The sequence below is a fragment of the Gordonia hankookensis genome, assembly GCF_014673215.1.
Lineage (GTDB): Bacteria > Actinomycetota > Actinomycetes > Mycobacteriales > Mycobacteriaceae > Gordonia > Gordonia hankookensis.
The window spans coordinates 399049-456719 of record NZ_JACWMS010000004.1; the positions used below are offsets into that span (position 1 = coordinate 399049).

At 68.4% G+C, this 57671-nt stretch carries 47 protein-coding genes and 1 riboswitch (2 of these 48 only partly in view); of the genes, 42 read left to right on the forward strand and 5 right to left on the reverse strand.

What is annotated here, in order from left to right:
• The 5 genes from secD to IDF66_RS20085 form a co-directional block, all read left to right on the forward strand.
• Positions 1-437: the 3' portion of a protein translocase subunit SecD gene (gene secD, locus IDF66_RS20065; RefSeq protein ID WP_164307973.1), read on the forward strand. 1171 nt of this gene lie to the left of the window's left edge; only the last 437 of its 1608 coding nucleotides appear in the window; its start codon lies beyond the left edge, outside the window; it ends in the stop codon at positions 435-437.
• Positions 434-1651 (forward strand): protein translocase subunit SecF, encoded by a 1218-nt coding sequence (secF, locus tag IDF66_RS20070; RefSeq protein WP_190268313.1) that lies wholly within the window; start codon positions 434-436, stop codon positions 1649-1651. The genes secD and secF overlap by 4 nt, the downstream gene beginning before the upstream one ends.
• Before the next feature lie 88 nt (positions 1652-1739).
• A complete protein-coding gene (locus IDF66_RS20075; protein WP_190268399.1) occupies positions 1740-3383 on the forward strand; it encodes an ABC transporter substrate-binding protein in 1644 nt (547 codons plus the stop codon).
• Positions 3376-3975, forward strand: a complete 600-nt coding sequence (locus IDF66_RS20080; RefSeq protein ID WP_190268314.1) for an adenine phosphoribosyltransferase — start codon at positions 3376-3378, stop codon at positions 3973-3975. Before IDF66_RS20075 ends, IDF66_RS20080 begins: the two co-directional genes overlap by 8 nt.
• Before the next feature lie 130 nt (positions 3976-4105).
• On the forward strand, positions 4106-6487 hold the full coding sequence (locus IDF66_RS20085) for a RelA/SpoT family protein (protein ID WP_190268315.1): 2382 nt from the start codon (positions 4106-4108) through the stop codon (positions 6485-6487).
• A 16-nt stretch (positions 6488-6503) separates the two neighbouring features.
• On the opposite strand, the gene IDF66_RS20090 is transcribed toward IDF66_RS20085, so the two are convergent.
• A complete protein-coding gene (locus IDF66_RS20090; RefSeq protein WP_164307970.1) occupies positions 6504-7439 on the reverse strand; it encodes a peptidylprolyl isomerase in 936 nt (311 codons plus the stop codon).
• A 202-nt stretch (positions 7440-7641) separates the two neighbouring features.
• Here IDF66_RS20090 and IDF66_RS20095 point away from each other — a divergent pair, with 202 nt between their 5' ends.
• A complete protein-coding gene (locus IDF66_RS20095) occupies positions 7642-8373 on the forward strand; it encodes an MBL fold metallo-hydrolase (RefSeq protein ID WP_190268316.1) in 732 nt (243 codons plus the stop codon).
• Positions 8370-9635 carry a histidine--tRNA ligase gene (gene hisS / locus IDF66_RS20100; protein WP_164307968.1) on the forward strand — a complete coding sequence of 422 codons (1266 nt, stop codon included), beginning with the start codon at positions 8370-8372 and terminating at the stop codon, positions 9633-9635. Before IDF66_RS20095 ends, hisS begins: the two co-directional genes overlap by 4 nt.
• A gap of 38 nt (positions 9636-9673) precedes the next feature.
• Here the strand turns inward: hisS and IDF66_RS20105 are convergent, their stop codons facing one another.
• Together IDF66_RS20105 and ypfJ are read right to left on the reverse strand one after the other, a co-directional pair.
• Positions 9674-11335, reverse strand: a complete 1662-nt coding sequence (locus tag IDF66_RS20105; protein ID WP_190268317.1) for a DUF885 domain-containing protein — start codon at positions 11333-11335, stop codon at positions 9674-9676.
• Positions 11332-12201: a KPN_02809 family neutral zinc metallopeptidase gene (gene ypfJ, locus IDF66_RS20110; protein WP_190268318.1), complete on the reverse strand. Its 870-nt coding sequence runs from the start codon at positions 12199-12201 to the stop codon at positions 11332-11334. Before ypfJ ends, IDF66_RS20105 begins: the two co-directional genes overlap by 4 nt.
• Positions 12202-12453: 252 nt before the next feature.
• On the opposite strand from ypfJ, the gene aspS reads away from it, so the two are divergent.
• The 6 genes from aspS to IDF66_RS20140 all read left to right on the forward strand — a co-directional run bounded on the left by aspS (position 12454) and on the right by IDF66_RS20140 (position 24388).
• A complete protein-coding gene (gene aspS, locus IDF66_RS20115; protein WP_190268319.1) occupies positions 12454-14274 on the forward strand; it encodes an aspartate--tRNA ligase in 1821 nt (606 codons plus the stop codon).
• A 119-nt stretch (positions 14275-14393) separates the two neighbouring features.
• On the forward strand, positions 14394-17870 hold the full coding sequence (locus IDF66_RS20120) for a transglutaminase family protein (protein WP_190268320.1): 3477 nt from the start codon (positions 14394-14396) through the stop codon (positions 17868-17870).
• A complete protein-coding gene (locus IDF66_RS20125) occupies positions 17867-20623 on the forward strand; it encodes a circularly permuted type 2 ATP-grasp protein (RefSeq protein ID WP_317628784.1) in 2757 nt (918 codons plus the stop codon). The genes IDF66_RS20120 and IDF66_RS20125 overlap by 4 nt, the downstream gene beginning before the upstream one ends.
• Positions 20624-20703: 80 nt before the next feature.
• On the forward strand, positions 20704-21618 hold the full coding sequence (locus IDF66_RS20130; protein WP_223309930.1) for a transglutaminase family protein: 915 nt from the start codon (positions 20704-20706) through the stop codon (positions 21616-21618).
• A 199-nt stretch (positions 21619-21817) separates the two neighbouring features.
• Entirely contained in the window at positions 21818-22978 is a 1161-nt protein-coding gene (locus IDF66_RS20135; RefSeq protein ID WP_164307962.1) for a hypothetical protein, read from the forward strand.
• Between the two features lie 9 nt (positions 22979-22987).
• Positions 22988-24388 carry a replication-associated recombination protein A gene (locus IDF66_RS20140; RefSeq protein WP_164307961.1) on the forward strand — a complete coding sequence of 467 codons (1401 nt, stop codon included), beginning with the start codon at positions 22988-22990 and terminating at the stop codon, positions 24386-24388.
• Between the two features lie 13 nt (positions 24389-24401).
• Here IDF66_RS20140 and IDF66_RS20145 read toward each other — a convergent pair whose 3' ends face one another.
• A complete protein-coding gene (locus IDF66_RS20145) occupies positions 24402-24869 on the reverse strand; it encodes an OsmC family protein (protein WP_164307960.1) in 468 nt (155 codons plus the stop codon).
• A gap of 148 nt (positions 24870-25017) precedes the next feature.
• Between IDF66_RS20145 and alaS the strand changes: the two genes are divergently transcribed.
• The 8 genes from alaS (at position 25018) to aroB (ending at position 34359) form a co-directional block, all read left to right on the forward strand.
• Entirely contained in the window at positions 25018-27696 is a 2679-nt protein-coding gene (gene alaS / locus IDF66_RS20150; protein WP_190268322.1) for an alanine--tRNA ligase, read from the forward strand.
• Positions 27693-28124 (forward strand): Holliday junction resolvase RuvX, encoded by a 432-nt coding sequence (gene ruvX, locus IDF66_RS20155; protein WP_190268323.1) that lies wholly within the window; start codon positions 27693-27695, stop codon positions 28122-28124. Before alaS ends, ruvX begins: the two co-directional genes overlap by 4 nt.
• Positions 28125-28224: 100 nt before the next feature.
• Positions 28225-30114, forward strand: a complete 1890-nt coding sequence (locus IDF66_RS20160) for an endolytic transglycosylase MltG (RefSeq protein ID WP_317628785.1) — start codon at positions 28225-28227, stop codon at positions 30112-30114.
• Positions 30115-30118: 4 nt separating this feature from the next.
• Positions 30119-30949: a shikimate dehydrogenase gene (locus IDF66_RS20165; protein ID WP_190268324.1), complete on the forward strand. Its 831-nt coding sequence runs from the start codon at positions 30119-30121 to the stop codon at positions 30947-30949.
• A 120-nt stretch (positions 30950-31069) separates the two neighbouring features.
• Positions 31070-31456, forward strand: coding sequence for a prepilin peptidase (locus tag IDF66_RS20170; protein WP_190268325.1), 387 nt, complete (start codon positions 31070-31072; stop codon positions 31454-31456).
• Positions 31457-31496: 40 nt separating this feature from the next.
• On the forward strand, positions 31497-32705 hold the full coding sequence (gene aroC / locus IDF66_RS20175) for a chorismate synthase (protein ID WP_164307955.1): 1209 nt from the start codon (positions 31497-31499) through the stop codon (positions 32703-32705).
• On the forward strand, positions 32702-33256 hold the full coding sequence (locus IDF66_RS20180; RefSeq protein ID WP_164307954.1) for a shikimate kinase: 555 nt from the start codon (positions 32702-32704) through the stop codon (positions 33254-33256). Before aroC ends, IDF66_RS20180 begins: the two co-directional genes overlap by 4 nt.
• The gene (gene aroB, locus IDF66_RS20185; RefSeq protein ID WP_190268326.1) at positions 33253-34359 is read left to right on the forward strand and encodes a 3-dehydroquinate synthase; all 1107 of its coding nucleotides are present in this window, start codon (positions 33253-33255) and stop codon (positions 34357-34359) included. The genes IDF66_RS20180 and aroB overlap by 4 nt, the downstream gene beginning before the upstream one ends.
• A gap of 82 nt (positions 34360-34441) precedes the next feature.
• Here the strand turns inward: aroB and IDF66_RS20190 are convergent, their stop codons facing one another.
• Positions 34442-34936: a B-4DMT family transporter gene (locus tag IDF66_RS20190; protein WP_164307952.1), complete on the reverse strand. Its 495-nt coding sequence runs from the start codon at positions 34934-34936 to the stop codon at positions 34442-34444.
• A 109-nt stretch (positions 34937-35045) separates the two neighbouring features.
• Between IDF66_RS20190 and IDF66_RS20195 the strand changes: the two genes are divergently transcribed.
• From IDF66_RS20195 to IDF66_RS20295, 21 genes are all read left to right on the forward strand, one after another.
• A complete protein-coding gene (locus IDF66_RS20195; RefSeq protein ID WP_190268327.1) occupies positions 35046-36188 on the forward strand; it encodes a M24 family metallopeptidase in 1143 nt (380 codons plus the stop codon).
• A gap of 37 nt (positions 36189-36225) precedes the next feature.
• Entirely contained in the window at positions 36226-36789 is a 564-nt protein-coding gene (efp, locus tag IDF66_RS20200; RefSeq protein WP_164307950.1) for an elongation factor P, read from the forward strand.
• A 15-nt stretch (positions 36790-36804) separates the two neighbouring features.
• Positions 36805-37302: a transcription antitermination factor NusB gene (gene nusB / locus IDF66_RS20205; protein ID WP_190268328.1), complete on the forward strand. Its 498-nt coding sequence runs from the start codon at positions 36805-36807 to the stop codon at positions 37300-37302.
• Positions 37303-37416: 114 nt separating this feature from the next.
• Positions 37417-38037 carry a bifunctional pyr operon transcriptional regulator/uracil phosphoribosyltransferase PyrR gene (gene pyrR, locus IDF66_RS20210; RefSeq protein ID WP_190268402.1) on the forward strand — a complete coding sequence of 207 codons (621 nt, stop codon included), beginning with the start codon at positions 37417-37419 and terminating at the stop codon, positions 38035-38037.
• Positions 38037-38993 (forward strand): aspartate carbamoyltransferase catalytic subunit, encoded by a 957-nt coding sequence (locus tag IDF66_RS20215; protein WP_190268329.1) that lies wholly within the window; start codon positions 38037-38039, stop codon positions 38991-38993. Before pyrR ends, IDF66_RS20215 begins: the two co-directional genes overlap by 1 nt.
• Positions 38994-39027: 34 nt before the next feature.
• Entirely contained in the window at positions 39028-40374 is a 1347-nt protein-coding gene (locus tag IDF66_RS20220; RefSeq protein ID WP_317628787.1) for a dihydroorotase, read from the forward strand.
• On the forward strand, positions 40371-40925 hold the full coding sequence (locus IDF66_RS20225) for a PH-like domain-containing protein (protein WP_190268331.1): 555 nt from the start codon (positions 40371-40373) through the stop codon (positions 40923-40925). Before IDF66_RS20220 ends, IDF66_RS20225 begins: the two co-directional genes overlap by 4 nt.
• On the forward strand, positions 40922-42094 hold the full coding sequence (carA, locus tag IDF66_RS20230) for a glutamine-hydrolyzing carbamoyl-phosphate synthase small subunit (RefSeq protein ID WP_190268332.1): 1173 nt from the start codon (positions 40922-40924) through the stop codon (positions 42092-42094). The genes IDF66_RS20225 and carA overlap by 4 nt, the downstream gene beginning before the upstream one ends.
• Entirely contained in the window at positions 42094-45429 is a 3336-nt protein-coding gene (carB, locus tag IDF66_RS20235; RefSeq protein WP_190268333.1) for a carbamoyl-phosphate synthase large subunit, read from the forward strand. Before carA ends, carB begins: the two co-directional genes overlap by 1 nt.
• Positions 45426-46262, forward strand: a complete 837-nt coding sequence (pyrF, locus tag IDF66_RS20240; protein ID WP_190268334.1) for an orotidine-5'-phosphate decarboxylase — start codon at positions 45426-45428, stop codon at positions 46260-46262. Before carB ends, pyrF begins: the two co-directional genes overlap by 4 nt.
• Before the next feature lie 635 nt (positions 46263-46897).
• Positions 46898-47212 carry an integration host factor, actinobacterial type gene (gene mihF / locus IDF66_RS20245; RefSeq protein ID WP_012834141.1) on the forward strand — a complete coding sequence of 105 codons (315 nt, stop codon included), beginning with the start codon at positions 46898-46900 and terminating at the stop codon, positions 47210-47212.
• Positions 47213-47258: 46 nt separating this feature from the next.
• On the forward strand, positions 47259-47903 hold the full coding sequence (gene gmk, locus IDF66_RS20250; RefSeq protein ID WP_164307940.1) for a guanylate kinase: 645 nt from the start codon (positions 47259-47261) through the stop codon (positions 47901-47903).
• A 64-nt stretch (positions 47904-47967) separates the two neighbouring features.
• Positions 47968-48267: a DNA-directed RNA polymerase subunit omega gene (gene rpoZ, locus IDF66_RS20255; protein WP_164307939.1), complete on the forward strand. Its 300-nt coding sequence runs from the start codon at positions 47968-47970 to the stop codon at positions 48265-48267.
• Between the two features lie 17 nt (positions 48268-48284).
• On the forward strand, positions 48285-49562 hold the full coding sequence (coaBC, locus tag IDF66_RS20260; protein WP_164307937.1) for a bifunctional phosphopantothenoylcysteine decarboxylase/phosphopantothenate--cysteine ligase CoaBC: 1278 nt from the start codon (positions 48285-48287) through the stop codon (positions 49560-49562).
• A gap of 196 nt (positions 49563-49758) precedes the next feature.
• Positions 49759-50970: a methionine adenosyltransferase gene (gene metK / locus IDF66_RS20265; protein WP_190268335.1), complete on the forward strand. Its 1212-nt coding sequence runs from the start codon at positions 49759-49761 to the stop codon at positions 50968-50970.
• A gap of 47 nt (positions 50971-51017) precedes the next feature.
• A complete protein-coding gene (locus tag IDF66_RS20270; RefSeq protein WP_223309869.1) occupies positions 51018-52964 on the forward strand; it encodes a primosomal protein N' in 1947 nt (648 codons plus the stop codon).
• A gap of 37 nt (positions 52965-53001) precedes the next feature.
• Complete coding sequence (gene fmt / locus IDF66_RS20275) at positions 53002-53940, forward strand: methionyl-tRNA formyltransferase (RefSeq protein WP_190268336.1); 939 nt, start codon at positions 53002-53004, stop codon at positions 53938-53940.
• Positions 53937-55298: an RsmB/NOP family class I SAM-dependent RNA methyltransferase gene (locus IDF66_RS20280; protein ID WP_190268337.1), complete on the forward strand. Its 1362-nt coding sequence runs from the start codon at positions 53937-53939 to the stop codon at positions 55296-55298. The genes fmt and IDF66_RS20280 overlap by 4 nt, the downstream gene beginning before the upstream one ends.
• Before the next feature lie 73 nt (positions 55299-55371).
• Positions 55372-56073 carry a ribulose-phosphate 3-epimerase gene (rpe, locus tag IDF66_RS20285; protein WP_190268338.1) on the forward strand — a complete coding sequence of 234 codons (702 nt, stop codon included), beginning with the start codon at positions 55372-55374 and terminating at the stop codon, positions 56071-56073.
• 7 nt (positions 56074-56080) lie between these two features.
• The gene (gene ribD, locus IDF66_RS20290; RefSeq protein ID WP_190268339.1) at positions 56081-57106 is read left to right on the forward strand and encodes a bifunctional diaminohydroxyphosphoribosylaminopyrimidine deaminase/5-amino-6-(5-phosphoribosylamino)uracil reductase RibD; all 1026 of its coding nucleotides are present in this window, start codon (positions 56081-56083) and stop codon (positions 57104-57106) included.
• Positions 57107-57197: 91 nt separating this feature from the next.
• Positions 57198-57355, forward strand: a riboswitch (FMN riboswitch).
• Between the two features lie 64 nt (positions 57356-57419).
• Positions 57420-57671 carry the start of a riboflavin synthase gene (locus tag IDF66_RS20295; protein ID WP_190268340.1) on the forward strand. Its footprint extends 438 nt past the window's final position, so only the first 252 of its 690 coding nucleotides appear in the window; the start codon lies at positions 57420-57422; its stop codon lies off the right edge, out of view.

Here is a 57671-nt window from a genome sequence, read left to right on the forward strand (position 1 = left end):
CCCTCGATCTCTCCGGCATCGCGGGCCTGATCATCGGTATCGGCATGACGGCCGACTCGTTCGTCGTCTACTTCGAACGAATAAAGGACGAGATGCGGGAGGGCCGAAGTTTCCGGTCCGCGGTGCCGCGCGGCTGGGCGAGCGCGCGGCGCACCATCTGGTCGGGCAACGCGGTCAGCTTCATCGCCGCGGTCGTCATCTATGTCCTGGCCATCGGTGAGGTACGCGGATTCGCCTTCACGCTGGGTCTCACCACGATTCTCGACGTCGTGGTCGTCTTCCTGGTGACCCATCCTCTGGTCGTCCTGGCGAGCCGGTCCGAGTTCCTGTCGAGACCGAAGGTCAACGGGCTCGGCGCCGTGAGTGAGGTGGCGCGACAGCGGAGACTGTCCGCCCGAACCGCCAAGGTCGAGGCGTCGGAAGGAACGGCCAAATGAGCGATACGCAACGCCCCGATTCCGGTCGAACGGACGGCTCCCGCGGCGCGACACAGTCCGACGTGGCGGACGTGACGAGAGAGACGAGCCCGACGTCGGAGGCGAATTTCGTCGCGGAGTCCGACCGGTCGTTCCTGTCCCGCCTCTACACGGGTACCGGCGCGTTCGAGATCGCCGGACATCGTCGCGCGTGGTACATCGTCACCGCGGTGATCCTGGCCATCTGCATCGCCTCGATCGCCATTCGTGGTTTCACCCTGGGCATCGACTTCGAGGGCGGTACACAGGTCTCCATCCCGGTCTCGGCCGGTGTCACCAGCGATGCCGTCGAAGAGGTCTTCACCAATACGCTGGGCAGCGAACCCGAGTCGGTCCAGACCGCCGGTTCCGGCGGGTCCGAGACCGTGCAGGTGCGCACCGAGACGCTCACCATCCAGCAGACCCAGCAGGTGACCAGTGCCCTCACGGACAGATTCGCACCGGAGCTGACGGCGGCCGAGGTGAGCTCGTCCGACGTGAGTTCCACCTGGGGTGGCGAGATCACCAAGAAGATGCTGATCGCGCTCGCGGTGTTCCTGGTCATCGTGTTCGTCTACATCGCGGTGCGGTTCGACCGGGAGATGTCGTTGGCCGCGCTGGCGTCGCTGTTCTTCGACATCATCGTGACGGCCGGTGTGTATTCGCTTGTCGGATGGGAGGTCACGCCTGCCACCGTGATCGGCCTCCTGACCATCCTCGGTTTCTCGGTGTACGACACGGTCGTCGTGTTCGACAAGGTGGCCGAGAACACCAGATCGGTGCTGCAGACGACACGACGGACCTACGCCGAGCAGACCAACCTGGCGATCAATCAGACCCTGATGCGCTCGATCAACACCACGATCATCTCGGTGCTGCCGATCATCGCGCTGATGGTGATCGCGGTGTGGCTGCTGGGCGTCGGCACGCTCAAGGATCTCGCGCTCATCCAGCTCGTGGGTGTGGTTGTCGGCGCATATTCGTCGATCTTCCTGGCGGCGCCGCTACTCGTCACACTCAAGGAACGCCGTCCAGAGATCGCGCGCCACACCAAGCGGGTCCTCGACCGGCGTGCGCGGGTGGCGGCCGGGGAGGACGTCTCGGACGACCGACCGGTTCGCGGCCGTTCGGCGGGGAGACGGTCGGACGAGGACGCACCGTCGAGCCCGACCGGAAAACGTCGACGGTCGCGCTAGTCTACGGGTCGTGACTGTGCGGACCGGGTCGGATGCCCGGCGACGAATCGGCCTGCCCACGACGACGATCGCCCTTCTCGGCGTGGTGATGGTCCTTGCCGGACTGCTCGCCGGCTGCGGCGAGGACGGCCCGCCCACCATCGACTACGCGGTCGACGCGCGGATAGACAGCTACAACGCCAACACCGTGGAGGGCAACGCCGACGGCGTCCTGATGGCCACCACCCGGATGTTGCCGGGCTTCAGTTACCTGGGTGCACACGGCCAGGTCACCCCGGACCGCGACATCGGAACCGTCACACCGGTTCCCGGGTCGTCGCTGACCCTGCGGTACGACTTCAACCGTGAGGCCCGCTACTCCGACGGCCAGGCCGTCGACTGCGACGACCTGGTTCTCGCGTGGGCGGCGATGAGTGGTCGATTCCCCGGGTTCCGGCCTGCGACCACCGCGGGCTACCGCGACATCGAGCGAGTGGATTGCGCTCCGGGTGAGACCACGGCGACGGTTGCGTTCGCCCGCGGGCGCGACTACCGGGACTGGCTGTCGTTGTTCGGCGCGGGCACGATGCTGCCGGCGCATGTGGTTGCGCGACTGGCCGGTGTCACAGATGTCGTCGATCCGATCCGTACCGGTGATCAGGCAGTCGTGGCGAAGCTCGCCCGGGCCTGGAACACCGGGTTCGCACTGACGCCCGGGCCGGTCGACGAGCAGCGTTTTCCGTCGTCGGGACCGTATCGGATCGACCGATATTCGGAATCTGACGGACTGGTGCTGGTCGCCAACGACAAGTGGTGGGGCGACGCGCCGAAGACCTCGCGGATCGCGATCTGGGGCCGGGGAACCGACGCGGAGCGACGAATCCCCGACGGCTCCTTCGATATCGCAGATCTGACCGGGGGGATGACGACCGACGACGTCACGCCGTCCGGATCGACCGACGAGACGGTCCAACCACTGCCGCAACCGAATCGGGCGCTGGCCGTCGAAGAGTTGGTGCTCTCCCAACGCGGGGTGTTCGGTGATGTCCGGACCCGGCAGGCCTTTGCCTCCTGCGTGCCCCGAGATGTGTTGGCGCGCCAATTCGGTCAGGGTGCGCAACTGTGGAATCTGCGTGTCCTCGCACCCGCCGACAACCTGGCGGGCCAACTCAACGGCGGCTTCGGCCGCGCCTACTCGAGGCCGGACGTCGCCCGCGCCCGCACGCTGGCCGACAGCACCGCATCGTCCCGGTCGGGCGCACTGCGGGTGCGGGTCGGATATGTCGCGCCGACGGCTCGGCGGCAACAGATGGTCGCGACGATCGCCGAGTCGTGTCGCCGGGCCGGTATCGACGTGGTGGATGCGGGTTCGCCCGATCTGACACCGTCTGCGCTGGGCAAGGATGTCGACGCATTGCTGGTGTCCAACGGCGCGTCGTTCGCGGCGGCCGGGTCGGCCGATCCGTCCCGGGACGCGTATCAGCTCCGCGGCGGGGACCCGTTGAACCTCGGCGGATTTCAGGACCCGGACGTGAGTGCCGCGATCGACCGGCTGGCGGTCGCGGATCTGGCAGCGGACCGGCTCGACCTCGTCCGCACCATCGAGAACGCAGCGTGGGCGGCGGTGCCGTCGATCCCGCTGTTCGCGGCCCCGCGCGTGCAGCGGTGGGGTGGCGGGGTCGGTAATGTGATCGCCGGGCTGGGCCGTAACGGAACCGGATGGAACATGGATCGGTGGACAGTACATGACTGACGAACCGCAGAGGGTCGGGTCCGCGCCCGACGACCACGTCACCGCGCAGGCGCTCGACCGGGCCCGCCGGGCCATCGACGAACATGCCCGAATGGTGGCCGACTTCCCGGCACCCGGAATCGACTTCAAGGATCTGACACCGGTGCTGGCCGACCCGGTCGGACTGTCGTCTGTCGTGACCGCGCTCACCCACGGGTGCCGCGGCATCGATCTGGTGGCCGGCATCGATGCCCGGGGCTTCCTGCTCGGCGGCGCGGTCGCCCGTGAACTCGAGGTGGGGGTGCTGGCGGTCCGCAAGGGTGGCAAACTGCCGCCGCCGGTGCACAGCACCAGCTACACGCTCGAATACGGGACCGCGGTCCTGGAGATCCCCGCGAGCGGTATCGACATCAGCGGCATGCGGGTGCTGCTCGTCGACGATGTGCTCGCAACCGGTGGCACCGCCGTGGCAGCCGCGCAGCTGCTCGGACGGGCGGGCGCCGAGGTGATCGGCGTCGCGGTGATCATGGAGCTCGACGGTCTGGGCGGACGGGCGACCATTGCCGAGGGCCTCGGCGCGGATCTGCCGGTCCATGCCGTTGTCAACGGCTGAGCGAACCGCGGTCCGCATCGGGCGGACTAGACTCGCCCTCATCCGGCGTTACGCATGGTGATCGAGGATGGCGGTGGTGACGAGCCGCCGCCGGGATCTTGCGCCGCACGGACGAGGAGAGGAGGTCACGATGCACGACGAGGTCGACACCGATGCCCGGCGGGAATCCGCTGAGACGACGGGACCGGCTGCACCCGGTGTACGGAACGCATCGGACCAGCCGCTCCCCGGTTCCGATGCCGTCGGGACTCCGTCGTCGTCGGCGTCCCGTCGTGTGCGCGCCCGGCTCGCGCGCCGGATGACCGCCACCCGTAGCCCGGTCCGTCCGGTCCTGGAACCCCTGGTGACGCTGCACCGCGAGATCTACCCGAAGGCCGACGTGGCGTTGCTTCAACACGCCTATGACGTCGCCGACGAACGGCACGAGGGGCAGCGGCGTAAGTCCGGCGACCCGTACATCACACATCCGTTGGCGGTGGCGACGATCCTGGCCGACCTCGGCATGGACACCACCACCCTGGTGGCGGCCCTGCTGCACGACACGGTCGAAGACACCGGGTACACCCTCGAACAACTGGAGAAGGACTTCGGCGCCGAGGTCGCGCATCTCGTCGACGGCGTCACGAAGCTGGACAAGGTGGCACTCGGCAGTGCCGCCGAGGCCGAGACGATCCGCAAGATGATCATCGCCATGGCCCGCGATCCGCGGGTGCTGGTGATCAAGGTGGCCGACCGGCTGCACAACATGCGGACCATGCGCTTCCTCCCGCCCGAGAAGCAGGCCCGAAAGGCGCGCGAGACTCTGGAAGTCATTGCGCCGCTGGCGCATCGACTCGGTATGGCGACGGTCAAGTGGGAACTCGAGGATCTCTCGTTCGCGATCCTGCACCCCAAGCGGTACGAGGAGATCGTCCGGCTGGTGGCCGACCGTGCGCCCTCACGCGACACCTATCTGGCCCGCGTGCGTGCCGACGTGAACAATGCGCTGGGGGGCTCACGGATCGAGGCGACCGTCGAGGGCAGGCCCAAGCACTACTGGTCGATCTATCAGAAGATGATCGTCAAAGGACGCGACTTCGACGACATCCATGACCTGGTCGGCATCCGAATCCTCTGCGACGAGGTCCGTGACTGCTATGCCGCTGTCGGCGTTGTGCATTCGTTGTGGCAGCCGATGGCCGGTCGGTTCAAGGACTACATCGCACAACCTCGCTTCGGGGTCTATCAGTCCCTGCACACCACGGTGATCGGCCCGGAGGGCAAGCCGCTCGAGGTGCAGATCCGCACGCACGAGATGCATCGCACCGCGGAGTTCGGCATCGCCGCCCACTGGCGCTACAAGGAACGCAAGGGCAAGAATCCCCGCAGGTCAACCGACGCCGCGGAGATCGACGACATGGCCTGGATGCGCCAGCTGCTCGACTGGCAGCGCGAGGCGGCCGATCCGGGTGAGTTCCTCGAGTCGCTGCGCTATGACCTGGCGGTCCAGGAGATCTTCGTGTTCACCCCCAAGGGGGATGTGATCACGCTGCCCGCCGGGTCGACCCCGGTCGACTTCGCCTATGCGGTGCACACCGAGGTCGGGCACCGATGCATCGGTGCCCGGGTGAACGGCCGGCTGGTGGCGCTGGAACGAAAGCTGGAGAACGGCGAGGTCATCGAGGTCTTCACCTCCAAGGCGCCGAATGCCGGGCCGTCGAAGGACTGGCAGAACTTCGTCGTGTCGCCGCGCGCCAAGGCGAAGATCCGCCAGTGGTTCGCCAAGGAACGTCGGGAAGAGGCGCTCGAGACAGGCAAGGAGGCCATCGCCAAGGAGGTGCGACGGGGTGGACTACCGTTGCAGCGCTTGATGAGTGCCGAATCCATGGCGTCGGTCGCCAAGGAACTGCGGTACACGGATCTGACCGCTCTCTATACCGCGGTGGGGGAGAACCACGTCTCCGCCCGCCACGTGGTGAACCGCCTCGTCGCGTCGCTCGGTGGCATCGACGACGCGGTCGACGAGATCGCCGAGCGGTCGACGCCTTCGACGCTGCCCACCCGCACCCGCCAGGGTGGCGATGCCGGCGTGGTCGTCGAGGGTCTCGACAACGTCATGGCGAAGCTCGCCAAGTGCTGCACACCGGTGCCCGGCGACGAGATCATGGGATTCGTGACGCGTGGCGGTGGCATCAGCGTGCACCGCACCGACTGCACCAACGCCACGTCCCTGCGGGAGCAGTCCGAGCGCATCATCGAGGTGTCGTGGGCACCGTCACCGTCGTCGGTGTTCCTCGTCGCCATCCAGGTGGAGGCGCTCGACCGTCACCGGCTGCTCTCCGATGTCACCAAGGTGCTCGCCGACGAGCGGGTGAACATCCTGTCCGCGTCCGTGACCACGAGCCGTGACCGGGTGGCGGTCAGCAAGTTCACCTTCGAGATGGGTGACCCGAAGCATCTCGGGCACGTGCTGAACGTGGTGCGCAACGTCGAGGGGGTCTACGACGTGTACCGGGTGACCTCGGCCGCCTGACCCCCTCGCGTCGGCGTCAGGCCGCCGAGCCGCTGTCGACGGTGGCGGTGGTGATGTCCACCGGCTGCTTGGGCTTGCCGTCGTCGGCGCTGCCGTTGGGGCCGGGTGTCAGACCGTTCTTGGCGATCTTGTCCAGCACGGTCAGGCCGTTCGGGTCGACCTTGCCGACGACCGAGTAGTTCGCCGCCAGCTGGCTGTCCTGCATCACCAGGAAGAACTGACTGGAGCCGGTGTTCGACTGACCCGTCTGCGGGTTGTTGCTGTTGGCGATGGCCACGGTGCCGCGGGGATAGATCACCGGCGCCTCCCCGGAACTCGGATCCGGTTGCCCGGCGGGCTTGAGGTCCGTGGGGAGTTCGTCGGGGCTCGACCACCCCGGGCCGCCCGCGCCGGTCCCGGTCGGGTCACCGCACTGCAGAACCTTCAGCGTCTCGCTGTTGGTGAGTCGGTGGCACGGCGTGCCGTCGTAGAACTTCTTCTCGGCCAACGAGATCACCGCAGCGGTGTTACATGGTGCCCCGGTGCGCTGCAAGGTGATCGGGATGGCGCCCTGACTCGTGTCGAGCACCATGTCGGCGGTGCCCTCCTTCAGCTGCTTGGAGTCGGGCTTGGGGGAGGTCCGTTGTTTCGCCTCGCCTGCCTTCATCTCGTCGAGGTAGGCCTGCGCCTGTGCGCGCTGATTCGCCGGGACCTCGGCCGGAACCTCCTTGGGGAGCTGGTCGAAGCGACTCGGCTGGTCTTGGTACGAACATGCCGTCCAGCGGGCGGCCTCACGGTCGTCGAGGACCTTCTTCACGATGAGGGTCGTCGCGGTCGCGACGATGGCCACGACCACCACGGTCGAGACCGAGGCGATGATGATCTTGCGACGGCGTGCTTGCTGCCGTTCCCGTTCGAGGCGTTCTTCGAGCTTGCGCTTGGCGGCTTCGCGGCGTTCCTCGTTGGTGGACACGCGGTTAGACCCTCCTGAACTCGTGTGCCGTGACTCCCCCCCGGGAGATGGCACGCCGGACGTGGTGTCGAGGCATGCGGTCGTCGCTGATGCTACGTCGACAGGCCAGTGTGCCAGCCGAACCTGAGAGCTCCATGGCCGGGGCGCGCGACCGTATGGGCGGGCCGCACCCCCTGGACGGGCCGTTTGTCACAATGGACGGATGCTGATCACCGGATTCGCAGCGGGGATGTTCCAGACCAACTGCTACCTGCTCGCCACCGAGGCGGGCTCGGAGGCCGTGATCGTCGACCCCGGGCAGGATGCCGCGGTGCGGGTACGTGAACTCCTGGCCGAACACGACCTGACCCCCGTGGCCGTGCTGCTCACCCACGGCCACCTCGACCACACCTGGAATGCGGCCGAGCTGTGCGACGAATACTCCATCCCGGCCTACATCCATCCCGCCGACCGCCCGATGCTGGCCGACCCCGGCCGCGGCCTGGGACGGGCCCTTGAATCGGTGATCGGCACCCTCGAGTTCCGTGAACCGGAGAAGGTCGTCGATTTCGTCGACGGTGAGGATGTCGATCTGGCAGGCATCCGGATCTCGGTCGACCTCGCGCCAGGCCACACGCAGGGATCGGTGCTGCTCGGGATCGAGGTCCCGGTCGACGCGGAGTCCGGGCATCAGGGCGAGGCGCCGCCGGAGGTGGTACCCGTGTGCTTCTCCGGTGACGTACTGTTTGCCGGGTCCATCGGGCGGACCGATCTGCCCGGTGGTGATCATCAGCAGTTGCTCGACTCGATCGCGGCCAGACTCCTCCCGTTGCCCGACCACACCCAGGTGCTGCCGGGACACGGACCGCAGACCTCGATCGGCGCGGAGCGGGCGGGAAACCCGTTCCTGGCCGACATCTCGGGCACAGTGAAGAAGGGACGATACGGACTGTGAGCGCCGACTTCGCCGCGCCGCGGGGGATCCCCGACTACTTCCCGCCGAACTCGGCGGATTTCCGGCTGGTCCGGGACACCCTGACCGACGCGGCGCGCCGCGCGGGGTATGGCCACATCGAGCTGCCCGTCTTCGAGGACACCGCGCTCTTCGCGCGCGGCGTCGGTGAATCCACCGACGTCGTCAGCAAGGAGATGTACACCTTCGCCGATCGTGGCGACCGGTCGGTGACGTTGCGACCCGAGGGGACCGCCGGGGTGGTGCGGGCGGTCATCCAGCACGGACTCGACCGGGGCCAGCTGCCTGTCAAACTCTGCTATGCCGGTCCGTTCTTCCGGTACGAGAAGCCGCAGGCAGGCCGCTACCGGCAACTGCAGCAGGTGGGCATCGAGGCCATCGGCGTCGACGACCCGGCTCTCGACGCCGAGGTCATCGCCGTCGCCGACGAGGGCTACCGGCGTCTCGGCCTGTCCGGTTTCCGTCTCGAGATCACCTCCCTGGGCGACGACGCGAGTCGAGGGCCCTATCGGGAAGCGTTGCAGCAGTTCCTGTTCGGTCTCGATCTCGACGAGGCGACCCGCAAGCGGGCGGAACTCAATCCGCTGCGGGTGCTCGACGACAAGCGCCCTGAGATCAAGGCGGCCACGGCCGACGCACCTCTTCTCATCGACCACCTGTCCGATGATGCGCGCGCACATTTCGACGCCGTACTGACCCATCTCAAACGGCTCGGTGTCCAGTACGAACCGAATCCTCGCCTGGTACGCGGGCTCGACTACTACACCAAGACCACCTTCGAGTTCGTCCACGACGGACTCGGCGCGCAGTCGGGGATCGGCGGCGGTGGCCGGTACGACGGGCTCATGTCGCTGCTCGGCGCAAAACAGGATCTGTCCGGGATCGGGTTCGGGCTCGGCGTCGACCGCACCATGCTGGCGATGGAGGCGGAGGGTGTCGCCCACGCCGACACCGCCCGCTGCCAGGTGTACGGCGTGCCGCTCGGTGGTGACGCCAAAGCCGAACTCGTCGGTGTCGCGGGGCACTTGCGCGCTGCCGGGATCAGCGTCGACCTCGCCTACGGCGACCGCGGTCTCAAGGGCGCGATGAAGGCCGCCGACCGCTCCGGTGCGCGTCTGGCACTCGTGCTCGGCGACCGCGAGCTCGCCGAACGCCGGATCGAGGTCAAGGACCTGAGCAATGGCGAGCAGCATCAGGTCTCGCTCGACGACATCACCGGCGAGGTACTGCGCCTCCTCGGCTGATCGGACCGCGGGCCACCGCGCGGGCGGCACCGTCGGGTTCAGGTGCGGGTGAGTTCGTCGGCCAGCACATCGAGCGACACACCGCCGAGCGCGAGCGCCGCTGCGTGGAAATCCTTCAGGGTCCACTCCGGGTGGGCGGCGCGCGCCGCGGTGCGGGTCTGCGCCCACACCCGTTGCCCGAGTGCGTACGACGGAGCCTGACCGGGCCAGCCGAGGTAGCGGTTGAGTTCGAACCGCAACACCGCCCGGTCCATCGCGACGGAGCCGGTGAGCAACTGCCATGCCTTGTCGGCGTCCCAGGTGCCGCCGCCGAGACCCGCGGGCGCGGGCAGCCCGCAATGCACACCGATGTCGACGATGACGCGGGCGGCCCGCAGTCGCTGCGAATCGAGCATGCCCATCCGGTCACCGGGGTCGTCGAGCCAGCCGAGTTCGCCCATCAGGCGCTCGGCGTAGAGCGCCCATCCCTCGCCGTGACCGGACGTGAACGAGGCCAGTTTCCGCCAAGCATTGAGATCGTCGGCGACGACGGCCGAGCCGAGCTGCAGGTGATGGCCGGGGACTCCCTCGTGGAAGACCGTCGTCGTCTCCTGCCAGGTGTGGAAGACGGTCTGCTCCGGGGGAACCGACCACCACATCCGGCCGGGACGGGCGAGATCCGCGCTCGGCTGCGTGTAGTAGATGATTCCCGTCGACGACGGGGCGAGACGGCACTCGAGGCGGGTGAGCCGGGCGGGGATGTCGAAATGCGTGCCGGCCAACCCCTCGACCGCCCGATCCGAGAGTTCCTGCATCCACCCGACGAATGCGTGACGGTCCTCGATGGCGTACCGGGGCAGCGTGTCCAGGTGGGCCAGCGCCTCACGCACGTCACCGCTGCCAACGAGGTCGCGGGCGATGGCGGATTGCTCGTCGACGATGGCGGCAAGGTGGTCCAGTCCCCACGCGTAGGCCTCGTCGGGGTCGATGTCGGCACCGAGGTGGGCGGGCAGGAACCGCAGGTAGCGTTCCCGTCCGACGGCATCGACGGACGTCGCGCCGGTCATCACCTCGGTGCGCAGAACTGCGGCAAGCGCATCGAAGGAGGCGGCGGCGTCGTCGAGAGCCGTCCGCAGCGGGCCGGCGAGAGCCGGGTCGTCGGCGAGGGCGGTGGTGTCGGCCGCGATGGCGGCGGCCGCGCCGAGGGCCTGGTCGGCGACGAGCCCCACCTGTCGTCGGGTCGCAGGCGGACCGTGCGCGGTGCGGTACCGCAGACCGTCGATCACGGTGTCCACACATCCGGGGACCGCCTGTAGGCGCGCGAGGAAGATCTCCCGCGCGTGCGCCGAATCCGTCGGCATGAGATCGAAGACGTCACGGATCGCCTGCAGGGGCGACGCGATGACGTTGCACTCGCCGACACGTTCACCGGCTTCGGCCAGGGCGATCTCCCGACGCAGGGACGCCGTCATGGTCGCCACCGTCACCCGGTCGACGTCGTCGGTCACGGGTGCGTCGGCCAACGCGCGCACCGTGCTGCGTGTCTGCGCGACGCGTGCGGCACAGGCGTCGGGGGAGAAGTCGGTCAGCAGGTGATCGTGTCCGGCGATGCCGATCTCGGTCGCGAAGAGCGGGTCGAGCCGGGCCTGGCCGGCGAGGTGGGCCTCGGCCAGGCGGTCGACCGGGGTCGGGAGACGCTCGGCGCCTGCCTGGGCGCTCACAGGTCGTTGGTCGCGAACGTGTCGCACTGCCGCGGGTCACCGGACCGGTAACCGATGGTGAACCAGCGCGAGCGCTGCTGGGCCGAGCCGTGTGTCCAGCCCTCGGGGTTCGAGTTCGCGCCCTGGATGGTGTCGTCGCCGATCGCCTTCGCGGTCTGGATGACGCTCGCGATCTGTTGCTGGGTCAGCGGCTCGAGCATCGCGTCCGGCCCCTTGTCGGCGTGATAGGCCCACACGCCTGCGAGGCAATCGGCCTGCAGTTCCACGCGCACCGACCCCGACAGTGGGCCCTGCGAGCCCATCCGATTGCCCTTCTGCAGCGCGCCGGTCAGGTTCTGGACGTGGTGGCCGTACTCGTGTGCGACCACGTACTCCTGCGCGAGCGGTCCGTTGCTGCCGCCCATCTGCTCGAGCTGGGCGAAGAACGACGGGTCGATGTACACGGTCTGGTCGGCCGGGCAGTAGAACGGGCCGGTCGCCGACGTCGCCGCGCCGCAGCCCGTGCTGACCGATCCGGTGAAGATCTTGGTCCGGGGTGGCGAATACCCACGCATCTCCGCCGACCACACCTTGTCGAGGCTGTTCGTGGTCGCGACGATGCGACAGATGGCGTCGGTGTTCGCCTTCTCGATCGTGCAGGACTGGATGTGGTCGTCGAGCTCGGATGCGTTCTGGCTGCTGACGGTGTCGCCGCCGAGACCGGAGCCACCGGTGATGGAGCCGGGGTCGATGCCGAAGAACAACGCGACCAGAGTGATGATCAGCCCGGCGCCTCCTCCGAGAGCGATTCGACCGACACCACCGCCTCCTCCGCCACCGCCGGAGACGTCGCCGGTGTCGAGTGGACCGTCACCCTGAAAAACCATGTCGCTCCTTGTCCCGGCTCCGTACCGACCCACGCCCCGGTCCCAGCCCCACGGTCGGCGTGAGTCGGGGTTCGGCACGATCGAGCTTATTCGCCGACGCGCCGATGGTGACCTGATCGGACCCGACGCCGGGTCCGTGTCGTCGGTGCCGATCCATCGAGGGAGCCCGGGATGGCCGGGTGCAGGTCGGCGGAGGTCACGAACGTAGGATTGGCCCAGATTCACCACGTATCCGCTTGGGAAGGACACTGAGTGCTCCGCACGCATCTCGCCGGTTCGCTTCGCCGCGCCGACGCCTCGCAGACCGTCACCGTCGCCGGTTGGGTCGCCCGTCGTCGCGATCACGGAGGCGTGGTCTTCATCGATCTGCGCGACAGCTCCGGACTGGTCCAGGTCGTCTTCCGCGACGAGGCTGTCGCGGAGTCGGCCCATCGACTCCGCGCCGAGTTCTGCGTGGCGGTCACCGGGGTCGTCGAGGAACGGCCTGCGGGTAGCGAGAACCCGAACCTGCCGTCGGGCGAGATCGAGATCAACGCGGTGGGCCTCGAGGTGCTCAATCCCTCTGCGCCGCTGCCCTTCCAGCTCGACGAGGCGCCCGGCGAAGAGGCCCGTCTGCACTACCGGTACCTCGACCTGCGTCGCGAGGGGCCTGCCCGCGCGTTGCGATTGCGATCCCGGGTGAACGCGGCCGCCCGCGGAGTGCTCGCCGACCACGACTTCGTCGAGATCGAGACGCCGACGCTGACGCGCTCGACCCCGGAGGGCGCCCGTGACTTCCTGGTGCCCGCGCGCCTGCAGCCGGGCACCTTCTATGCCCTGCCGCAGAGCCCGCAGCTGTTCAAACAGCTGCTGATGGTCGCCGGGATGGAACGCTACTACCAGATCGCGCGCTGTTATCGCGACGAGGATTTCCGTGCCGACCGGCAGCCGGAGTTCACCCAGCTCGACCTCGAGATGAGCTTTGTCGATCAGGACGATGTGATCGCGCTCGCCGAGGAGGTACTGGCGGCACTGTGGAGGTTGATCGGTGTGGAGATCACCACCCCGATCCCGCGCATCACCTACGCCGACGCGATGCGGCGGTATGGGACCGACAAGCCGGATCTCCGCTTCGGGCTCGAACTGGTCGAATGCACCGACTATTTCGCCGACACCCCGTTCCGGGTGTTCCAGGCGCCCTACGTCGGTGCGGTCGTGATGCCGGGTGGGGCGTCGCAGCCCCGCCGCCAGCTCGACGCCTGGCAGGAATGGGCGAAACAGCGCGGCGCCAAGGGATTGGCCTACGTGCTCGTCGGGGACGACGGTGAGCTCGGCGGACCGGTCGCAAAGAACCTCTCCGATGCCGAACGCGCCGGACTCGTCGCCCACGTCGGGGCCGAGCCGGGTGACTGTGTCTTCTTCGCTGCCGGACCGGCCAAGGCGCAGCGCGCTCTGCTGGGTGCCGCCCGCGGCGAGATCGCATCACGTCTCGGCCTCATCAAGGACGATGCCTGGGCGTTCACCTGGGTTGTCGACGCCCCGCTGTTCGAGCCCGCCGACGATGCGACCGCGAGTGGCGACGTCGCCGTCGGTTCGGGCGCCTGGACCGCGGTGCACCATGCGTTCACCGCGCCCAAGCCCGAGTCGCTGGGCGCGCTGGAGACCGATCCGGGGTCGGCACTGGCCTACGCATACGACATCGTCTGCAACGGCAACGAGATCGGTGGCGGGTCGATCCGTATCCATCAGCGCGACGTGCAGGAGCGCGTGTTCGAGATCATGGGCATCGGCCACGACGAGGCACAGGAGAAGTTCGGCTTCCTGCTCGACGCCTTTGCCTACGGCGCGCCGCCGCACGGCGGGATCGCATTCGGCTGGGACCGCATCACCGCCCTGCTGGCGGGGGAGAACTCGATCCGAGAGGTGATCGCGTTCCCGAAGTCGGGCGGCGGGGTCGATCCGCTCACCGACGCCCCGGCGGCGATCACACCGCAGCAGCGCAAGGAGTCCGGGATCGACGCCAAGCCGGTGGTCCGGAAGAAGGCGGATGCCGACGGAGAGGATGCGGCGGCGGACGATGCCGTCGGCGCCTGACCCGGTGCCGCGGGTTCTCGGCGACGTTTCGCCGGAAGCCGTGGGCGGCATGACAGGCCGTGGGTGACGCTGCCCGCATATCCGGCAGCGGGTCGGCATCTGTGATGTGATTTCACACCATGACGATCAAGGTGGCCCTCGAGCATCGCACGAGTTACGCATTCGATCGCCCGGTCAAGATCTTCCCGCATGTGGTCCGTCTGCGACCGGCTCCGCACTCGCGCACGCCCATCGAGGCGTACTCGCTGAAAGTCGAACCGGCCGAACACTTCCTGAACTGGCAGCAGGACGCGTTCAGCAACTACATGGCGCGGTTGGTGTTCCCGGAGCCGGCCACGAGGCTCTCCATCTCGGTGAGCCTGGTCGCTGACCTGACCGCGGTCAATCCGTTCGACTTCTTCATCGAGGACTGGGCTGAGGACTTCGGTTTCTCCTATCCCGACGACCTCCGCTCCGACCTGGAGATCTTCCTCCGTTCGGTCGGGGTGACCGAGGGGGAGTTCGTCGGCGCGCCGGTCCATCCGTCCGTCGCGGAGTTCGCCGCGGAGCATCGGCCCACGGGCAAGGTCCGGATCATCGACTTCCTGGTCGGTGTGAACCAGGCGGTGCGCGACGCGGTCGGATACACCGTCCGTCTGGAGTCGGGTGTGCAGACTCCCGAGTACACGTTGTCCAGCGGGATCGGGTCCTGTCGTGATTCTGCCTGGCTGCTCGTCGCGCTGTTGCGGGAACTGGGGCTGGCCGCGCGGTTCGTCTCGGGGTATCTGGTGCAGCTGACGTCGGATGTGAAGTCGATCGACGGCCCGTCGGGCCCGGATGCCGACTTCACGGATCTCCATGCCTGGACCGAGGTCTACCTGCCCGGCGCCGGGTGGGTCGGCATGGACCCGACGTCCGGACTGTTCGCAGGCGAGGGACACATCCCGCTCGCCGCGACGCCGAGCCCCGGCGGCGCGGCACCGATCACCGGCGCGACCGGACCCTGCCACGCCACGCTGGACTTCGCGAACACGGTGACCCGGTTCCACGAGGATCCGCGGGTGACGTTGCCGTACACCCCCGAGCAGTGGGATCGGGTGGTCGATCTCGGCGCGGCCGTCGACGCCAGGATGGCCCGGAACGACGTCCGACTCACGATGGGTGGCGAACCGACCTTCGTGTCGATCGACAACCAGACCGACCCGGAGTGGACGACCGCCGCCGACGGTCCGCACAAACGACTGCTGGCATCACGGCTCGCCGAGCGTCTGCGCGGGACCTACGCGCCCGCCGGCCTGGTGCAGCGCAGCCAGGGCAAGTGGTACCCGGGTGAACCGTTGCCACGCTGGCAGATCGCATTGATGTGGCGGACCGACGGCCTGCCGATCTGGCGTCGTCCGGAACTCCTCGCCGATCCGTGGGCGACGCAGGAACAGGCCGCGGCGAGCATCGAGGTGGAGAGCATCGGTGCCGGCGAGCGTGCGACGGACGGTGCCGCCGACGCGTCGACGGCCGAGACGCTGTTGACCGCGGTGGCCAAGGCGATCGGGCTGCCGACCACACAGGTGATGCCCGCCTACGAGGATCCGCTGGTCAGGATGGGTGAGCTGGCGGCGCTCCCGCCCGGTGATCCGGGCGAGGACCCCACCTTGCCGACGGCCCGCGGTGCAGCGCTGGCGGCCGCCGCAGCCGAGGCCGACGACGAGTCAGATCTCACGCCGCATTCGGATTCGGGCGACGCGCGCCGCGCCCTGCTCGGGCGTCTGGACAGCGCGATCACCGAACCAACCGCTTTCGTCCTGCCGCTCAGTCGTTCCGAGGACGAGACGGCGTGGCAGAGTGCGCGGTGGACCACGCGCCGTGGCCGTCTGGTGCTGACCCCCGGAACGTCGCCCGCGGGCCTGCGGCTGCCGTTGAACTCCGTGTCGTGGGGGCCGGCCCCGACCATGTTCGAGGTCGATCCGTCGGTCCGGGCCGGAGAGTTGCCTGCCGACCCGGCTGCCGAGCTCGGACTCACCGTCCGCGACGTCGACCCGGCCGCATTCGTGCCACGATCCGCCGTGGTCGCCGAGGTCCGTGGCGGCGTGCTCGCGGTCTTCATGCCACCACTGGCCGCGCTGGAGGAGTTCCTGGCGATCATCGAGTTCATCGAGGACGCGGCGGCCGCGATCTCGACACCGGTGGTCGTCGAAGGCTATGGGCCGCCCTCGGATGCGCGCCTCACCACGCTCACCGTCACGCCCGATCCGGGCGTGATCGAGGTGAACATCCAGCCGACCGCCAGTTTCGCCGAGCAATCCGCGTTGCTCGACGATCTCTACGACCACGCGCGGCACACCCGGCTCGGCACCGAGACCTTCGACCTCGACGGAAGTCATGGCGGTACCGGCGGCGGTAACCACATCACGCTCGGCGGGACGACCCCCGCCGATTCGCCGATGCTGCGCCGTCCGGACCTGTTGGTGTCGATGCTGACGTATTGGCAACGGCACCCGTCGTTGTCGTATCTCTTCTCCGGGAGGTTCGTCGGGACCACATCGCAGGCACCGCGGGTGGACGAAGGCCGCGAGTCCGCTCTGTACGAGCTCGAGATCGCGTTCTCCGAGATCGACCGGCTGGGCGTGCGGGGCGACGGTGTCGGAGGTGTGGACGCCCCGCCGAATCCATGGGTGACCGATCGTGCTCTGCGGCACCTGCTGACCGACATCACCGGCAACACCCATCGCTCGGAGTTCTGCATCGACAAGCTCTACAGTCCCGACTCGGCACGCGGACGTCTCGGTCTGCTCGAACTCCGGGCGTTCGAGATGCCACCGCACCACCGGATGGCGATGGTGCAGTCGCTGCTGGTGCGGTCGCTGGTGTCGTGGTTCTGGGAGCACCCGCATCGCGGCAGGCTCATCAGGCACGGTGCTGACCTGCACGGCAAATATCTTCTGCCGCATCACATCATCGGCGACATCGCCGCCGTCGCCGAGGACCTACGGGAGGCAGGCTATCCGTTCGACACCGCATGGCTCGACCCGTTCACGGAGTTCCGGTTCCCTCGGCTCGGTACGGTCTCGATCCGCGACCACGAGGTCGAACTCCGAGGCGCGATCGAGCCGTGGAACACCCTGGGCGAGGAATCGACCGGTACCGGGACCGCGCGGTACGTCGACTCGTCGATCGAACGTGTGCAGGTGCGGGTCCAGGGTGGTGAGGATGACCGTTTCCTGTTGACGTGCAACGGTTTCCCCATTCCGTTGAGTCCCACCGGCCGCACCGGTGAGCGGGTCGCTGGCATCCGGTTCCGCGCCTGGCAGCCGCCCAGCGCGTTGCATCCGTCGATCACCATCGACACCCCACTCACGTTCGACCTGGTCGACACGGTCGCAGGCCGGTCGGTGGGTGGTGCGACCTACCACGTCGTCCATCCCGGTGGCCGCTCGTACGACCGGCCACCGGTGAACGCGGTGGAGGCGGAATCGCGCCGCAACGGACGTTTCGAGGCCAGCGGCCACACCAGCGGCTCGGTCGACATCGGACTCCTCCGGGAGCGGCAGGCCCGGCAGGCCACCGATACCGGGGTACCGGCGATCCTGGATCTGCGCCGGGCACGTACAGTTCTTCGGTGATCGTTTCGTCGGGCAGCCCGGCCGGGAGTCGACTGCCCGGGGTCTTCGACGGGTACCGACCCGACGGCTCGGCATTGTTCGATGTCGAGGGGTTGCCCCACGGCGCGGCAGCGCAGGCACCGTACGACGAGATGCTCGACAGCAGCGGCGTGACCAGGCCGGCCTGGACGGATCTGGTGTCCGGGTATGCGGCGCGTGGCGACGAACGCCTCAGGGGTGCCGCGGCGCGCCTGGCCACCGCGGTCAGCGACGAGGGCGTCATCTACAACGAGTTCGACGGCGACCAGACCGTCGCGCGGGACTGGCAGGTCGATCCGGTCCCGCTCGTCGTCGACGGGGTGGAGTGGACGGAGCTGGAGAAAGCTGTCACCCAGCGGTCGATGTTGCTCGATCAGCTGTTGCGGGACATCTATCGCGACCAGAAGACGATCCGCCGTGGCCTGCTCCCACCGGAGATGGTGTTCGGCCACCCCGGCTACATCCGCAAGGCGGCCCGGCTGGAGGTCGCCGGCCCGCACGCATTGTTCCTGCATGCCCTTGACCTCGGTCGGACGTCCGACGGCAGGTTCGAGGTGTACGCCGACCGCACGCAGGCGCCGTCGGGCATCGGCTTCGCGATGGTCGACCGCAGACTGCTCTCGCGAACGTTCCCGCAGCTGTTCCAGACCGTCGCGCCGCGACCGATCGCGACGTTCGCCGGCACCGTGCGGCTGGCCCTCTTCGACTACGCACCACCCGGCGTCGACGATCCAACGGTCGCGGTGCTGAGTCCTGGCAGCATGTCCGAAACTGCCTTCGACCAGGCATATCTGGCATCGGTACTGGGGTTCCCCCTCGTCGAGGGCGACGACCTGACCGTGCGTGACGGCGCCGTCTACATGCGGTCGTTGGGCAAGTACAAGCGGGTCGACGTGCTACTGCGGCGGATCGACGCCGGTTATGCGGATCCGCTCGATCTGCGGACCGACTCCCGGCTCGGCGTCGCCGGTCTGGTGGAGGCCATCTCACGCGGCACCGTCACGGTGGTGAACACCCTCGGCAGCGGGGTGCTCGAGAACCCGGCACTACACACCGTGCTCGACGAACTCGCGCCGGTGCTGCTCGACGAGGATCTCGCGTTGCCGTCGGTACCCACGCTGTGGGCGGGCGATGATCTGCAGCGCACCAAGATCCGCGCCGATCTCGGCGAGCTGGTGCTGTCGAACTTCGCGACCGACGAGGAGGTGATCGCCCCGATGCTCGATTCCGCGAGGCGTGCCGATCTCCTCGCCCGGATCGAGGCCCACCCGTGGCAGTGGGTGGCCCGGACGCTGCAACCCGTCTCGATCGCGCCGACGATGACGCCGGGGCGCACCACCGCGCATCGTCCGGGGGTGCTGCGTGCCGCACAGGTCGGGGTGCGCGCCTTCAGTGTGGCTCAGGGGCCGACCTACGCGGTGATGCCGGGTGGGCTGGGGATGGTGCTCGCGGACGGTCTGGCCGGTGCCGCGCAGCGGACGGTGTCGGCGAAGGACGTCTGGGTGACCAGCGCCGACGTCGGTGGACATGTCTCACGGAAGTCGGGCACCCGATCGGCGGCCACCGACGAGATGGCGGCGCCACGTACCGGCCGGAGTCCGCGTACCGCCGCCTACTTCGACGTCGCCGCGGCCGCGAGTCCCCGCGTCCTGGCCGATCTCTTCTGGTTCGGGCGCTACGGCGAACGGACGGAGTCGACGACGCGCCTGGCGAAGGTGGCGCGCGAGCGGTACCAGGAGGTGCAGTACCGCCCGTGGATGAGCGGATCGGCGGCGGTGCCATTGGTGCTGCATGCGGTCGCGCGGGTGACCGGCACAGCCCTCTATCTCGGTACCGCCGACCTCGCGGCAGAGCCCGACGACACGCCTGCCGCGCCGGAGCGGGTCAACGAGGCCATCGCGAAGATCACCGATCTGACCATCGCGCGCTCGGTGACCGGGACCATCGCCCACTCCGCCGATCGGCTCGTCGCGACGGCACGGGCGGTCCGCGATCAGATGTCGACGAGCACGTGGATGGTGTTGGCTCCGGTCGAACGGGCCATCGAGCAACTCGGCGAGCAGGTCCGCGGCGCCCGCGGCGCGGCCGAACCCACCTCCGTCGCCGGTGACACGACATTGGATCTGGGCTCCGACCTCGGCCATGCGCACGACGAGGTGTTGCACGGTGTCCTCGCGCTCGCCGGTCTGCAGGCCGACTCGATGGTGCATGATGCCGGCTGGTTGTTCATGGACATCGGCAGGCGTATCGAACGGACCATCACCCTCGCCGACCTCACTGCGGCGCTGTTCGTCGTGGCGCAGGACCGTGAGGTCGAGCAGGCGCTCCTGGAGTCGTTCCTGGTCGCCAACGAGTCGTCGGTGATCTACCGCAGGCGTAATCGGGGGCTCTACCGATTCGGTGCCGTCGGGGGTCTGCTGTTCTTCGACGAGACCAACCCCCGGGCGATGATCTACCAGTTGACACGGATGCATGACGACCTGACCGCGCTGCCGGACGAACTGCGCTCCGCGAGCTCCGAGCGGATCGTCGAGGAGATGATCGCGGAGCTGCGCCGTTCCGATCCGGAAGACCTCGCCGCGGTCGACGCGACGGGTCGCCGGGCACAGCTCGGTGAGTTGATGACCGCCCTCGGTGCCGGAGCGCGTGACCTCTCCGACGTCCTCACGCGGACCCGGTTCGCCTCGCCCCGGCAGGCGCAGCCGATCTGGGGCGGGGGAGGTGACGGCGTATGACCGGCGCACCGGAACCAGCAGTGGAACCGCCTTCGGAAAGTGGCGACGTCATCGATGGTCACCGGCGTCGCTACCGGGTCATGCATCGCACGTCGTACACCTACGACGACGTGGTCTCGTCGTCATACGGTCGCTGCTACCTCACCCCTCGCGAGTTGCCGCACCAGCGGGTGCTGTCGGCCGGGGTGACCATCGAACCCGAGCCCGACGACTGGTCCACCGGGGTCGATGTCTACGGCAACGCTGATTCGTACTTCCATGTCCGGTCCAACCACGACGAGCTGGTCGTCACCGCGACCTCGGTCGTCGAGGTCGATCCACCCGACCCGGGGATGCTCCTCTCGCCTGCGGCACTCGGTCCGTGGGAGCAGGCCCGCCCGTCGTCGATCGGTCCCGCGGGTGCCGGTGCGGTCGAGTTCCTCCTCGACCTCACGCCTCCGGAGATCACGCCTGCGGTGGCCGGTTACGCGGCTGAGGTGTTCCGGCCCGGCCGGCCGCTGATCGAGGCCGTCACAGACCTGACCTCGCGGATCTTCCGGGACTTCACCTACAAATCGGGATCGACAGCGATCAGCACCCGCGTGGACACCGTCCTGGAACGGCGTATGGGGGTCTGTCAGGACTTCGCCCGCGTCGCCATCGCCTGCCTGCGCTCGGTCGGGCTCGCAGCGCGTTACGAGTCGGGCTATCTGGCCACCGATCCACCGCCGGGCCGGGAACGGATCTTCGGCGCGGACGCGAGCCACGCGTGGGCGGCCGTGTGGCTGCCCGGTGACCGTTGGCTGGCCTTCGACCCGACCAACGACAAGCTCGTCGACGAACGACACGTGACAGTGGCGTGGGGTCGCGACTACGACGACGTCCCGCCGTTGCGCGGGGTCATCTACACGGAGTCGAAGAAGAGCCGGATCGATGTGTCGGTGGACGTCAGCCCGATCGGTGCCGACGATGTGTCCGAGATCACCGAGGGGTCGTCGAGAACGAACGCCGACTAGCCTCACCGGGCGATTCGGGCCGGTTCACCCGACCGGATGACACGCACCGGCGTCGGGCTGGACCTCGACCTGACCCTTGTTGTGCGAGACGGGATCTGACATCTGCCGAGGTGGGCGCGGTTTACCAGTGGCAAATGCATTGCAGATGGATGAAGAGTCGTGACGCCGTGATCGGCGATTGGGTAGGTTGGTGGGTGACATGACGGTAATCACTGAGAGTCGCATCGCCGGTGTGGTGCGCGCGGCCGAGGCGGTTCTCTCGCATCGGGCCGGTTCCCCCGTCACCCTCGCAGACCCCGAAGACCTCGGGGGCAGTGGTCGCACCGTCGTGGTGCGGGCGCGGGTGGCGGTCAATCCTCTGTCGATGGATCGCACCCTGGTGATCAAGGCATTGCCCGCCGACGAGGACCCCCGCGCCTTCCATCGCGAACTCGCCTCCTACAAGTACGCCACCGCGCTGCCAACCGAGTCCCGTCCGGGACCACAGCTCATCGCGTCGGACCCCGACGTACGGGTCCTCGTGCTCACCGACCTCGGGCACGGGCGATCACTGACCTCGCTGTTGTCGGGCACCGACGTCGTCGAGACCTCGCACGCCGTCAGTGCCTGGGGGCAGGCACTCGGTCGTATGCACGCGGCGACGGTCGGCGGTGAGATCGACTTCCTCGCCATTCTGCGGCGTGGGGCGAACGGCACCGATGACGTTGATGTCCTCGGCGAGGCCGCCGCGCGGGCGGTCGAGGACGCGCCGGCCCTGACCGAGAGCCTCGGTGTCGAACTGCCCGATGACGTCGCGAAACGACTGATGATCGCCTGTGGACTGTTCGCCGACGGTGATCACCGGGCCTTCAGCCCGTCGGACGTCGGCGCGGAGAACATCCTGCTCAACGACGAGGGCGTGCAGTTCATGGACTACGAGTGGGGCGGTTTCCGCGACGCCACTCTCGACATCGCGTATGCCCTGGTCACCTTCGGTGCACAGTTGTCGCACGTCAACGTCGACCACCGCGCCGACCTCGAGATCGCGATGGTCGACGCCTGGCGATCGGAGGTCTATCCCATCTGGCCGGGCCTCGGTCACGACGGTGAGGCGACCCGCAAGATCACCACCGCCCGGCTGTTGTGGACGTGGCTGTCGACTGTGTGGATGCTGCCCGACGATGCAGCCGCGACCGTCGAGGACCGACGTCCCGGTCACGCCGGTCAGACCCACGACTGGGCGCTGCACACCAACGATCCCCGCGTCGTCGTCGCGCGCTGGGCGGATCTGTCGGCCGCGGCGGTCCGGGCAGGCGAAGCGGAGATCGCCGAGTTCGCGTCCCGGCTCGGTGCCGCGCTGCAGCGCACCTGGCTCACCTGACGGCGCGCCGTGGAAGGGCTGTTCGACCCACCGACAGGCGCCCCGGGTCCCGGTTCGGGCGGCCTCGCGTCACCTCCCGGCGCGCACGCACCGTTGGCGGTGCGGATGCGCCCGGAGTCGCTCGAGGAGATCGTCGGCCAGCAGCATCTGCTGGGCCCCGGGTCGCCGTTGCGACGCCTCATCAACGGCTCCGGTGCGGCATCAGTGATGCTCTACGGCCCGCCCGGTACCGGCAAGACGACGATGGCCGCCCTGATCTCCCGGGCCACGGGAGGTCGGTTCGAGGCGCTCTCGGCACTGTCGGCCGGCGTGAAGGAGGTGCGTGCCGTCATCGACGTCGCGCGGCGCCGGTTGATCGAGGGGCAGCAGACCGTGCTGTTCATCGACGAGGTGCATCGGTTCAGCAAGACGCAGCAGGACGCGTTGCTGGACGCGGTGGAGAACCGCATCGTGCTGCTGGTGGCGGCGACCACGGAGAACCCGTCGTTCTCGGTGGTCGCGCCGTTGCTGTCGCGGTCACTGGTGCTGCAGCTGCGATCGCTCTCCGACGACGACATCCGCGAGGTGCTGCGCCGTGCCGTGGCCGACCCGCGCGGTCTCGACGGGCGGGTCGAGGTCAGTGACGCGGCCATGGACCACCTCGTCGCGGTGGCCGGTGGCGACGCCCGTCGGGCCCTGACCGGCCTGGAGGCGAGCGCGGATGCGGCGTTGCGCGGCGACGACGAGGATGCCTCGGGAGCCGACGGCCACCGTCGGGTGCTCGACGTGACCGAGGTGGAGGCGGCCATCGATCGCGCCGCGGTGCGCTATGACCGTGACGGCGACCAGCACTACGACGTGACCAGCGCATTCATCAAGTCCATCCGCGGCTCGGATGTCGATGCCGCGCTGCACTACCTGGCTCGGATGATCGTCGCGGGCGAGGACCCCCGATTCATCGCCCGTCGCCTGATGATCCATGCCAGCGAGGACATCGGCATGGCCGACCCGACGGCCCTGCAGACGGCCGTGGCCGCCGCCCAGGTGGTGGCTCTGGTCGGGATGCCGGAGGCAAAACTGGCCCTCACCCAGGCCACCATCCACCTGGCGACCGCCCCGAAGTCGGGCGGAGTGGTCTCGGCGATCGGCGCCGCGATCGCCGATGTCGAGGCCGGGAAGTCGGGGGCGGTTCCCGCGCATCTTCGAGACAGCCACTACGCCGGGGCCAAAGGTCTGGGCAGCGGCATCGGCTATCGGTACCCGCACGACGATCCGGACGGTGTGGTGGCCCAGCAGTACGCGCCCGACGAACTGATCGGGGTCGACTACTACCAGCCGACCGATCACGGGTTCGAACGAGAGATCGGCGCCCGGCTGGGCAAGTTGCGGTCCATCGTGCGGGCCGCGGTTGCCCGTTCGCGGCGACGGTAGACCTTCCAGGCGGTCAGCCGATCTCGACCACGGTCTCGTGGCGGACGGGGAAGTTCACCGAGTTCGCGATGAAGCACCACTCGTGGGCGTCGTCATGGGCAGCGATCGCATCGTCGACCATCGACCCGTCCGCGACGGTGACCCGCGGACGCAGCGTGGCGCTCACGAAGTGCCCACCATTGCCGTCCTGTGCCATGACCGCGTGCGCGTCGTCGACGTACGCGGTGACGACGACACCGCGGGCCACGCAGGCATGCAGGTAGGAGAGCAGGTGGCACTGGGAGAGCGCCGCCAGCAGCATGTCCTCCGGGTTCCAGCGCCCACGGTCGCCGCGGAACGCGGCATCGGCGGAACCGAGAAGCGCAGGCTTTCCCGGCATGGCAACGACCGTGTCGCGGTCGTAGTCGCGATACCCGGTTGTTCCCGGGCCACGGTTGCCGGTCCAGGTGGTCGTGAGTGCGTATTGATGGTCGGTCGACATGGTCGACGAGTCTGCCACCGGGCTCCGACACGATGCCGGACACGTACGCGCTCCCACCTCGGCGGTAGTCTGGAGAGTCGCAGACCGGTCACGACGCCGGTCCGGACGACCAGATGCCAGACCGACCACTCACCAAGGACGAACTCAGTTGCAGACGCATGACATCCGGCAGCGCTTCCTGGATCACTTCATCAAGGCGGGCCACACCGAGGTCCCGAGCGCCTCGCTGATCCTCGATGACCCCAACCTGCTGTTCGTCAACGCCGGAATGGTGCCGTTCAAGCCTTACTTCCTGGGTGAGCAGACCCCACCCTTCGACCGCGCGACGAGCGTGCAGAAATGCGTGCGCACCCTCGACATCGACGAGGTCGGCATCACGACGCGTCACAACACGTTCTTCCAGATGGCGGGCAACTTCTCGTTCGGCGACTACTTCAAGCGCGAGGCGATCGGCTTCGCGTGGACGTTGCTCACCAACAGCGTCGCCGACGGCGGATACGGGATCGAGGCCGACAAACTGTGGCCGACGGTCTACCTCGACGACGACGAGGCCGAGGCCATCTGGCGCGACGAGATCGGCGTCCCCGCCGAGCGCATCCAGCGGCGCGGTCTGAAGGACAACTACTGGTCGATGGGTGTCCCGGGCCCCTGCGGCCCGTGCTCGGAGATCTTCTACGACCGCGGTCCGGCCTACGGCGAGGAAGGCGGGCCCGAGGCCGACGAGGACCGCTACATCGAGATCTGGAATCTCGTGTTCATGCAGAACGTGCGGGGCCCCGGTGGCGGCAAGGACGGCTACGAGATCCTCGGTCCGCTGCCGAAGAAGAACATCGACACCGGCATGGGCATCGAGCGTGTCGCCTGCATCCTGCAGGGCGTCGACAACGTCTACGAGACCGACCTGTGCAAGCCGATCATCGACCTCGCGGCCCGACTGACCGGCCGCGCATACGGCGCAGGCAATCACGACGACGACGTCCGGTTCCGCGTGATCGCCGACCACGCCCGCACCGCGACCCTACTCATCGGCGATGGCGTCCTGCCCGGCAACGACGGACGAGGTTACGTCCTGCGCCGCCTGCTGCGGCGGGTGGTCCGGTCGGTACGTCTCCTCGGAGCCGATCAGCCGACGATGGGGGACTTCATCAACCTCGTCGTCGACACCATGTCTCCCTCATACCCGAACCTCGCCGAGCAGCGCACGCACATCGTCGACGTCGCGATCGGTGAGGAGGCGTCGTTCAGCAAGACGTTGGCCGCCGGTTCCAAGCTCTTCGCCGATGCCGCGCAGGCCACCAAGGCGTCCGAGAACACCACGATCAGCGGTGACGACGCGTTCACCTTGCACGACACCTACGGCTTCCCGATCGACCTGACCCTGGAGATGGCCGCCGAGGCCGGGTTGTCGGTGGACCAGCAGGGTTTCACCGCGCTGATGGCCGAGCAGAAGCAGCGCGCCAAGGCCGATGCGACCGCCCGCAAGACCGGTCACGCCGACCTGTCGGTGTATCGCGAGTTCCTCGACCGTGGGCCGACCACATTCACCGGGTTCGACGAACTCGTCTCGGAGGCAAAGGTTCTCGGGCTCGTGTCCGACGGCACCCGGGTGCGCAGCGCGTCGTCGGGGCAGGAATTGGTCGTGGTACTCGACCGCAGTCCGCTCTACGCCGAATCCGGCGGTCAGATGGCCGATGTCGGGACGATCACGACCGGCGACGGTGTGCGCCTGCGCATCACCGACGTCCAGAAGGCCGGCAAGTCCGTGTGGCTGCACAAGGTGACCGTCGACGAGGGTGAGATCGCCGAGGGCGACGAGGTCATCGCGTCGGTCGACCAGGCGTGGCGGCACGGTGCGACACAGGGACATTCGGGAACTCACATGGTGCACGCCGCACTGCGCGAGGTACTCGGGCCGACCGCGACGCAGGCCGGTTCGCTGAACCGGCCCGGCTATCTGCGATTCGACTTCCACTCCGGGAAGCCGTTGTCGGAGAGCCAGCGTCGTGAGATCGAGGAGATCAGCAATGCGGCGGTCGAGGCCAACTATCCGGTGCACACCTTCGAGACGGGGCTGACCGAGGCGAAGCAGATGGGAGCGCTGGCGCTGTTCGGTGAGAACTACGGCGACGTGGTCCGCGTCGTCGAGATCGGTGGCCCGTTCTCCATGGAGCTGTGCGGCGGAACGCATGTCGCGGCGTCGTCGCAGATCGGTCCGGTCACGGTGATCGGTGAATCGTCGGTCGGATCGGGTGTCCGGCGCGTGGAGGCCTACGTCGGCATGGACTCGTTCCGGTTCCTGTCCAAGGAGCGGGCGCTGCTGGCCGGTCTCGCATCGTCACTCAAGGTGCCCTCCGATGAGGTGCCGGGTCGCGTCGAGCAACTGGTGAACCGGCTGCGCGACGCGGAGAAGCAGGTCGAACGGTTGCGGGCGGATTCGGCTCGCGCAGCAGCAGGCGGACTGATCGACTCCGCCGTCACGGTGGGTTCGACGCTGATCGTCGGTGGGCGCCTGCCCGACGGGCTCGACGCCAACGGGTTGCGTTCGCTCGCAACGGATCTGCGTGGCAAGGTCGCCGACCGGCCGGCGGTGATCGCGCTCTTCTCGTCGACCACCGATGGCGAGACCACCAAGGTGCCATTCGTCGTGGCCACGACCGATGCCGCTCGCGGACTCGGCGTCAAGGCCGGTGACATCGTCAAGGAGGTCGCCGGACTGGTCGGCGGCCGCGGTGGCGGAAAACCCGATCTCGCGCAGGGATCCGGTACCGACGTCACCGGCGTCGACGCCGCGATGACCCGTCTGCGCGAACTCGTCCGGGACCGATGACGGCGACCCGCGGACGTCGCATCGGCGTCGATGTCGGATCGGTCCGCATCGGTGTCGCGGTGTGTGATCCGGATGGCATTCTCGCGACACCCGTCGAGACCGTCCGGCGGACCCCCGGCGGCAGAGCGGACCTCGAACGAATCGCCGCCATCGTGGCCGAGTACGACGCAGTCGGCGTGGTGGTCGGTCTACCCAGGACATTGCGCAACGAGGACGGGAAGGCGGCCGGGCTGGCACGTGAGTTCGGTGATCAGCTCGCAGCCCGTATCAGCCCGGTCGGTGTCGAATATCACGACGAACGCCTGACCACGGTGACTGCTACCCAGGCGCTGCGTGCGAGCGGGGTGAAAGCGAAATCCTCGCGCGCCGTGATTGATCAAGCGGCCGCGGTCGCTATTCTGCAGGGGTGGCTGGATACGCGACGATGAGTTCTGGATCCGTCCGTCCCCACAGCACAGCGCAATTCGCGATCGCGAATCGGCGCTACAATTCAGACGACTTTCGCCGGAACCGGAGAGGAATCATTCGGTGACCGACGAGCACCAGCATCGACCGCGACAGCGGCGTCACGACATCTCCGAACAGCCAACCGAGCAGCTCGATCTCGAGCGACTGCGGTATTTCACGCAACCCGCCGACGGCAAGCCCTCGACGCGTCATCGCCGCCGCAGGGCCGTGGAGTCGGACGAGCGGGAGGTCGCGCGATCTGCGCAGGCCGCGCACCCGCCGAACCGACCCGCGGGTGCTCAACCGCCTCCTCCCGGCGCGCCGCCGATGCCCAGTGGTCCGATGCCCAGTGGTCCAATGCCCAGCGCTCCGATGCCCAGCACTCCACCGGCGCCGAGCCCGCCACCTCCCGCTGCGCCGCGGACCGGTGCGCAGCGCGTCGCTCCAGAGGCCCGGCGACGGGCGCCGAGCGCGCCGCCGCCACCGAGCCGACCCGAGCGGATGCCTCCCGAGCGGATCCCTCCCGAGCAGATCCCTCCAGAGCCGAACCCGTCCGCGGACCACGTCGATCCGGACCAGCCCCTGACGCTCTCGTCGGGTGAGTACAGCGACCCGCTGCGCAGCGCAGTTCCGCACCGGGTGCGCCCGCAGACGATCGAGCCCCAAGCGCCGCGTACACACTTCCTCGACAGCGAGGACGATCCGCTCGACGCGACCGCCGACGACGCCGACGACGTCGCCGATCGCGGTCGTCGGCGCCTGCGGCGGGAGCGCGGCGCAGGGCGCCCGAAAGGCAGACGTCCCCGTCGGGAGAAGGTCGGCTCGCCGAATCGCACGCGACGGCGCGTCGTCCTCGCGCTCGTGATGGCCTGCATGCTGGTCCTGGTCGCCGGGGTCGGATTCGTCGGTCTGCGCTCGCTCGGGGTCTTCGAGAATCACAAGGACTACTCCGATGCGGCAGGTACGGCCGATGTGATCGTCGACATCCCGCAGAACTCGACGCTGATGGACTTCGGCCGGATCCTGGAGAAGGACGATGTCGTCGGCAGCGTCAACGCGTTCCTCGACGCCGCAGGCGGGCAGGCCATGTCGGGCGGCTACTACAAGCTCCGAACCCAGATCCCCGCATCCACCGCGGTCGCGATGATGACCGACGACAACGAGCACCGGGTCGGCCGAGTGGTGGTGCCCGAAGGGCTGCAGCTCGACAACAAGAAGGGCGTCGACGGCAAGACCACACCGGGAATCTTCCAGATGATCTCCGACGCCACGGCGGTGACCGTGAACGGTCAGCGTGTCGGTGCGGACGTCGGACAACTCGAGAAAGCGGCGGCCGAGTCGACACCGGAGCAGCTCGGGGTGCCCGCGTGGGCTCGCCCCACCGTCGAGCAGCTCACGGGTGATCACCGGCGGATCGAGGGACTGATCGCGCCCGGAACCTGGGAGACGATCGATCCGAACCATTCGGCGACCCAGATCCTGCACGATCTGATCGTCGCGAGCTCGATCCGATTCCAGCAGTGGGGTCTGCTCGAAACGCGGGACTCCGGGCTGACCCCGTACGAGACGCTGGTGGCGGCATCGGTCGTCGAACGTGAGGTGACCGACCCCGAGGACTTCCCGAAGGTGGCAAGGGTGATCCTCAATCGCTTGGCCAAAGACCAACGGCTGGAGATGGATTCGACCACCAACTACACCGCGAACGTGACGAACATCGACGTCTACGGCGACGCATACAAGGCCGACAACAAGTGGAACACCTACCGCAACACGGGACTACCGGTGACGCCGATCGGTGCGGTGGGCGAACGCGCGCTCGGTGCCGTCGAGCATCCGACCGCAGGTGACTGGCTCTACTTCGTCACCGTGGACAGGCAGGGCACCACGCTGTTCGCGAACACCTTCGAAGAACATCAGCAGAACCGCGAAAAGGCTTGTGAGAACAAGCTCCTGAGCACCGGGTGCAGCTGATCGGATGGACCTGACAGCCCGCCGGGCCGCCGTGCTGGGATCGCCGGTCGGTCATTCCCGATCGCCGGACCTGCACCTGGCCGCCTACCGTGCGCTGGGTCTGACGGACTGGACCTATGACCGGATCGAGTGCACTGCCGAGGAGTTGCCGGATCTGGTGGGTGGCCTGGGTCCCGACGTCGTCGGTCTCTCGGTGACGATGCCGGCCAAACTCGCGGCTCTGGCGTTCGCCGACGAGCGCACGACGCGGGCCGAACTCGTCGGGTCGGCCAACACGCTGGTACATACCGAGCACGGCTGGCGCGCCGACTGCACCGACATCGACGGCATGGCAGGCGCTCTGCGGGAGGTGGGCGCCGACGCCACGACCAATGCGTCTGCCGTCGTGGTGGGTGCCGGCGGTACCGCGCTGCCCACGGTGGCCGCACTCGCCGATGCCGGCTTCACCGACCTCGTGGTCGTTGCGCGCGACGCCGGCCGGGCCGCACCGGTGATCGAACTCGGACGGGCGGTGGGCATGACCACCGCGATGCTGCCATTCGAGCCCGGTTCCGAGCTCGAGGCGTCGGCGGCCGCCTCCGGCGTTCTGATCTCCACGGTCCCCGCGGGCGCGACCACACCGATCGTGGGCTCGCTGGCATCCGCACCGAGGGTCGTCGACGTGATCTATCACCCGTGGCCGACGCCGTTGGCGGCGGCGGTCTCGACGGCGGGCGGCCGTGTTGTCGGGGGACTGGTGATGCTGCTCAATCAGGCGTTCAGCCAAGTCGAGCAGTTCACGGGACGCCCCGCGCCTCGAGAGGCGATGGCCGCCGCGCTGGGCGCGGCCGGATGACCGACCGCCGGTAGCACGGTTCGGGCGTCGGAGCAGATCGACGCTCCACAGGGGGACAGCCATGCACAGGGCCGTCGCGCACGCGACGGCCCTTGTCTGCTCGACCGGCACTCTCGGCGGATGAGCTCATTTCTGGTACTGATCTGGCTGGTGGTCGTGGCGGTGGGCGATCTCCGCACGGGACGGATCGCGACGGTGCTCGTCTGGCCGGGAGTCGCGGCGACGGTCGGCATGTCGATCGAACACCCCGGGGTGTTGGCCGCAGCACTCGCCACTGCGACCCCGTACCTGCTGGCGGCGCTCGCCCGCGCATGTGGGGGCGGCGATCTCAAGCTCGCCTTCGTCGTGGGCGGGATGATCGGCGACGTGGGCACGGGGCTGATGGTGGTTGTGTCAGCCGCGGTGGTCACCGCCATGGCGCATCTGCGAGGACCGGCGCGCGAGACCGGTCGACCACACGGTCCGGCGCTGGTCACCGCCGCACTCTGCGCTCTCGGCATCGAATGACCCGGTCTACGAGGTGGGGTCGTCGGGTGACAACGAGGTCATGGAACAATTGATCACTGTGTTGCGCTGGATAACCGCCGGAGAATCCCATGGCCCGGCCCTGGTCGCCCTTGTCGAGGGGATGGTGGCCGGAGTGGAGATCACCTCGTCCGACATCGCCGAACAACTGGCGCGTCGTCGTCTCGGCTATGGACGAGGGGCGCGGATGAAGTTCGAGGCGGACAAGATCACCCTTGTCGGCGGGTTACGGCACGGCGCGACGATGGGCGGCCCCGTCGCCATCGAGATCGCCAACTCCGAATGGCCGAAGTGGGAGACGGTGATGGCCGCCGACCCGGTCGACCCCGCCGAACTGGAGGGCAGCGCGCGCAACGCGCCGCTCACCCGGCCGCGCCCCGGGCACGCCGACTACTCGGGCATGCTGAAATACGGCTTCGACGACGCGCGTCCGGTCCTCGAACGTGCCAGCGCGCGGGAGACGGCGGCACGGGTGGCCGCGGGTACCGTCGCCCGCAACTTCCTGCGGCAGGTGTTCGGGATCGACGTCCTGTCGCATGTGATCTCGATCGGCGCGAGTGAACCCTATGACGGTCCCGCCCCCCGCATCACCGACCTGCCGGCGATCGACGAGAGCCCGGTCCGCGCCTTCGACGCGGACGCCGGGCAGCGGATGATCGACGAGATCGAGGCCGCGAAGAAGGATGGCGACACACTCGGTGGCGTCGTCGAGGTCGTCGCCACCGGGGTGCCGATCGGCCTGGGGTCCCACGTCAGTGGTGAGACCCGTCTGGACGCCAGGCTGGCGGGAGCCCTGATGGGCATCCAGGCGATCAAGGGCGTCGAGGTCGGCGACGGTTTCACCACCGCACGACGCCGCGGCAGCCAGGCCCACGACGAGATGGTGCCGGGTCCCGACGGCGTGCTGCGCTCCACCAACCGGGCCGGTGGTCTGGAAGGAGGCATGACGAACGGCGAGGACGTGCGCGTGCGGGTGGCGATGAAGCCGATCTCGACGGTGCCGAGGGCGCTGTCCACCGTCGACATGGCGACCGGCGAAGAGGCCGTTGCGATCCATCAGCGCTCCGACGTGTGCGCTGTGCCCGCGGCAGGCGTGGTCGCGGAGGCGATGGTCGCACTGGTGCTCGCCCAGGCTGCCCTGGACAAGTTCGGCGGCGACTCGGTGACCGAGACCGCGGAGAATTTGGCAGGCTACCGCAAGCACATCGACGCCCGGCCGCCGCAGCGATGAGCACGACCCGTCCCGAGCGTCGTCCGGTCGTGGTACTGATCGGCTTCATGGGCGCGGGCAAGTCCACGGTCGGCCGCATCCTGGCCGACCGGCTCGGTGTGGACTTCCTCGACACCGACGCCGAAGTGGTCCGCAGCACCGGGCGGACCATCCCCGACATCTTCACCACGGACGGTGCGGAACGATTCCGCGAGATCGAACGTGACGTGGTCCTCGAGATCCTGGGATCACACGGAGGTGTGCTGGCGCTCGGTGGCGGTGCGGTGATGACGCCTGCGGTCGCGGCCGGTCTGGCAGGCCACCGGGTCGTCTATCTGAAGATCGACGCCGAGCAGGGTTTCGCGCGGGTGCGCGACAGTGACCGTCCGCTCATCGCCGGTGACGATCCGCACCGGCGCTACGGCGAACTGCTCGCCGAACGAGACGAGACCTACCTCCGCACGGGCACATTCACCGTCGACGCGGCAGCGGGCGACCCCGGGGACGTGGCGGACGCGATCCTCGCCGAACTCGCCCGCGCACTCGTACCAGAAAGGGCGGCCACCACATGACCGAGCCGATAGCGATCACCGTCAACGCCGGTGACCCGTACGACGTGGTCATCGGGCGAGGTCTTCTCGCCGATGTCGCCACCGCGGCCGGCGGAGCCGACCGGATTGCGATTCTCTACCAACCGACGCTGGCGAAGACTGCCGAGCAGATCCGGGAATTCTTGGCGGACAAGGGTTTCGATGCCCACCGGATCGAGATCCCGGACGCCGAGGCCGGCAAGGATCTCTCAGTGGCGGCTTTCTGCTGGGACGTGTTCGGCCGGATCGGACTCAAGCGCAACGACAAGGTGATCGGTCTCGGCGGCGGTGCCGCGACCGATCTCGCCGGCTTCGTCGCCGCCACCTGGATGCGCGGCATCGGTGTCATCCACATCCCGACGACGCTGTTGGCGATGGTCGATGCCGCGGTCGGGGGCAAGACCGGGATCAACACCGACGCGGGAAAGAATCTCGTCGGTTCGTTCCACGAACCCGACGCCGTCCTGATCGACACGGCGACGCTCGCCACGGTCCCGCGCAACGAGGTCGTCGCAGGTCTGGCAGAGGTGATCAAGACCGGATTCATCGCCGACCCGGTGATCCTCGACATCATCGAGGCCGACCCCGCCGCCGCGATCGACCCGGCAGGCGACGTGCTGCCGGAACTGATCAGGCGGTCCGTCCAGGTGAAGGCCGATGTGGTCTCGGCGGATCTCAAGGAATCGTCACTGCGCGAGATCCTGAACTACGGGCACACCCTCGGGCACGCGATCGAGCGGCGCGAGCGTTACCGCTGGCGCCACGGCGCCGCGGTCTCGGTGGGTCTGGTGTTCGCCGCGGAGCTGGCGAGGCTGGCCGGCCGGCTCGACGATGCCACCGCCGACCGTCACCGCAGCGTGCTGGAGCTGGTCGGTCTGCCCACGAGCTATGACGCCGATGCCCTGCCCGATCTCCTGGAAGCGATGTCGGGGGACAAGAAGAACCGTTCCGGCGTCCTGCGCTTCGTCGTCCTCGACGGTCTGGCCAAGCCCGGTCGGCTCGAAGGCCCCGATCCGGGCCTTGTCGCGGCTGCCTACTCGGCCGTCGCAGGCGACGGCGCCCCGTCGGGCGGCGTGCTTCTCTGACCGGACCACCGAGAACTCCCCCGGCACGAGCTCGTGCCGGGGGAGTTCTCGGTGATCTGAGTCCGGTGGTGGTCTGAGTCGGTCAGCCGGCGACGTGTTCGCCGTCGCGGTCGGGGTGCACCGACCAGTCGTCCTCGGTCTCCTGCCCCTTGCGCTGATCGCGGCGGACCAGGAATCGGCCGACGGCAGCACCGAGGAACGCGGGGGCGAACACCAGCAGCGCGGTGAACGAACCGCCCGCGATCAGCTCGATGAAGAGACTGGCCTCGCCGATGCCTGCGAACACGAAGCGGCCGAGGATCCAGCAGATCAGTCCGGCGACGACGCCTGCGAGCAGACCAGCCTGCAACCAGCGGACGGTGAGGTCCCGGTAGTCATCCGGATCCGGATTGGCACGGGCATCCGCAGTGCCGTCGATGCCACCCCAGAGGAGCGCCACGAGCACGACCGCGGCGATGGCGATCGTCTTCCAGACGGTGGAATGCAGCGGGGCGTTGACCACGGCCACACCGAGCAATACACGGGCGATGACGTGAACGGCGGTCATGACCACACCGCGCAGCAACCACGAAGACATAGCCGACAGGGTACGCAACGACGAACGTGTTCCAAAACACATCCCCCGTCCAACCGCCCGCGACGACATGTCTGCGGACCCGAGATCTGCGGCGCGGTAGCGTGAACAGATGCCTGCCGATGCCATGACCAGCGACTACCGAGCCCGCCGCGATCGTGTCCGCACCGCTCTCGCACGGTTGGACGAGCCGGCCGACGCCGTGGTCGTCACCGATCTCGTCAACGTCCGCTATCTCACGGGGTTCACCGGATCCAACGGCGCGGTGCTGATCTGGGCCGACGACGCTGCGGCCGACCGCATCTGCACCGACGGCCGCTATCTCACCCAGGTCGCCGAGCAGGCCGGGGATCTCGAGGCGGTGATCGCCCGTGACGTACTGACCGAACTCGCGGTGCATGCGCGCCGGGTGGGTGCCAGGTCGATCGGTTTCGAAGCGGATGCGGTGACGGTGGCGACCCATCGATCCCTCGTCGACCGGATGTCCGAGGAGGACGGCCCGTCGGCGGAGTTGGTCGGCTGCAGCGGGCTGGTCCAGGAATTCCGGAAGATCAAGGACGCGGGCGAGGTGGAACTGCTGCGCCGGGCGTGTGCGATCGGTGATCAGGGTCTCGCAGCCATCATCGATCGCGGCGTGATCCGCGCAGGCGTCTCCGAACGGGAGGTCGCCCGCGCGCTCGAGTGGGAGATGTACGCACTCGGCGCCGACGACATCGCCTTCGAGACCATCGTCGCCGCAGGCGCGAACTCCGCGGTTCCACATCATCGGCCCACGGACGCGATCCTGGCCGACGGCGATTTCGTCAAGATCGACTTCGGAGCGGTGGTCGGCGGCTATCACTCGGACATGACCCGCACCTATGTGCTGTCCCATGCTGCCGAGTGGCAACGCGAGATCTACGAACTGGTCGCCACCGCCCAGGCCGCCGGACGCGCGGCCCTGCATCCGGGCGCGGACCTGCGCGACATCGATGCCGCAGCTCGGTCGATCATCACCGACGCGGGCCACGGCGACCACTACGTCCATGGTCTGGGCCACGGCGTCGGGCTGGAGATACACGAAGCGCCGGGAATCGGGTCGCTGGCGACGGGTACACTGCCTTGCGGCGCGGCGGTGACCGTGGAGCCCGGCGTCTACCTCCCTGGGCGAGGTGGAGTCAGGATCGAGGACACGCTCGTCGTCACGAGTATGGAGACGGCTGGGGACACACCGGACCTGCTGACCGCGACCGACAAGACATTCACCGTCATCTGACGGTCGTTGACCCCGAGAAGACAGGGAAGAGAACCACATGGCGACCACCGCCGATTTCAAGAACGGCCTCGTGCTGCGCATGGATGACCAGCTCTGGCAGATCCAGGAGTTCCAGCACGTGAAGCCCGGCAAGGGGCCGGCCTTCGTCCGCACCAAGATCAAGAACGTGCTCTCGGGGAAGATCGTCGACAAGACCTTCAACGCAGGCGTCAAGGTGGAGACCGCGACCGTCGACCGTCGCGACATGACCTACCTCTACAACGACGGCACCGACTACGTGTTCATGGACGGCGAGACCTTCGATCAGATCTCGGTGCAGCCCGCCACCATCGGTGACGGCGCGCGATTCCTGCTGGAGAACATGACCGTGCAGGTGGCCATGCACGAGGGCAACCCGCTCTACGTCGAGCTGCCCGTCACGGTCGAGCTGATCGTCTCGCAGACCGACCCGGGACTGCAGGGCGACCGCTCGACCGGCGGCACCAAGCCGGCAACCATGGAGACCGGCGCAGAGATCCAGGTCCCGCTGTTCATCAACACCGGCGACAAGCTCAAGGTCGACTCCCGAGACGGCGGCTACCTCGGCCGCGTCAACGGCTGATCGAACGATTCTCCCGTGAAACAGCCCGGTACCCGACACAAAGCCCGCCGTCGCGCGGTCGATCTGTTGTTCGAGGCGGAGGCCAAGAAGGTCAGCCCGGCCCAGCTGGTCTCCGAGCGTCGGCTCTATGTCCGCGACGACGAGAGCGTCGGGACCATCCATGACTACACCGCGACCGTCATCGAAGGTCTGGCAGGCGACCTGCCGCAGATCGACGCGGTGGTGTCCTCGCATCTGCGCGGATGGACGCTGGAGCGGTTGCCCGCGGTCGACCGCGCGATCCTCCGGCTGGCGACGTGGGAGCTCTTCAATGCGACCGATGTCGACCCGATCGTGATCGTCGACGAGGCGGTGGAGTTGGCGAAGGAACTCTCGACCGACGACTCGCCCGCCTTCGTCAACGGCGTGCTGGCGCGGATCGCCGAGCTCGCACCCCAGGTCCGCGCCGCGCCCGCCGCCGGGAGCGCGATCGACGACGCACCCGCCGAACGTGAGCGCAACGACGGCGTTTGACCAAGCGCACACCTCGTCGGCTCGGTTCGACGGGGTGGCGGCGTGTAAAGTATCGCGAGACAGACATCCTTTAACGATCCGTCCGGCGAGGCGGAGAAGGAGGTCGGCTTGACCATGCCAGCTGATGGTGCGCGGCCAACCGATGGTGCCCGATCCGTGGGACGGGTTCTGCTCGACGCTTCCGACGTCGCCCGGACGATTGCCAGGGTCGCCCATGAGGTGATCGAGAAGACGGCGCTCGACTCGCCGGCCGCCCCTCGGGTGGTGATCATCGGAATCCCAACCCGCGGAACGTATCTGGCTTCGCGGCTGGCCGAGAAGATCAACGAGTTCGCGGACGCCCACGTGCCTGTCGGCTACCTCGACATCACGCTCTACCGGGATGACCTCCGCGCAAAACCGCATCGCCCGCTCGAACGGACCGTGGTGCCCGCCGGTGGCGTGGACAACGCGGTCGTCATCCTGGTCGACGACGTCCTCTTCTCCGGCCGCACCGTGCGCGCCGCCCTCGACGCGCTGCGCGATCTGGGCCGTCCCGCGGCGGTTCAACTGGCCGTGCTGGTCGATCGCGGGCACCGGGAACTGCCGCTGCGCGCCGACTACGTCGGAAAGAACATCCCGACATCGCGAGACGAGAACGTCTCGGTGCATCTCGTCGAGCACGACGAGATCGACGAGGTCGTGTTGAGTCCGGCACCCGCGGCCCAGCCGCCGACGGCAGCAGGTGAGGCCTGATGCGACATCTGCTGTCCACCCAGGATCTGACGGCAGACGAGGCGATCGGACTCCTCGACGAGGCGGAGCGGTTCGAGCAGGCGCTCACCGGACGTGAGGTGCGCAAGCTCCCGACACTGCGCGGTCGGACCGTGATGACGGTGTTCTACGAGAATTCCACCCGCACCCGGGTCTCTTTCGAGGTCGCGGGCAAGTGGATGAGCGCCGATGTGATCAACGTGAGCGCGTCGAGTTCCTCGGCGGGCAAGGGAGAGTCGTTGCGGGACACCGCGAAGACCCTGCACGCGTTGGGCGCCGATGCGCTGATCGTGCGTCATCCGGCGTCGGGTGCCGCGCATCAGATCGCGGCCTGGACCTCTGGCGTGACCAACGGTGAGACAACCGGTCCGGCGATCATCAACGCGGGCGACGGCACCCACGAACACCCGACGCAGGCATTGCTGGACGCGCTGACCCTGCGTCAGCGGCTCGGCTCGCTCAAGGATCGGCGGGTGGCCATCGTGGGCGATGTGCTGCACTCCCGGGTGGCCCGCTCCAACGCGCATCTGCTCGCAACGCTCGGCGCCGAGGTCGTGCTCGTCGCTCCGGAGACCCTGCTGCCGGTCGGCGTCGAGGACTGGCCGGTGGTCACCTCGAACTCCTTGGATGCGGAACTGGCCGCGGCCGACGCGGTGATGATGCTTCGCGTACAGGCCGAGCGGATGAACGGCGGGTTCTTCCCCAGCGCCCGCGAATACTCGGTGCGTTTCGGACTCAACGACCGGCGGATGGCTCTCCTCGCCGATCACGCGATCGTGTTGCACCCCGGTCCGATGCTGCGCGGTATGGAGATCGGCTACTCGGTCGCCGACTCGCCGCGCGCAACGGTCCTCGAACAGGTCCGAAACGGAGTGCATGTGCGGATGGCGGTCCTCTTCCGCCTGCTCGTCGGCACCGACAGCCCGGGAGCCCAGTGAACAAGCCAGGAGCTCAGCGAGTGGAGATGCAGAAGTGACTGCTCCGACAACCGGTTCGATCCTGATCGCCGACGTCCGGCCCTACGGGGAGGGCGACCCGATCGACGTTCTCGTCGTCGACGGCGAGATCGCCGACATCGGCACCGGCCTGACCGCACCGGATGGAGTCGACCGGGTCGACGGCGGCGGAGCCGTCGTCCTGCCCGGCTTCGTCGACCTGCACACCCATCTGCGCGAGCCCGGACGCGAGGACACCGAGACCATCCGGTCCGGTTCGTCTGCGGCCGCACTCGGCGGCTACACCGCCGTGTTCGCGATGGCCAACACCGACCCCGTCGCCGACAACGCGACCGTGACCGACAACGTCTGGCGCACCGGCCGGGACGTCGGACTGGTCGATGTCCACCCGGTCGGTGCCGTCACCGTCGGCCTCGCCGGTACGCAACTGGCCGAGATGGGCATGATGGCCGCAGGCGCGGCGGGTGTGCGGATGTTCAGCGACGACGGGAAATGCGTCGACGACCCCCTGCTCATGCGTCGCGCCCTGGAATACGCGAAGGGCCTCGACGTGCTCATCGCGCAGCACGCCGAGGAGCCACGACTCACCGTCGGTGCGGTGGCCCACGAGGGACCGAACGCCGCCCGGCTCGGGCTCAGCGGATGGCCCCGCGCCGCGGAAGAGTCCATCGTGATCAGGGATGCGCTGCTCGCCCGGGATGCCGGCACCCGGGTCCACATCTGTCATGCCTCGACCGAGGGCACCGTCGAACTGCTGCGCTGGGCCCGGGACCAGGGGATCGCGATCAGCGCCGAGGTGACGCCGCACCACCTACTGCTCGACGACTCGCGCCTGCTGGGTGCCGAGAGCACGGCGAGCGGACCGGGTTTCCCAGCCTATGACCCGGTGAACAAGGTCAACCCGCCGCTGCGGGAATCGCGGGACAAGCTCGCCCTGCGTCAGGCTCTCGCCGACGGCGTGATCGACTGTGTCGCCACCGATCACGCGCCGCACGCGGCACAGGAGAAGGCGTGCGAGTTCGCGCAGGCCCGCCCCGGCATGCTCGGTCTGCAGACCGCGCTGCCGATCGTGGTCGAGACCATGGTGACGCCCGGCCTGCTCGACTGGCGTGGCGTCGCGCGGGTGATGAGCGAACGGCCCGCGCAGATCGTCGGCCTGTCCGATCAAGGCCGTCCGATCGCCGTCGGCGAGCCCGGCAACCTCACACTGGTCGACCCGGACACGTCATGGATCGTCGACGGCGACGGTCTGGCCAGCCTGTCGCGTAACACGCCGTACGAGGCGATGACGATGCCCGCCACCGTGACCACGACGGTCCTGCGCGGTGTGGTGACCGCGCGTGACGGTGAGGTCGTGGGATGAGCGGGTTCGAGGTCGTGGTGGTGCTGATCGTGGTGCTCGTGTGGCTCGGTCTGATCGCACTCGTGCTGCGTGGCTGGCGGAACCGGGGGCGCCGTCAGGCCGATCTGATCGGTGACCTCCCGGCTGTTCCCGCCGGACTCCCGGTGCCCACACGTGGCCCCGACACCGGCCTCTATGTGGGCAGCACCATCGCCCCGAGCTGGCAGGACCGGGTTGCGGTCGGCGACATCGGCGATCGTGCCGCGGCCGAGATCTCCGCCTACCCCGAGGGAATCCTGATCGACCGGAAGGGTGCCTCCGCCATCTGGATCCCTCGACCGTCCATCACCGCGGTCCGCACCGAACGCGGTCTGGCAGGCAAGGTCATGACCGCAGACGGAGTCCTGGTGATCCGATGGGTCCTGCCCAGCGGCACCGAGATCGACTCAGGGCTCCGAGCCGACGACAAGACCATTTATCCCGGGTGGATCGCCGACCACGAGTCGGCGGCGGCGGCGCCGGATGCCGCCGCCGCGCCCGGTGACGACAGTGAACAGAGGAAAGATCAATGAGCACAGCAGTTCTGGTGCTGGAGAACGGACAGGTCTTCCGTGGCCGGGAGTTCGGTGCGACCGGCGAGACCCTCGGCGAAGCGGTGTTCTGCACCGCCATGACGGGCTATCAAGAGACCCTGACCGACCCGAGTTACCACCGCCAGATCGTGGTTGCGACCGCGCCGCAGATCGGGAACACCGGCTGGAACGACGAGGACGGCGAGAGCACCGGCAGCGCGGGCAGCGATACGGCGTCCGGCGACACCGGAAAGATCTGGGTGGCAGGGTATGCGGTGCGCAATCCCACCCGCCGCGTGTCGAACTGGCGTGCCACGACCTCGCTCGAGGACGAGTTGCGGCGACAGGGCATCGTGGGGATCTCCGGCATCGACACGCGCAGCATCGTCCGGGTTCTCCGTGACCACGGGTCGATGCGTGCCGGGGTTTTCTCGGGTGCAGCCCTGTCGGCCGACGACGAGCTCGTGGCCCGGGTGCGTGATCAACCCCAGATGAAGGGTGCCGATCTCGCGGGCGAGGTCACCACCGACACCGGCTATGTGGTGGAACCCACCGGCGGCGAGGCCAGATTCACCGTCGCGGCACTCGACCTCGGGATCAAGACCAACACGCCCAGGATGTTCGCCCAGCGTGGCGTGCGGGTGCACGTCCTGCCGTCGACGATCGGTCTCGACGCGATCACCGACCTGCGGCCCGACGGCGTGTTCCTCTCGAACGGCCCGGGCGATCCCGCGACCGCCGACGCGATGGTCGAGTTGACCCGCGCAGTGCTCGGGGAGGGGTTGCCACTCTTCGGGATCTGCTTCGGCAACCAGATCCTCGGGCGAGCGCTCGGACGGGACACGTACAAGATGAAGTTCGGCCACCGCGGCATCAACATCCCGGTTGTCGACCATGTCACCGGCAAGGTGTCGATCACCGCGCAGAACCATGGTTTCGCGCTGGAGGGCGAGGCCGGTGAGGAGTTCGATACGGACTTCGGGCGGGCGCGGGTCAGCCACGTGTGCGCCAACGACGGAACCGTCGAAGGCGTGGAACTGCTCTCCGGACAGGCCTTCTCGGTCCAATACCACCCTGAGGCCGCGGCCGGTCCCCATGACGCCGCGTACCTCTTCGACAAGTTCGTCACCCATCTCGAGGGTGACCGCGCACATGGAACGAGGGCCTGATGCCGCGCCGTACAGACATCTCCCACGTCCTGGTGATCGGCTCCGGCCCGATCGTGATCGGCCAGGCATGCGAGTTCGACTACTCCGGCACCCAGGCGTGCCGCGTCCTGAAGGCCGAAGGCCTGCGGGTGAGTCTGGTCAACTCGAATCCGGCGACCATCATGACCGATCCCGAGTTCGCCGACGCCACCTACATCGAGCCGATCACGGCCGAGTATGTCGAGAAGGTGATCGAGGCCGAACGTGACGCAGGGCACCCGATCGACGCGGTGCTCGCGACCCTCGGTGGGCAGACAGCTCTCAACACCGCTGTCGCGCTGCATGATCGCGGTTCGCTGGAGAAGTACGACATCGAGCTGATCGGCGCCGACTTCGATGCCATCCAGCGTGGCGAGGATCGGCAGATGTTCAAGGACATCGTCGCGAAGGTGGGTGGCGAGAGTGCCCGCTCACGCGTGTGCCACACGATGGACGAGGTCTACGACACGGTCGCCGATCTCGGCTATCCCGTCGTCGTGCGGCCGTCGTTCACCATGGGCGGGCTGGGTTCCGGCATGGCCTACGACCGCGCCGACCTCGAGCGCATCGCCGGGGGCGGACTGGCGGCATCACCGACCGCCAACGTGCTCATCGAGGAATCCATCCTCGGCTGGAAGGAGTACGAGCTCGAGCTGATGCGCGACAATCGCGACAACGTGGTGGTCGTCTGCTCCATCGAGAACGTGGACCCGGTCGGCGTGCACACCGGTGACTCGGTCACGGTCGCGCCGGCGATGACCCTGACCGACCGCGAATACCAGATCATGCGCGACCTCTCCATCGACATTCTGCGAGAGGTCGGCGTCGACACCGGCGGTTGTAACATCCAGTTCGCGCAGGACCCCACCGACGGCCGTCTCGTGGTCATCGAGATGAATCCGCGTGTGTCCCGCTCGTCGGCCCTGGCCTCGAAGGCGACCGGCTTCCCGATCGCCAAGATCGCCGCGAAACTCGCCATCGGCTACAGCCTGGACGAGATCGTCAACGACATCACCAAGGAGACCCCGGCCTGCTTCGAGCCGACGCTCGACTACGTGGTGGTGAAGGCGCCCCGGTTCGCCTTCGAGAAGTTCCCCGGCGCCGACGACACCCTGACCACGACGATGAAGTCGGTGGGCGAGGCGATGTCCCTGGGCCGCAGCTTCGCCGAGGCGTTGGGCAAGGTGATGCGGTCGCTGGAGACGAAGGCGGGCGGATTCTGGACCGAGCCGAATCGCCCGGATCCCGCGACCGTCGACCTCGACGGTCTGCTGGAGACGTTGAAGACGCCCAAGGACGGGCGGCTCTACGGGCTGATGCTGGCCTTCGAGGCCGGCGCCTCGGTCGAGCAGCTCTACGCGGCGACCGCCATCGATCCGTGGTTCCTGGCCGAGATCGGCGGTATCGCCGCGCTCGGTGCCGAGCTCCGCGATGCCGCCTCGCTCGACGAGGGACTGCTGCGAGAGGCCAAGAGCAGCGGCTTCTCCGATCGCCAGATCGCGGCTCTGCGAGCCGATTTCGTCGACGAGGCGGCGGTGCGCGAGTTCCGTCTCGCCGCGGGCGTGCATCCGGTCTACAAGACCGTCGACACCTGCGCCGCCGAGTTCGAGGCCAAGACGCCATACCACTACTCCACATACGAGCTCGATCCCGCGGCGACCAGTGAGGTTGCGCCGCAGCCGGATCGCCCCAAGGTGCTGATCCTCGGTTCGGGTCCCAACCGCATCGGTCAGGGCATCGAGTTCGACTACTCGTGCGTGCATGCGGCGCTCACCCTGTCGGAGGCCGGATACGAGACCGTGATGGTCAACTGCAACCCGGAGACGGTCTCCACCGACTACGACACGGCCGATCGCCTGTACTTCGAACCGTTGACCTTCGAGGACGTCCTCGAGGTCTACCGCGCGGAGTCGCAGTCCGGCACCGTGGCAGGCGTCATCGTCCAGCTCGGCGGGCAGACGCCGCTTGGCCTGGCCCACCGTCTCGCTGCCGCGGGTGTCCCGATCGTCGGGACCAGCCCGGAGGCCATCGATCTCGCCGAGGATCGCGGTGAGTTCGGCAAGGTGCTCACCGCCGCCGGACTGCCCGCCCCGGCGTTCGGCACCGCGACCAGCTTCGACGAGGCACGCTCGACCGCGGCGCGGATCGGCTACCCGGTGCTGGTGCGTCCGTCCTACGTCCTGGGCGGTCGTGGCATGGAGATCGTGTACGACGAGAAGTCCTTGGAGGACTACATCTCCCGGGCCACCGAGTTGACCACGGATCATCCCGTGCTGGTCGACCGCTTCCTCGAGGATGCCGTGGAGATCGATGTCGACGCACTGTGCGACGGCGACGAGGTCTACATCGGGGGCGTGATGGAGCACATCGAGGAAGCTGGGATCCACTCCGGTGACTCCGCGTGCGCGTTGCCTCCAGTCACACTCGGCCGGTCCGATATCGCGATGGTCCGTGCGTCCACCGAGGCGCTGGCCAAGGGCATCGGCGTACGCGGTCTGCTGAACGTGCAGTACGCGTTGAAGGACGACACGCTGTACGTCCTCGAGGCCAACCCGCGCGCCAGCCGTACCGTGCCCTTCGTCTCGAAGGCGACCGCGGTGTCGTTGGCGAAAGCGTGTGCGCGGGTCATGCTCGGTGAGTCGATCGCGGAGTTGCGCGGCCAGGGTTTGCTCGACGCGGTCGGTGACGGCGGTGAATCGCCAACGGACGCACCGATATCGGTGAAGGAGGCGGTGCTGCCCTTCAATCGGTTCCGACGCCACGACGGCAGCGGCGTTGACTCGCTGCTGAGTCCGGAGATGAAATCGACCGGCGAGGTGATGGGCATCGACGCCGACTTCGGGCGCGCGTTCGCCAAGTCGCAGACCGCCGCCTACGGCTCGCTGCCCACGTCAGGGGCGATCTTCGTGTCCGTCGCCAACAAGGACAAGCGGGCGCTGATCTTCCCGGTCAAGCACATGGCCGATCTCGGGTTCGAGATCCTGGCCACCGAGGGGACAGCGGACGTGCTGCGGCGCAACGGCATCGAGTGCCGGACCGTGCGCAAGCACTCCGAGGCCGAGTCGGGGGAGCCGACCATCGTCGACATCATCCGTGCGGGGGAGGTGGCGATGGTGATCAACACCCCGTACGGCAACTCGGGCCCGCGGGTCGACGGCTACGAGATCCGGAGCGCCGCCGTCTCGGTCAACATCCCGTGCATCACGACGGTTCAGGGCGCGAGCGCGGCGGTCCAGGGTATCGAGGCTGCGATGAACGGTCAGGTGAACGTCGAGTCGCTGCAGCGGCGGCACGCTGTGCTGGTGAACCGGCGGTGACCACGGCCTCGACGTCGGGATTCGCGACCCGCTACCTCGATGCGGTCGGGGAGCGTGGCCGGCTCTGCGCCGGCATCGATCCGCACGCCGAGTTGTTGGAGCAGTGGGGTCTGCCGGTCTCGGCGGACGGGTTGAGTCGGTTCGGTGACATCTGCGTGGAGGCCCTCGCACCGGTGGTGGCCGTGATCAAGCCGCAGGTGGCGTTCTTCGAGGTGTTCGGCGCGGCCGGATTCGGTGTGCTCGAACGGGTCATCCGGGGCTGCCAGTCGGCCGGGGCCCTGGTCCTCGCCGACGCCAAGCGCGGCGACATCGGGTCCACGATGGCCGCATATGCCACCGCATGGCTCGACGACAGGTCGGCCCTGTGCGCCGACGCCGTGACGGTGTCGCCGTACCTGGGTGTCGGATCCCTCGCCCCGGCGGTCGATGCCGCTCGGGCAGGGGAGCGGGGCCTGTTCGTCCTGGCGCGGACATCGAATCCCGAAGGTGCCTCGGTCCAGCTCGCCGACGCCGGTGGACGAACGGTCGGTCAGTCCGTCGTCGACGACGCCGCCGCCGAGAACGTAGACGGCACAGGCACTGTCGGGCTGGTGGTGGGCGCCACCCGTGCGCACGGTCTTGACCTGGGAGCCCTGCGCGGGCCCATCCTGGCGCCCGGCCTCGGTGCGCAGGGCGCGACAGCAGGCGATCTCCCCGAGGTGTTCGACGGTGCCGACACGGCGTGGGTGCTGCCCGCGAGCAGTCGGGCCGTCCTCCGCGCCGGTCCCGACGTGGGTGCGCTGCGCGCATCGGCGGAGCAGGCGCGCGACGACGTGGAGTCGGCACTGCGCTGACGGTCGCTTCGGTTGATCGACAGTGCTCTCTGATCGGCCCACAGTGCGCGCGTCGACGCATGAGGCGGCCGCGGGCCGTAGGACCCGTGATCGCCCGACCACGGCTGCATGAGGGGTATCTCTCCCCCGGTAGGCGTCTCCTGGTCGCACTCTCGGCGACGCTTCCCGCGCCGGTGCGGGCTCGGTGTCGAGGTGGTCACGCGACACGCGCGACGAGCGATCGATTCCAGAGAAATTCCTGATCATCACTCCCGTCACATCCGTATCAGTGCAGGCAGACGCGCAATTGGGCACCGAACGTCGTCGTCGGGGCGCTCCGGTCTGCAGGCGTCATCGGTGACCTGCGGTTTCTCGGTAAATTACGTAGTCAGAGCGCTGCCGCGATCGGTGTCGGGGCGATGGTCTACGTTCGAGGGGCGAGGGACGTTACAACACAGGAATCCGGTGGATTTCCCGGGGGTGGCACTCGCAAATGCCTGCTCACGTGAGTACGGTCGCTTTCGCCGCACCATTCGGCGGCGGTGGCGTTGTCGCTGATCGCGACCGCACCGGTCGCGCCGGCGACCAACCGCCATCAGGCGCCTTCGGGCACCTGGTGACAGTCCAATCGAAGACACGAAAGACGGAGGAACCCCGTGGCCCTTCCCCAGTTGACAGACGAGCAGCGCGCTGCAGCGTTGGAGAAGGCAGCTGCCGCTCGGCGGGCCCGCGCCGAGCTCAAGGAGCGCCTGAAGCGTGGCGGCACCGACCTCAAGCAGGTGCTGAAAGACGCGGAGAACGACGAGATCCTGGGCAAGATGAAGGTGTCGGCGTTGCTCGAAGCGCTGCCCAAGGTCGGCAAGGTCAAGGCGCAGGAGATCATGACCGAACTGGAGATCGCTCCGACGCGCCGCCTGCGCGGACTCGGCGATCGCCAGCGCAAGGCGCTGCTCGAGAAGTTCAGCTCCTGACCGAGCAGAAGCAGCGCGGACGCGTGACGACGACTCAGGTTCGGCGGTGACCCGACCGCCGCAGCAGCCGCAATCCGAGCGCACGAGGGGTCGACTGGTGGTACTGGTCGGCCCCTCCGCCGTCGGTAAGTCCACCGTGGTCTCCAAGGTGCGCGAGCTGCTGCCGACCATGCATTTCAGCGTGTCGGCGACGACGCGTGCACCGCGGCCCGGAGAGGTCGACGGACGCGACTACCACTTCGTGTCCGGCGACGAGTTCGACCGCATGATCGCCGACGACGAGCTCCTCGAGTGGGCCGAGATCCACGGCGGTCTCCAACGGTCGGGAACCCCGGTCAAGCCCGTCGTCGAGGCACTGGAACAGGGCGTTCCCGTGCTCGTGGAAGTCGACCTGGCCGGCGCGCGCAATGTGGTCCGCAGGCTGCCGGAGGCGGTCAGTGTCTTCCTCGCACCGCCGAGCTGGGACGAATTGGTGTCGCGGCTCACCGGTCGGGGCACCGAGACACCGGATGCGGTCGCCCGTCGCCTGGAGACGGCGCGCACCGAGATGGACGCCCAAGATGAGTTCGGCCACGTGCTCGTGAACCACCAAGTCGACCAGGTGGCCTCCGAGTTGGTATCCTTGCTGGTCGGGTCCGAGGATTCGGCGTCTCACCCGACCCCGACCGGACAATCGACCTCAGACGTTTGAGTAAGGCGGACGGCCGTCGCCACCCGATGGTCCCCGCACAGAGCACAGTGATGCAGGAGAATGCGTGAGCACCCAGACGAATTTCGACGTGACCGAGATCGCCGACGCCCCGGCTTATGAGACCCCGCTGGGTATCACCAACCCACCGATCGACGAGCTGCTCGAGCGTGCGTCGTCGAAGTATGCGCTGGTGATCTACGCGGCCAAGCGTGCCCGGCAGATCAACGACTATTACAACCAGCTCGGCGACGGCATCCTCGAATATGTCGGCCCGCTGGTGGAGCCCGGCCTGCAGGAGAAGCCGCTGTCGATCGCCATGCGGGAGATCCACTCCGACCTCCTCGAGCACACCGAAGGCGAATAGAGACCTCGGGCGCGGGGATGACCACAGCGCGCACAGGTACGCCGGGTACCCCACGACGCCGGGTTCTGATCGGTGTCGGCGGCGGGATCGCCGCGTACAAGGTCTGCTCGGTGATCCGGCATTTCACCGAGGCGGGCCATGAAGTCCGCGTGGTGCCCACCCGATCGGCCCTCAAGTTCGTCGGTGCCGCCACCTTCGAGGCGCTGTCGGGCAACCCCGTGACCACCGATGTCTTCGACGACGTCGACCAGGTTGCCCACGTGCGCCTCGGTCAGGGTGCCGATCTCGTCATCATCGCGCCCGCGACCGCCGACCTGATGGCACGCGCGGCATCCGGGCGCGCAGACGACCTGCTGACCGCGTCACTGCTCACCGTGCGATGTCCCGTCCTCGTCGTCCCGGCAATGCACACCGAGATGTGGGAGCACGCCGCGACCCAGGCGAACGTCGCGACCTTGCGTGAGCGCGGGATCACGGTGATGACGCCGGCGTCCGGACGCCTCACCGGTACCGACAGCGGTCGAGGGCGCCTGCCCGATCCGCAGGAGATAGCGATGATCGGCGAGCTGCTGCTCGAACGCCCGGACGCACTGCCCTACGACCTGGGTGGAGTGCGAGTGGTGATCAGCGCGGGCGGTACGCGCGAACCGCTTGATCCGGTGCGTTTCCTCGGTAACCGCAGTTCCGGCAAACAGGGTTTCGCGCTTGCGCGGGCCGCGGCCCAGCGCGGCGCGATCGTCACCGTCGTCGCGGGCTCGACCGCGGATCCGGGAGATCCGGCCGGCGTCGAGATCGTCCCGGTGGCGAGTGCGCAGGAACTGGCCGACGAGATGACCAAACGTGCCGCAGAGGCCGATGTGGTGATCATGGCGGCCGCTGTCGCCGACTTCCGGCCGGTGTCGGTGTCCGAGGCGAAGATCAAGAAGGGGGAGTCGGGGCCCGCGCCGATCGAGCTGACCACCAATCCCGACATCCTCCGCGGACTCGTCGAGAGCCGCGAGGCCGGCAACATTCCCGCGCAGACCGTCGTCGTCGGTTTCGCCGCCGAGACCGGCGACGAGACCGGCGGTGTGCTCGACCACGGTCGGGCCAAACTGCGTCGTAAGGGCTGCGACCTGCTGGTGGTGAATGCGGTGGGCGACGGCAAGGCGTTCGGGACCGAGGACAACACCGGCTGGCTGTTGTCGTCGAGCGGCACCGAGACCGCTCTGCCACTCGGCTCGAAAACGCTCATGTCGAGCAGAATCCTTGACGAGGTCCGTGCGCTGGTGCCAGATGGTGGCGGCACCGCCTGACCGGCCGGGCCGCCTCCGAAGGGTCGGAGCCGGTGTGTAGTTTGGAACGCGTTCACATCGGGTCCGACCCGAAGTGCCAGAACCCCTGTTCAGAAGTCACAATTGCTGAGTAGCCACAATTGCTCAACAGAGACAACCAACGGCAGCGACGACTGCCGGCGCGCCCGTCCGGGCCCGGAGAGCCTGAGAGGACCAGATGACCACCTCTGCGTCACGCCTGTTCACCAGTGAATCCGTCACCGAAGGTCACCCCGACAAGATCTGTGACGCGATCAGCGACTCGATCCTCGACGCGATGCTCGCCCAGGATCCGAAGGCACGTGTCGCGGTGGAGACCTTGGTCACCACCGGCCAGGTGCATGTGGCCGGTGAGGTCACCACCACCGCGTATGTCGACATCCCCGGCATCGTCCGCGAGAAGATCCTCGAGATCGGCTACGACTCGTCGACCAAGGGTTTCGACGGTGCGTCGTGCGGCGTCAACGTCGCGATCGGTGCGCAGTCGCCCGACATCGCCGGTGGTGTGTTCACCTCCCACGAGAGCCGCAGTGGCATCTCCGAGGACGAGATCGACAGCCAGGGCGCCGGTGACCAGGGACTGATGTTCGGTTACGCGACCGACGAGACCCCGGAGTTGATGCCGGTCCCGATCGCGCTCGCCCATCGTTTGTCGCGTCGTCTGACCGAGGTCCGCAAGAGCGGGGTGCTCCCGTACCTTCGTCCCGACGGCAAGACCCAGGTGACCATCGAATACGACGGCGACAAGCCGGTCCGGCTCGACACCGTGGTGATCTCGACCCAGCACGCCGCCGACATCGACCTCGACAACATGCTCACCCCCGACATCCGCGCGAAGGTGGTCGACTCGGTGCTCGCCGACCTCGCGCTGCCGGGTCTGGACACCTCGGCGGTCCGGTTGCTGGTCAATCCCACCGGAAAGTTCGTGCTCGGTGGACCGATGGGTGATGCCGGACTCACCGGACGGAAGATCATCGTCGACACCTACGGCGGCATGGCACGCCACGGCGGTGGGGCATTCTCCGGCAAGGACCCGTCGAAGGTCGATCGCAGCGCCGCATACGCGATGCGCTGGGTCGCCAAGAATGCTGTCGCCGCCGGGCTCGCCGGGCGTATCGAGGTCCAGGTCGCCTACGCGATCGGCAAGGCCGCACCGGTCGGGCTCTTCGTCGAGACCTTCGGTACCGAGCGCGTCGATCCCACCGTCATCGAGAAGGTGATCGCCGAGGAGTTCGATCTCCGGCCGCTGGCGATCATCCGCGATCTTGATCTGTTGCGTCCGATCTACGCACCGACCGCCGCTTACGGTCACTTCGGCCGCACCGATGTCGACCTCCCCTGGGAGCGCACCGACCGTGCCGAGAAGCTGCGGGCGGCCGCAGGCCTCTGAGCACGCGTGAGCGGGCCGCCGAGCGGCCGATCGGCAAAGTCCTGCCGATGCTGGGGCTGGCCCACCTGGATCGGCCGTTCGACTATCTGATCGACACCGACCAGGACGCATCGGCCGTGCCCGGCGTCCGGGTGCGCGTGCGGTTCGCCGGACGGCTCGTCGACGGATTCCTTCTCGATCGCGTGACCGAGAGTGATCACGCAGGCAAACTGGGCTGGCTCGAGCGGGTGGTCTCCCCGGAGCCGGTTCTCGGTGCTGATCTGGCAACCCTGTGTCGTGCTGTCGCCGACCGCTACGCAGGCACGATGTCGGATGTGGTCCGGCTCGCGGTCCCGCCGAGGCACGCCCGGACCGAGAAGGAGGACACCCCGGTTCCGGCGTCGTCCGGTCCTGTCGCGATGCCCGACACAGCGGCCTGGACCACGACCTATTCGACCGCGGATTCCTTTCTCGCGTCGATGCATTCGGGCCACCCGCGGGCGATCTGGCAGGCGACGCCGGGCGAGGACTGGCCGTCTCGTCTCGCCGAACTGGCCGCGACGGCAGCAGCGGCCGGACGCGGCGCGATCCTGGTGGTGCCGGATCAGCGCGATCTCGATCGTCTCGAGGCCGCATGCGGACCGATCTTCGGGGAACGCTGCGTCACGCTGGCGGCCGGGCTCGGTCCGACCGCACGGTACCGACGGTGGCTCGCCATCCGCAGGGGAGCGGTCGACGTGGTCCTCGGTACCCGGAGCGCGATGTTCGCGCCGGTGCATGATCTCGGTCTGATCGCGGTGTGGGACGACGGCGACGACAGTCTCAACGAGCCGCGAGCGCCGTATCCGCATCCTCGGGAGGTCGCGGTGCTGCGGTCTCATCAGCAGCGGTGTGCCCTGGTGATCGGGGGATTCGCGCGGACCACCGAAGCGCAGTCGCTGGTGACCGCGGGGTGGGCACACGACCTCGTCGCCGATCGCGCGACCGTGCGTTCGCGCACCGCTCGCGTGGTCGCGCTCAGTGCCGAGGACCGCAGGGTCGCAGGCGATCCCCTGGCCCGGTCCGCTCGCATCCCCGGAGTGGCCTTCGAGGCGGCGCGGTCCGCAGTGGCGGCCGATGCACCGGTGCTGTTCAGTGTTCCCCGTCGCGGTTACATGCCGTCGCTGGCGTGCGCACGGTGCCGGGCACACGCTCGTTGCCGGACGTGTCACGGACCGGTGCAACTCGATGCGGGCAACGTGTTGTCGTGCCGCTGGTGCGGACGGGTGGAGAGGTCGTTTCGCTGTGCCGAGTGTGGCGGGAGCGAGGTGCGCGCACTCACCACCGGCGCCCGGCGGACCGCGGAAGAACTCGGTCGTGCGTTCGCCGGGGTCCCCGTCGCCACCTCCGGGGGTGCGTCGGTCCTCGACGAGGTGGAGACGGGCGCCCGGATCGTGGTGGCCACACCCGGGGCCGAACCCGTCGTCGCCGGCGGATATGGGGCCGCCGTTGTGCTCGACACCTGGGCGCAACTGGATCGGGCGGATCTGCGCGCCGCGGAAGACGCGGTGCGGCGCTGGATGGCGGTCGGGTCGCTGGTGCGCCCGCACGCCGCGGGCGGCACGATGGTGATCGTCGCCGATGCCGGACTCGCGCCGGTCCAGGCCATGATCCGTTGGGACCCGGTGGGTTTCGCGCAACAAGAGCTGGCGCAGCGCACCGAACTCGGCTTTCCGCCCGCGGTCACGATGGCGTCGATCGACGGCCCGCCGGAGACGATCGGCGCCTTCGTCGACGGGGTCGGATTACCCGACGGCGCAGAGAGACTCGGTCCGGTTCCGCTGCCTGCGGGTGTGCGTGCACCGGCGGGCTCGGGGGATTCCTTCGACGGGGACATCGAGCGCATCCTGCTGCGGGTCGACCGCCGTGACGGCAAGGGCCTGGCCGCGGCGCTGGTGGCCGCTCAGGTGCGGCGCAACGCGAATCATGACACCGGACCGATCCGCGTCCAGGTCGATCCCCCTACGATCGGATGAGCACGGACATCGCCGTCGTCCGCGACGAAAGGGTCGTATGAGGGTCGTATTCGCCGGAACCCCGGAGGTGGCGGTGCCGTCTCTGCAGTTGCTGATGGACTCGCCGCAGCACGAGGTGGTCGGGGTGATCTCGCGACCCGATGCCGCATCGGGGCGCGGTCGTTCGGTGGTCCGGTCACCGGTGGCGTCTCTCGCCGACGAACACGGCCTCGAGGTGATCACCCCGCGACGGCTCACCGATCCAGGGGTGCTCGACCGGCTGCGAACCTGGCGACCCGACTGCGGGGCGGTGGTCGCCTACGGTGGGCTGGTTCCCGCAGGCCTGCTGGACCTGCCGACGCACGGTTGGATCAATCTGCACTTCTCGGTCCTGCCGGCCTGGCGGGGCGCGGCACCGGTCCAGCATGCGATCGCCGCGGGTGACGAGGTCACCGGCGCGAGCACGTTCCAGCTGGAGGAGGGGCTCGACACCGGGCCGGTCTACGGTCTGATCACCGAGAACATCGGGCCGGCCGACACCAGTGGAGACCTCCTCGAACGGTTGTCGAAGGCGGGCGCGCACCTGTTGCTGTCGACACTCGACGGTGTCGATTCCGGCACCCTGATGCCGGTGGCCCAGACCGCCGCAGGCGTCAGCCACGCCCCGAAGGTCGACGTGGATGACGCGCGGATCCGGTGGGATCTGCCCGCCCACATCGTCGACCGTCGAATCCGGGCGCACACCCCGGCACCCGGCGCCTGGACCACCCTCGACGGTGCACGAATCAAAGTCGGTCCGGTGACGCCGCTGGAGGTGCCCGACGAGCCGACCCGGCCTGCGCCGGGCGAGCTGGTGGTGGCGAAACGTTCGGTCGATGTCGGCACGGCCACCCGACCGGTGCGTCTGTCCTGGGTGCAGCCGCCCGGAAAGAAGGCGATGCCTGCGGCGGATTGGGCGCGCGGTGCACATCTGGGAGATGGGACGGTGGTGGAATGAAGCGCTCGCCGATGATTCGCGACAAGTCGGTCGACCCCGCGCGGGCGGCGGCGCGCGACACCCTCCGGGCAGTTCGCGAACGCGATGCCTACGCCAACCTCATCCTGCCGAAGATCTTGCGGGAGAGGGGGATCACCGGCCGAGACGCCGCCCTCGCCACCGAGCTCGCCTACGGTTCGGCCCGCGCGCAGGGGTTGCTCGACGCGGTCATCGCCTCGGCCGCCGATCGTCCGGTCGACGAGATCGACGGCCGGGTGCTCGACGTGCTGCGGCTCGGTGTCTATCAGCTGTTGCGCACCCGGATCGGCGCTCATGCGGCCGTCTCGACCTCCGTCGACCTGATCAGATCAGAGGCGGGAATGGGTCCCGCCGGCTTCGTGAACGCGGTGCTGCGCAAGGTGTCCCAGCGCGACGAGGACCTCTGGATCGACGACCTCGCGCCCTCGATCGCCGATGATCTGATCGGGAACCTGGCGTTCCGGTACGCCCATCCTCGCTGGATCGCGCAGGTCTTCGACGATGCGCTGGGCGGTTCCGCAGGCCGACTGCAGGCGGCGTTGGCCGCCGACGACGAACGCCCGCCGGTGCACCTGGTGGCCCGGCCGGGTCTGATCACCGCCGAGGAGCTGGCGCTCGTCAGCGACGGCGAGGTCGGCCGCTACTCGCCGTACTGCGTCTATCTCGCAGGCGGTGACCCGGGCGATCTCGAGGCCGTCCGCGACGGCTATGCCGGTGTGCAGGACGAGGGCAGCCAGCTGGTCGGTCGCGCGATGACGGTCGCCGAGGTGACCGACGACGCCGGTCGCTGGCTGGACATGTGCGCGGGCCCCGGCGGAAAGGCTGCGCTGGTGGCCGCGATCGCCGACATCGACGGTGCGCGCCTCGACGCGGTGGAGGTGTCCGAGCATCGTGCCGAACTGATCCGGAAGGTCGTGGGTGACCTGCCGGTCGACGTGTATGTCGCCGATGCGCGGTCGAGCGGACTGACACCGGGGTACGACCGGATCCTGCTGGACGCGCCGTGCAGCGGGCTCGGTTCGCTGCGCCGTCGACCGGAGGCCCGGTGGCGGCGCACGCCCGACGACGTGGACGAACTCGTCGTGCTGCAGCGCGAACTCCTCGCCGAGGCGCTGCGGTTGGTCCGGCCGGGCGGCGTGGTCGTCTATTCGACCTGCTCACCGCACCCGGCCGAGACGACCGGGGTGGTCGCCGACGTCCTGGCCGCCCATCCGGAGGTCGAGCAGATCGACGCGCGCCCGCTGGTGTCAGCCGACTCGATGGGCGACGGTCCACACGTCCAGTTGTGGCCGCACATCCACGGCACCGATGCGATGTTCCTGGCCGCCCTGCGTCGCTGACCGGTCGCTGCCCCGGCGACAAGAGCCGAGACCGGCGCGGCCGGGCATGTCATGCGCCCTACAATCTGAGGCCATGTGTGATTCCGGATCTGCCCCGATGATCGCCCCGTCCATCCTCTCCGCGGATTTCGCGAATCTCGGCGCCGAGGCCGAGGCCGTCGCCGGGTCCGGGACCAACCGCGCCGACTGGCTGCACGTGGATGTCATGGATGCTCACTTCGTGCCCAATCTGACGCTGGGGCTCCCCGTGGTGGAGAGCCTGCTGAAGGCCACCGACATCCCGCTCGACTGCCATCTGATGATCGAGGACCCGGGCCGCTGGGCACCGCCGTATGCGGAGGCCGGCGCCTACAACGTCACCTTCCATGCCGAGGCCACCGATGATCCGGTCGCCGTCGCCCGTGATGTCCGGGCGGCCGGCGCCAAGGCCGGTCTGAGCATCAAGCCGGGCACTCCGCTGGAGCCCTATCTGCAGATCCTGCGCGACTTCGACACGCTCCTCATCATGAGTGTGGAGCCGGGATTCGGTGGACAGCAGTTCATCCCCGAGGTCTTGGCGAAGGCCCGTGCGATCCGGAAGTTCATCGACTCGGAGGATCTGCGGCTGCTCGTCGAGATCGACGGCGGCATCAACGCCGACACCATCGAACAGGCTGCCGAGGCGGGTATCGACTGTTTCGTGGCCGGGTCGGCCGTCTACGGGGCCGCGGATCCTGGTGCCGCCGTCGGTGCACTGCGCGCGCAGGCCGCGGCCGCGCGGGCGAGCGCCGGCTGACCGCGACATGGTGGATGAGCCGTTGCCATCGGGTACCGATGTGGCGCGTGCGATGGATCTCGCCATCGACGAGTCGCGCCACGCGCAGGGTGCCAGCTCACCCAATCCGCCTGTCGGTGCGGTGATCCTCTCCGCCGACGGTGCCGTGGTCGGCCGCGGATTCACCCAACCCGTCGGCGGGCCCCATGCCGAGGTGATGGCCCTACGCGAGGCGGGTGCGGCAGCCGCCGGGGCGACGGCGGTGGTCACGCTCGAGCCCTGCGATCACACCGGGCGCACCGGCCCCTGCACGCGCGCACTCATCGATGCCGGGGTCACCGCCGTCTACTACGCCGTCGAGGATCCGAATCCGACCGCGGCCGGGGGAGCGCAGACGATGCGCACGGCCGGCCTGACCGTGGTCGGCGGCATCCGGGCCGGCGAGGCCGAGGTCGGCCCACTGCGGGCATGGCTCTTCCGGCAACGGCATGGTCGCCCGCTCGTGACCGCGAAGATCGCCGCGAGCATCGACGGACGGGTCGCCGCACCCGATGGCACAAGTCAGTGGATCACCGGGCCCCTCGCGCGTCGGCGAGCACACCGACAACGCGCCACTCTCGACGCGATCGTGGTCGGCACCGGGACCGTGCTGCGTGACAATCCCGCGTTGACGGCCCGACATACCAACGGCGACTTGCGAACTCATCAACCAACACGAGTGGTGATGGGGCAGCGGGACCTGCCCGACACCGCACAGGTCGCCGACGGGGCCGCGCCGCTGAGGCACATCCGAACCCACGATCCGGCAGCGGTGCTCGCCGATCTCCCGGATGCATTGTGGGTCCTCGTGGAGGGTGGGCCGTCCATCATCGGGGCGTTCCTCGCCGCGGATCTCGTCGACGAGATCGAGGCGTATGTGGCACCGGTGGTTCTCGGCGGTGGTCCCGCGTCGGTGGCCGTACCCGACGTGACGACACTGGCCGACGCGAGGCGATTTTCCCTCAGTGCGGTGGAAACGCTCGGTTCCGATGTGCTGCTGCGTCTGTCCCGCTGAGCGGCACTGTGCCGGTCGAGTCCGTGATCATGATCGCACCTGTGACGGACGCGAAATGCCACGGTGAGTCGGGGCGTGCTAATTTCGATATCAGAGTTCTCGGGGCGGGGTGTAATTCCCCACCGGCGGTGATGGTGTCCTCCCACACGAGGGGATGTCGAGCCCGCGAGCGCCTGCCGGCCGGCAGGGACAGCAGATCCGGTGTGAATCCGGAGCCGACGGTCATAGTCCGGATGTGAGAGAACGGGCACCACCGACGGCCGCCCTCGTCTCACCTCGCCGCATGCTCCGAGCGAGTACTGAGGAGCGCCACGTGTTTACCGGGATCGTCGAGGAACTCGGCACCATCGTCCGTCGAGACGATCTGACCGATGCCGCCCGACTGACCGTTCGCGGACCCCTTGTGACCAGCGATGCCAAGTTCGGTGACTCGATAGCGGTCAACGGCGTGTGTCTGACCGTCGTCGAGCAGGGACCCGACGAGTTCACCGTCGATGTGATGGCCGAGACCCTGCGCCGCAGCTCGCTCGCCGCGCTCGGCAGCGGCAGTCCGGTGAATCTCGAA

Coding starts and splice junctions, on each gene's coding strand:
- secF (WP_190268313.1), top strand. CDS start 434: ATGAGCGATACGCAACGCCCCGATTCCGGTCGAACGGACGGCTCCCGC.
- IDF66_RS20075 (WP_190268399.1), top strand. CDS start 1,740: ATGGTCCTTGCCGGACTGCTCGCCGGCTGCGGCGAGGACGGCCCGCCC.
- IDF66_RS20080 (WP_190268314.1), top strand. CDS start 3,376: ATGACTGACGAACCGCAGAGGGTCGGGTCCGCGCCCGACGACCACGTC.
- IDF66_RS20085 (WP_190268315.1), top strand. CDS start 4,106: ATGCACGACGAGGTCGACACCGATGCCCGGCGGGAATCCGCTGAGACG.
- IDF66_RS20095 (WP_190268316.1), top strand. CDS start 7,642: ATGCTGATCACCGGATTCGCAGCGGGGATGTTCCAGACCAACTGCTAC.
- ypfJ (WP_190268318.1), bottom strand. CDS start 12,201: ATGGTTTTTCAGGGTGACGGTCCACTCGACACCGGCGACGTCTCCGGC.
- IDF66_RS20120 (WP_190268320.1), top strand. CDS start 14,394: ATGACGATCAAGGTGGCCCTCGAGCATCGCACGAGTTACGCATTCGAT.
- IDF66_RS20130 (WP_223309930.1), top strand. CDS start 20,704: ATGCATCGCACGTCGTACACCTACGACGACGTGGTCTCGTCGTCATAC.
- IDF66_RS20135 (WP_164307962.1), top strand. CDS start 21,818: ATGACGGTAATCACTGAGAGTCGCATCGCCGGTGTGGTGCGCGCGGCC.
- IDF66_RS20145 (WP_164307960.1), bottom strand. CDS start 24,869: ATGTCGACCGACCATCAATACGCACTCACGACCACCTGGACCGGCAAC.
- ruvX (WP_190268323.1), top strand. CDS start 27,693: ATGACGGCGACCCGCGGACGTCGCATCGGCGTCGATGTCGGATCGGTC.
- IDF66_RS20165 (WP_190268324.1), top strand. CDS start 30,119: ATGGACCTGACAGCCCGCCGGGCCGCCGTGCTGGGATCGCCGGTCGGT.
- IDF66_RS20170 (WP_190268325.1), top strand. CDS start 31,070: ATGAGCTCATTTCTGGTACTGATCTGGCTGGTGGTCGTGGCGGTGGGC.
- aroC (WP_164307955.1), top strand. CDS start 31,497: ATGGAACAATTGATCACTGTGTTGCGCTGGATAACCGCCGGAGAATCC.
- IDF66_RS20180 (WP_164307954.1), top strand. CDS start 32,702: ATGAGCACGACCCGTCCCGAGCGTCGTCCGGTCGTGGTACTGATCGGC.
- aroB (WP_190268326.1), top strand. CDS start 33,253: ATGACCGAGCCGATAGCGATCACCGTCAACGCCGGTGACCCGTACGAC.
- IDF66_RS20190 (WP_164307952.1), bottom strand. CDS start 34,936: ATGTCTTCGTGGTTGCTGCGCGGTGTGGTCATGACCGCCGTTCACGTC.
- IDF66_RS20195 (WP_190268327.1), top strand. CDS start 35,046: ATGCCTGCCGATGCCATGACCAGCGACTACCGAGCCCGCCGCGATCGT.
- efp (WP_164307950.1), top strand. CDS start 36,226: ATGGCGACCACCGCCGATTTCAAGAACGGCCTCGTGCTGCGCATGGAT.
- pyrR (WP_190268402.1), top strand. CDS start 37,417: ATGCCAGCTGATGGTGCGCGGCCAACCGATGGTGCCCGATCCGTGGGA.
- IDF66_RS20215 (WP_190268329.1), top strand. CDS start 38,037: ATGCGACATCTGCTGTCCACCCAGGATCTGACGGCAGACGAGGCGATC.
- IDF66_RS20225 (WP_190268331.1), top strand. CDS start 40,371: ATGAGCGGGTTCGAGGTCGTGGTGGTGCTGATCGTGGTGCTCGTGTGG.
- carA (WP_190268332.1), top strand. CDS start 40,922: ATGAGCACAGCAGTTCTGGTGCTGGAGAACGGACAGGTCTTCCGTGGC.
- carB (WP_190268333.1), top strand. CDS start 42,094: ATGCCGCGCCGTACAGACATCTCCCACGTCCTGGTGATCGGCTCCGGC.
- coaBC (WP_164307937.1), top strand. CDS start 48,285: ATGACCACAGCGCGCACAGGTACGCCGGGTACCCCACGACGCCGGGTT.
- metK (WP_190268335.1), top strand. CDS start 49,759: ATGACCACCTCTGCGTCACGCCTGTTCACCAGTGAATCCGTCACCGAA.
- IDF66_RS20270 (WP_223309869.1), top strand. CDS start 51,018: ATGCTGGGGCTGGCCCACCTGGATCGGCCGTTCGACTATCTGATCGAC.
- fmt (WP_190268336.1), top strand. CDS start 53,002: ATGAGGGTCGTATTCGCCGGAACCCCGGAGGTGGCGGTGCCGTCTCTG.
- IDF66_RS20280 (WP_190268337.1), top strand. CDS start 53,937: ATGAAGCGCTCGCCGATGATTCGCGACAAGTCGGTCGACCCCGCGCGG.
- rpe (WP_190268338.1), top strand. CDS start 55,372: ATGTGTGATTCCGGATCTGCCCCGATGATCGCCCCGTCCATCCTCTCC.
- ribD (WP_190268339.1), top strand. CDS start 56,081: ATGGTGGATGAGCCGTTGCCATCGGGTACCGATGTGGCGCGTGCGATG.